This window comes from Nitrosophilus alvini (assembly GCF_015100395.1).
Classification (GTDB): domain Bacteria; phylum Campylobacterota; class Campylobacteria; order Campylobacterales; family Nitratiruptoraceae; genus Nitrosophilus; species Nitrosophilus alvini.
This window is the reverse complement of the sequence record NZ_AP022847.1, coordinates 1,314,271-1,371,941: the sequence shown is the minus strand read 5'-3', so window position 1 is coordinate 1,371,941 and position 57,671 is coordinate 1,314,271. Positions and strand designations below refer to the sequence as shown.

Sequence of the window (57,671 nt, the reverse complement as noted above, 5' to 3'; positions counted from 1 at the left end):
ACTTGATAAAATTCTGGCGGAAAAGGATAAGAAAGAGTCGGCAACTAAATAGCTGGATTAATAAAACATTTTTCTAAAAAATGTTACACTTGTGTCACAATAAAACTGTAAAGGTTATTAAATGAAAAAGATTATAATTATAAGTTTTTCTATTGTTTTAACTTCATTGTGGGCTGCGGACGGAGCGAAAATTTTCAAAAAAACATGTTCTGTTTGTCATGGAGATAGGGCGCAAAAAAGTTCCTTGAAAGTAAGTAAAATCATAGCAGGCTGGCCGGCTGAAAAAATAGTGGAGAAATTAAAAGCTTATAAATCAGGCAAACTGAACCAGTACGGTTTCGGAAATATGATGAGAAACAGGGCTACAAAACTAACCGATGAAGAGATGATGGCAGTAGCAAAATATATCGAGAGTCTTAAAAAAACTAAATAACAAGACTCTCGGAACAGTTTTAAAAAAGAAGTTTCTGCATTTTCTTGTTTGTAATAGATGCTGCAAAGATAATCACAACGTAATAGGAACAAAAACAAAAAACTATATTTAAAATCTAATCTGATAAAGTATTATTCGTTATCTATTACGGATGTTGTCAGCTGAAAACACCGATTTTGACTGATACCAAGTATATTTTAAACTATAAAGTCTGTGAAATGGGGGTTTTTGAAGTAGTGGCTCCGGGTGCAGGATTCGAACCTGCGACCAATCGGTTAACAGCCGATTGCTCTACCACTGAGCTAACCCGGAATGAGTGAGCTTTCTCTTTCAAAGACGAGTAGAATTATATATCAAAAGAGTCTGTTTGTCAATATTTGGGCGTATAAAAAACTACATTTGATACATATTTTTTCTCTATTAAATCTTTTTTTAACAGCTCTTCAAAAATCTTCAAAGAATCTTTTGAAAGTACAGTTTTTATATCATCATAAGTAAACGGTCTGTGTTTAAGCGTATTAAGTATTTCCTTTTCGCTCAAATCTTTGTTCATAGGTTTTGAATCTCTTCTTGATACAATATTTACCGGAAGTTCTTTGAAAAAATAGGAGAGTTCGAAAAGCTTTTTGAAACTTACAGGCTGTACTTTATATGCAGGCGGTCTGTCTATGGTGCCTATATCTACTCTGTCAGGTTTTATTTCAAAAAGAATTTGAGCAAGTTTTTTGGCTTCTTCGGCATTGTCGTTTATACCTTTTACAAAAAGAATTTCGATTATCAGAGTTTTATCGAATTTTTTTCTAAACTTTTTTATTCCTTCTATAATTTTGTTTATATCAGTGCCTTTTAACGGGCGGTCTATTTTTTTAAAACATTTTTGAGTAGCGCAATCCAAAGAGAGCTTTACAATATCAATTTTTTTTAGAATGTTCTGTATATTTTTATCGGCTATATTTGCAGCATTTGAGAGTATAAGCAAAGAGGTATTTTCTTTTATCCGGTTGATCATATCGACAAGTATGTCAAGATATGGATATAGTGTTGGTTCTCCGTTTGACGTGATGGTTATAACATCTATATTTTTGTATTTTCTCAGTGCGGATTTCAGCTCTTTTATAATCTCTTCCGGTTTTGGAGGGTTTTTTATAAAGTTAGTCGGTTTTGATGGTGAGAGTTCGCAATAGATACAGTCAAAATTGCAGCTTTTCTCATCGGGGCTGAGATCGATTCCGAGCGAAAGCCCGAAACGTCTCGAATTTACAGGTCCAAAAACGTATCTCATCTTTTTGTTAATGTATGGACCAAATCTACCAGGTATTTTGCATTTTCAACCGGAAGGTCAGGCAGCATGCCGTGTCCCAGATTGAATATATGGCCAGGTTTTGCCCCCATGGTTTCTACTATTTTCTCAACACCCTCTTTTGTCGCCTCTTTGTTATAAAGTCTGCAAGGCTCCATATTTCCCTGAAGGACATATCTGTCACCAAGGTGCTTTTTGGCAAGTTCCATAGGGGTTCCCCAGTCGACTCCGAAAACATCAAAATTTCCGTCTATTTTATCCAGATATCCTGGAATACCTTTGGGGAAAAGAATAACCGGAATATCCGGATGTTTCAATTTTATAAACTCTGCAATATCTTTCATATACTCCCAGCTGAATTCAAAAAACATATCTTTTTCAAGTGCGCTTGCCCAGCTGTCAAAAACCATTACAGCATTTACACCCGATTCAATCTGTTTTAGAAGATATGCTTTTACAGCTTCTGTTATTTTGATCATAAGCGCATGCATAAATTCTGGGTCTGTATAGATAAGTTTTTTTATCTGTGCATATGTTTTGGATCCGCTACCTTCAACCATATATGTAGCCAGAGTCCATGGAGCGCCACTAAAGCCTATAAGAGCTTTTTCTTTTGGAAGTCTCTCTCTTGTGAGTTTTATTGTCTCATAAACGTATGTGAGTCTCTCTTCAGGATAGTCATATAGTCTGTCAATATCCTCTTTAGTTCTTATAGGATCACTGAAAACCGGTCCTTCTCCTTTTTCAAACTTGAGGTCCATACCCATTTCCAAAGGAATTACAAGGATATCGCTGAAAAGTATTGCAGCATCAACATTGAGTATATCGATAGGCTGTATTGTTACTTCGCTGGCCCACTGGGGATTTTTACAAAGAGTCAAAAAGTCTCCAGCTTTGTTTCTTACTTCCATATATTCCGGAAGATACCTTCCTGCTTGCCTCATCATCCATATTGGAGTATAGGGCGTCTCCTTTCTAAAACATGCATCTATAAATACCATATTTCTTTCCTTTTAATATAAAATCTATTCACAATTGAGAAAAATCAATAAATAGCCGATTCTCAATGGCTGCCGTTGCTGCCTCCTTTGTGAAGAAAATAGAGTCCTAAAGCAAGAGCCAGTATAGAACCTGCAAAGTAGAGCATCTCAAGTGGTCCTTCGTAAGATGTTCCCAGAACTCTTTTGAAGAAACTGACAACCAACACCATAACGATAACTTTTGCGAGTTTATCTTTTAACTGGTCCAGAGATCTTATTTGAAGGATTTTTGAAGACTCACTCTCTCTTGCCACATCTATTTTTGAAATAAAAAGTTCATATAGACCGAAGCTGAACAGCATCAAAACTACTGCAATAAGGTATAAGTCGACTGCTCCGATTATACCACCGATAAGAACTTCATGAAAATTTTTTGGATGTTCAGGACCGGTAAGAACTTTATAAGCCTCTATGCAGACATGAAAAATATCAAGGCTTGCTACAATAACAAGCACAACCGCACCCAGCATACCAAAAATAACGGCAAAAACTATAAAGAGTCTACTGTTCCATAAAACAGATTCGAAAACTTTTTCAAGAATATTCATATGCTCTCCGTTTCTATCCATTTTTGTGCGATTCTTACAGCGTTTGTAGCGGCTCCTACTCTGAGATTGTCCGCAACTACCCACATATGCAAAATATTGTCCTTGTATATATCTTTTCTGATTCTTCCTACATATGTTTCGTTTTTGTCTACTACTGTTATTGGCATAGGATATTCGGAGTTTTGCGGATCATCCATAATGACAATATTTTTTCCTCTTCTTAAAACTTCTCTGGCTGCATTTGTATCTACATCTTTTTCAAAATGAACGGTCACTGCTTCGCTGTGGCCTCTCAGTACGGGCACTCTGACGCAGGTTGCGCTTACTTCAATGTTTTTGTGCATAATTTTTTTTGTCTCGTTTACCATTTTCATCTCTTCTTTTGTGTATCCGTTATCCATAAATTTATCTATCTGCGGGATAACATTCAATGCGATCTGATGTGGAAACTTTTCATGCGGACTCTCATCAAGCTTGAAGGCAAAAAAATCTTTCATCTGCATAACCATCTCTTCCATCGCACTTTTTCCTGCGCCGCTTGTTGCCTGATAAGTAGCTACATCGACTCTTTTGATACCGTAAGCATCATCAAGCGGTTTTAAAGCCTGTACCATTTGTATTGTAGAGCAGTTCGGATTGGCTATTATTCCTCTGTTTTTCCATCCTGCTATATCTTCAGGATTTACTTCAGGTACCACCAACGGAACTTCAGGATCCATTCTGAAATAGCTTGTGTTGTCTATCACTACTGCGCCGGCTTCAACGGCATATGGTGCAAAACGTGCCGATATGCTTCCGCCGGCACTAAAAAGTGCAATTTCCACATCTTGTTCTTCGAAAACGTTTTCAGTCAGTTCAAGAACAGTGATATCATCGCCGTGGAACTGAACCGTTTCACCTGCACTTCTGCTGCTTGCCAGGGGGATAAGTCTGTTTACAGGAAAATTTACTTCTTCAAGTACTCTCATCATCTCTTCGCCAACAGCCCCGGTGGCTCCGACGATGGCAACATTGTATCTTCTCACTGCTCTTCTCCTTCAATCTCTTCTTTTTCTTCCTTCGGACATCTTGCTATACTTACTACTTTGTCGCCTTTTTCAACTCTTACTATCATGACACCGCTTGTGTTTCTGCCGGCTTTTCTGATGCTTTGCATATCGACTCTGATCATCTTCCCTGTACTGGTGAGGACCATAAGATCTTTGTTTTCATCTACTATTACAACACCAACCACATTTCCTGTTTTTGGTGTAAGTTTCATAGCGATGACACCTTTTCCGCCACGGCTCTGTTCTCTGTACTCACTCGCTTCTGTTCTTTTACCTATACCTTTTTCACTGACAGTCAGAAGCTCTTCATTTTCGTTGGCTATGATAGCCGCTCCGACAACCTCATCATCGGGATATTTGAATCTTATACCGGTGACTCCACGTGCGGTTCTGCCCATCTCTCTTACATCTTGGACTTTAAACCTTATACACATTCCTTTTCTGGTTATAATGAAAAGCCATTTTGTATCCGGATTGACGATATTTGCAGAGACAAGTTCATCATTTTCGTCAAGCGTTATTGCTCTTACCCCTCTGCTTCTTATATTGGAAAACTCGCTAAGGTTTGTTCTTTTTACGATACCGTTTTTGGTAAAGAAAGCTAAAGACTTGTCTTTTTGGAAATCTGTTGTAGGTATAATCGCTTTTATCTTTTCTCCGGGTTCTAGATTTATCAGATTTACTACCGCTTTTCCTTTTGCAGTTCTGCTGGCTTCCGGTATTTTATATACTTTTAGCCAATACAGCTGTCCCCTGTCTGTTATAAACATCAAAGTATCATGGGTGTTGGATATAAAGAATTTTTCAATAAAGTCATCTTCATATGTGGTGACGGCAGTCTTTCCTTTTCCGCCGCGTTTCTGTTTTTCATAAGATTTGAGAGGTACTCTTTTTATATATCCTCTGTGTGTAATTGTCACTACCATAGGTTCGTTCGGAATAAGGTCTTCTATGTCAATATCTTCATATGACTCAACTATTTCCGTAAGTCTAGGAGTCGAGAACTTCTCTTTGATTTCTATCAGTTCTTCTTTTATAATTTCGCTCAGTTTCTCTTCGCTTTTAAGAATTGCTGATAATCTTTCTATCTCTTTTAAAAGCCCCTGATACTCGTTTTCTATTTTATCTCTTTCAAGCCCGGTGAGTCTTTGCAGTCTCATATCCAAAATGGCCTGCGCCTGAATTTCGCTTAGAGAAAATCTCTCAATGAGTCCTGCTTTTGCCGATTTTGCATCTTCACTGGTTTTTATAAGCCGTACAATTTCGTCAATATTGTCTAGAGCTATTTTGAGCCCTTCAAGTATATGTGCTCGTGCTTTTGCTTTTTCAAGTTCGAATATAGTTCTTCTGATGATTATCGTTTTTCTGTGTTTGAGAAAAAGTTGCAGGAGCTCAAGAAGTGTAAATACTTTAGGCTCTTTATTTTCTATAGCCAAAAGTATTATTCCGAAAGTTGTCTCCATATTTGTGGATTTATAAAGATTGTTGAGTATTATATCGCTATAGACATCTTTTTTGAGTTCGATAACTACTCTGATACCTTCCCTGTCGCTCTCATCCCTTATTTCGCTGATACCTTCGATCTGTTTATCTTTTACAAGCTGCGCAATCTGTTCTATGAGTCTTGCTTTGTTTACCTGATAAGGGAGTTCGTCAATGATTATGATCTCTTTGTTGCCTCTTTTTTCGATATGGGTTTTTGCTCGTACCTTTATTCTGCCTCTTCCTGTTTTGTACGCAGAAACGATGCCTTGTTTTCCGAAAATTATACCGCCTGTAGGAAAGTCCGGACCCTGAATATGCTCCATCAGCTCTTCTACCTGTGCGGCAGGATTGTCTATAAGGACCAGAAGAGCGTCTATAAGTTCATCAAGCCTGTGGGGAGGAATATTGGTAGCCATACCTACGGCTATACCGTTGCTTCCGTTTAGAAGAAGGTTTGGCACACGGCTTGGAAGAACGTCTGGTTCTTGCATAGTATCGTCGTAGTTTGGAACAAAATCGACCGTATCTTTGTCTATATCTCTCAATAGCTCTTCTGCAAGAGCAGTCATTCTGGCTTCAGTGTATCTCATCGCAGCCGGGTTGTCGCCATCGATGGAGCCGAAGTTTCCCTGTCCGTCTACAAGAGGTATTCTCATTGAAAAAGGCTGTGCCATACGAACAAGTGCGTCGTAAACGGCTGTATCACCGTGAGGGTGATACTTACCTATAACGTCCCCCACGATCCTCGCACTCTTTTTGTATGCTGCACGGCTTGTGAGGTTCAACTCATTCATTGCGTAAAGTATTCTTCTGTGTACCGGCTTCAGACCGTCTCTCGCGTCTGGAAGTGCCCGTCCGATGATAACGCTCATCGAATAATCAAGATAGCTTGTTTTTAAGCTATCTTCGATATCGACTTCCTGAATATCCTGATGTTTTTCAAACAGATCAGCCATAAAAACCCTTTGATTTATTCTATATTTTTATATATTTTTGGGATATTATATCTTTTTGTGGCTTAAAATATTTCTTGTTTATCTATAAATGGCAATATTTGTTTAGAGGATTTAAATGTCAAAAAGAGGGTGAGAAGAAAATTTGAAGCAGAGTCGCTTCAGTATGGGCCAAAGCCCCCGTTTTTTGGACTACCACAGCTTTAGCTCGTTCAAACATTCGCTGAAAGCCATGTATCTTTCGTTTGGATTTGGAGAAATCATTTTATATATCAAATTACCTGTTTTTTTTGGTATTTCTGGAATGATTTTTGAAGGATTTGCAGGCTTTTGGTTGCCCAGGGGTCTGAAATCCAAAATTTCAAGATACGGTTTTTCGCCTACAAGGTCTTTGTATATCCTGCATCCGAAATCGAATATTTCAAAATGTTCGTTTTTTCCTGTTTCAGGTTTTTGTGGAAGAGAAAATCTATAATCAAATTTCTCTTTTTTCATCGCGTAGTTAAAAGTCGCCATAAACGATATAGCAGAATATGTGTACAAAGATAGTACTCTTTCAAAAAACTTTTCAAAACTTTCGTTTTTTCTTCTGTGTATAGCATACTCCAAAACAATCTCTTCTACAAGATATTTTGCAAATCTAAGAGGCACCGCTTTGAGTATGGTATGCGCAGGCGAATCGGTTTTTGTCAGACTTCCTCCCAGGACTATATCGACGCCGGGTTCGGTAATGCCGTCCACTTTTGCTTTTGCACCTATAAATCCTATGTCACCAAACTCGTGAATTCCACATCCTTTTACACATGCCGACCAGTAAAGTCGTATTTTGCCGTCGCTTAAAGAGATTTTCGAGCTTAGATACTCTGACATTGCCAAAGCGTCAGGTTTGCCCTCAATCACACCGTACGGACAATGTTTTGCACCCACACATGAGATAAGGTTGTTGAAATACGGGGTGTCGATATTTTGATATTTATGAAAAAAAGGTGTTTCAAAAACACTTTTTATATCCTCTTCTTTTATTCCTGTTATATAGAGATTTTGTTCAACTGTCAGCCTTATTTCGCCGTTGCCGTATTTTTGTGCAATTTCAGAGGCTTCTATCATATCAGAGCCTGTAAAAATTCCTGCGGGTACAACGGCATGTATAGCAAATGAGCCGTCTTTAAGTTCGACGCGCCCGTATTTTGCATCAAAGTGTTCTAGTGAGCAAAGAGTCTCCCCTGCGGATTCAAACTCAAAATCGGCAGCTTTTGAAACGGCTTTTATAAACTCTTCCATCCCTACCGCTTTTATCAGAAAGTGGAGTCTGTTTTTGTTTCTGTTGTCTCTGAATCCGTAAGTTTTAAAAACAGTTATCAGAGCTTCATAAAAGCGTAGCACTTCATCTTCACTGCCCAAGAAAACATCTGCATTTTGTGCTATTTTTCCGACTTTTCCTCCAAGATAGACATTATATCCGTATCGCCCGTTTTTAAATGCCGTTACAAAACAGCAGTCATGGCCGTAAACATTACATCTGTTCGATAGTGAACCTGTTATGGAGGTATTGAATTTTCTAGGGAGCGATCCTATCCATTGAGGTTTTTTAAGGTAGAAATTCTGGAGCTTTTCAAGCAGACCGAAACTCTCTATAACAGAGTCTTTCGCAATCGAATCGAGCGGATCTGTGACTATGTTTCTGAAATTGTCTATGCCGGTCTGATAAGTGGTAATACCCACACTTTCCAGCTCTTCAAGAAGTTGAGGCAAATCTTTGATTTTCAAAAATCGCAGCTCAACCTGCATTCTTGTAGTAAGGTCGATATAGTCGTTGCCGTATTTTTTTGCCACTTCGCCCAGTTTTTTTGCCTGCAAGGCTGTAACTCTTCCACCGGGGATCCTTACTCTTAGCATAAACTTTTCCGGAGTTGCGGGTCTATCGAATATCCCGAAACATTTTAAAAAAAACTCTTTATCTTCTTTCGGTATGGATTCATAACCTTTTTTTGCATACTCTTTAAGCTGTTCAAATGCCTCCTGGGGAGTTTTGAGCGATTTTATGTTTTCTACCCTGTTTATCTTTTTGCTTCTTTGCTCTTTTGCTTTTTTTAGTCTGTCTGTCATCAAAATTCTCCTGATTTTGCTTTTATCTCTTCGGTTTTTATACGTCTCTTTTTTTTCTCATAGCATAGCTTTGCGACAATTTTGGTTTTTTTAGGCTTTATGCCTTCAGGCACTTTTTTGCTGTGAAGCTGCACGGCTGTCTGTTTATAATTGGGTTCTCCGGATATGGGGTCAAAGAGAGAGTTTGTAACTCTGTTTATAAGCTGCGTATTGAAATGAAACGGTACAAATACCGTTCCGGGAGCCACAAGGTTTGTAATTTTTACCACAAGATTATCTACCCTGCCTCTTTTACTGCTTATGCTTATTCTGTCGTAGCTTTTGACCTGCAGCTTTTTGGCGTCAGCAGGGTTTATCTCTATCCATGCTTCAGGGGCGAGGTTGTCGAGAATTGCTATTTTGGAGGTTTTTGTTCTTGTATGGAAATGTTCGACACATCTTCCGGTATTTAATATTACAGGAAATGTTTCGCAAATATTCTCTTCCAGAGATCTATAATCAGCCGTTACAAAACGGGCTTTGCCCTCAGACGTCCTGAAATCGATATCTTCAGTATAGAGTCTTGGTGTGCCTTCTGGATATTTTTCATTGCACGGCCACTGTATGCCGCCAAGTCTCTCTATCTTTTCATATGTCATACCGCTATAGTCGCAGAGCCTTCCCTTGGAGATTTTCCTTATCTCTTTAAAAGCATCTTCAGGCTTTTTCCATCCTGGAAAGAGAAGGTCTTTTGCGCCGAAATATTCGCTGAACTCAACCACTATCTCAAAATCGCTTTTGGAGTCTGCAGGAGGTTCTACTGCTTTGTTTGCACGGCTGCATCTTCTTTCGCTGTTTGTGTAGCATCCCTCTTTTTCTCCCCATGTAGCAGCTGCAAAAACAACATCGGCAACCTGGGCCGTATCACTCATAAAAGCGTCTTGAACAATCAGAATATCGAGTTTTTTCAATGCGCTCCTGAGCCTGTTTTGATCCGGAAAACTCACATATGGGTTTGTACATACAACCCACAGAGCCTTTATCTCGCCCCTGTCAATTGCATCTATAATATCCGCATATTTATAGCCTCTTTTATCCGGTATCAGTTCCACAGGAACATTTATCAAAGAGGCGAATTCGGCTCTGTCATTTTCACTTGCAAAGTCTCTGTATCCGGGAATGGAGCTGGTAAAACCGAACTCTCTCGTGCCCATTGCGTTGCATTGCCCTGTTATGGAAAAGGGAGCGGCTCCTTCTTTTCCGATATGGCCGGTCATTATCGCCAGGTTGTTTATAGCGCTTACCGTATCCGTTCCCTGGGCCGACTGGTTGACACCCATCGTCCAGCATATCAGTGATTTATCCGATTTTGCATACAGCTTTGCGAGCTCATACAGTTTTTTCACATCTATTCCGGTTATGTACGCGCACTCCTGCGGCAGATATTTTTGTAGATGTTTGACAAACTCTTTCCAGCCGGTTGTTCTTTCATTTATAAATTTTTCGTCGTACCAGCCCTGTTCCCAGATAATGTATGCAAGACCGTTTATAAGAGCCAAATCTGTTCTCGGTTTTATAGGTATATATATATCGGCCAGCTGACTTGTTTTTGAGCGTCTTGGATCGATAACCACTATCTTTTTGGATTTTCTGTTTTTCATCAGATGATGAACGATAATAGGGTGGTTGTCCGCCAGATTGGCCCCTATGACAAAAACAGTATCGGCTTTTGCTATGTCTTCATAGCTTCCCGGAGGTCCGTCGCTTCCGAAACTCTGTTTGTATCCCATAACCGCACTTGCCATACAAAGAGTTGTATTTCCGTCGTAGTTGTTCGTTCCAAGTCCTAGTTGAACGAATTTTCCTAGAGTGTAAAACTCTTCTGTCAAAAGCTGTCCGGTGGATATTACCGCAACCGCTCCTTTGCCGTAGCGGTTTTGGATATCTTTGAATTTTTCTGCCGTATATTCGAACGCCTCTTTCCAAGATACGTTTTGAAGTTTTCCGTTTTTTCTTATTTTGGGATAAAGAGCTCTGTTGTCGTTGTATAGCATCTGATGTTCGCTAAGCCCTTTTGGGCAGAGTGTGCCGAGATTTACCGGATGAGCAGGGTCTCCTTTTGTGTAAACGGCTTTACCTTCTTTGACTCCGATATAAAGGCCGCAGCCCACACCGCAGTATCCGCATGCGGACTTTACCCAAAAATCCGGTTTTCTTTCCTTTGCTACTTTTCCGAAAACCGGGTCGTCAGCAAGGGCATATCTGTCTTCTTTTATATCGAGTCCCAAAAAATCTTTTATCTTTTTTATCATTTCAATACCTCTTTTTGAACTGTTTTGACTCTATCCTCTTTGAGCTCCGGCAAAAAAGTTGCCGGGAAGCTGCAGAGGAACTGCTGTTGTATAGAATAAAAGCCTTCCTATAAGTTCGCTTACAAGAGCGGTGACAAATGCAAGAACTGCCAAAAAAAACGCCAATACGGTGTTGTGGCTGCTAAGAAAGAGCGATACCAAAAGCGGAAGAGCTGCGGCTGCTGTAATAAGTGTTATCTGTCTGATTTTGTAAAGTCTGCCAAATCTTTCGAATAACAGCTTTTTGGTTTTATCAAGCTGATAAAAGTATCTATGATCGGGATTTAGCATCTCATAAAATCTTTTGCTTTCAAAAAAAAGATATATCTGCAGAGCTCCCAAAAGCAAGGCAAGAGCGATAAGTGAGTTTGCTATATCTATTCGATTTTGGGCTATAGCTACTGCAGCGACAAGCAGTATTCCGGCAAATCCAGTTCCGAAAAATTTGTATATAGTTGTTTTTCTGTTCCACGAAGGTCTTGCTTCTATCATGTATATCATGGCCTGGGAAAATATGCCGTAAATGCCGACGGCAGCCGTAAGGGCTTCTGTTGCGATTCTTGCAAAACCGTCAATATTGAAGAAATAGAGCAGGGCAGTTATCGTCATTCCGGATACAAATGCCCCCAAAGCGGCAGCTTCGCGGCTAAGCCAGCTTGTTTTTATATTTTTCATAGCGCTCAAAGCTTTGAAAGGGCGTCCAAGATGAAGAGCCGACAGAGGCAGACCTGCCGCAGCGGGTATCAAAACGGCAATGGCCACCCAAAAATCCGGAGCAGGCAATGCTGAGGAAAATGAGGCGAAAAGGTCGCCTAAAAAAAGTGCAAGAAAACCGAAAAGCGAAATCTGCGTAAGAACGGTCATAAAAACGAGCGGTATTTCAGGATGCGATGGTTTTATCTGCCCTTCATCCACAGGATGCATCTTCGGCGGCAGATTTTGAGGCAGAGTGTATCTGGTAGTAGACATGGTAACTCTTGCGTCAACCAGTCCCGGGGCATTTCCCTCTTTATCGATAGAGTTTTTCATCCACTCTTCTTTGTTTACCACCTCTATCTCTATCGCGCCTTCCGGACAGGCCTGAACACAGGCCGGAGTCTCTTTTGCTTCTATTTTTTCGTAGCACATATGACATTTGGTGACGATATGCCTCTCTTTGTTGTATACAGGAACGCCGTAGGGACAGTTCCACGTACAATATTGGCAGCCTATACAGGCTTCATCGTCGTGAATTACAATACCGTTGTCTATCTTTATGTAGCTTTTGGTGGGACAACCTTTGAGGCACCATGGGTCTATGCAGTGGTTGCATCCCATGGAGATAAACAGCCAACTTGCGTCAGGAAATATTCCGCCTTCAAGTTCTCCCACTCTTCTGTATTTTACATCGACAGGATTGTTATTTATCTCGTTACACGCCACCTCGCAGCAGTGGCACCCTATGCATTTTGTAGCGTCGAAATGAAATCTGTACTGTTCGCCCTCTTTTAGTTCGGGCAGATCTATGGAATAGTTGCCGCACTGCATTCCGGTAGCGGCTTTATAGTCTATAAAACTTTCTACAGCGCTGATGTTTTCATCCATCAGAAATCCTCTCTAATTGATATACTTTAAGTATATGTTTAAAAGGAACTTTTTTGTCCTCTTTTTTGCATAAAAAATAGTCATTTTTCACAAAACCCCAATATAAGCACTATAGCCAATGCAAGAAGTGCCGAAAGTGTTTTATAAAACAGAAGAGGGTTTCTCTCTATAAAAGGTCTGTTTTTAAGATATGGTTGCACTTTTTCAGGATGTTCCAGATCATAAAGCATCATCGAGTAGTGGCTGTATCTGCTGTCGATATCTCTTTCTATGGCTCTTAGTATTACCGCTTCGAGCCAGCCCGGAACATTTTTGTTGTATTTTGATATTTTTTGAGGCGGTTTTGAAAACTGCGGTGTTTGAAACGGTTCGATTTCACCGTAAGGATATTTTCCTGTCAGTGCTTTGTACATAGTTACACCTATAGCGAAAATTTCCGTCGATTCGCTGATACTTTCTCCTCTAAATCTTTCCGGCGCCAGATAGCTTGGAGTTCCGGCTCTGCTTGTTATAGAAAACATATCTATGATTGAGCCGTAGTCGATAAGTTTAAAAACACTTTTTGAGTCTCTTTTTGTAATTATGATATTTTCAGGTTTCAAATCTCCGTGAACCAGACCCAGACTCAGCAGATATTGACTGGCTTTAAGGAGAAACTTTCCAAGCTCAACCGTATCGTCTACAAAGAGCGGTCTCTTTTTGATAGCATTATCTATCGTTTCTCCTTCAAGGTACTCCATTACATAATATCTGCAGCTTCTGTTTTCGGGTATCCACGCTTTTACAAAAAAACCGGCTTTAATTCTGTTTGCATTCCACGCCTCTTTCAGGTAGGCGTCGAGGATTTTTTCATCCCTTTTTGCTTCCAACGGCGGAAATTTAAGTACATATTTTTTGCCCTCTTTTTCGGCAAGCCAGACTCTGTTGTTTTGTATCAGGGGTTTTTTGAGTAAAAAGGAGTCTATATTTTTGCCGGCTTTCAATGAGTCCGGAATAGGCAGTTTTTGGGCTGCAATTTTTTTCAGTTTATTTGTATTTACCACATCTATCGTTACTGCACTTGCATCATCGAGTGTTGCTTTAACCGCATTTTTAAGAGCCTCTTTTACCAAAGATTTTGCGTCTCTTTTTTTTACGAGGAGCTCTTCAAGTCTTCTGTTTTCTATATTGTTATATACCCCGTCACTGCAGAGCATGACAGAAGCGCCGTCTTCTATTTTTATATCGAAATAGGCTGGAGTGATGCTTTTTTTCAGACCCAGAGCTTCGCTCAAAATATGTTCCATTCCCTCCTCTTTTATTGTGTGGTCTATGCTTAGCTGTACTACAGTGTTGTCGGGATGAGCCACATAGCATCTGGAATCACCTATGTTTATGCCGTGGCACTCGTCTGCGTCTATTACCACAACACAAAGAGTCGTGACCAATTCAGGCCTGCCGTACTCATGCATGGATTCTTCAAAGAGAATTTTATTTATTGAGTCTGCAAAATGCAGAAGAGACTTTTTGATACTCCAGCTTTTGGGTCTTATTTTGAAGTTTTTTATAAAGTATTCTACAGCCCTTCTGGCAGCTTCACCGCCTTTTTGAGCACTTCCCACACCGTCGCATAAAACGGCTATGATGATGTCATCGTATACTTTCACGTCACAAAAATCATCGCTTACGGTATTATCTTTTGAAGTGACGCTTTTTGAAATCTTTGCTTTTAGAAATTTGCTGTCCATTTTAGAGAGTCCTTGTTTCTTAATAGTACAGGAGAGGTAAAATCTCCTATATCTTTCCTCCTGCCGTAACACCCCAAGTGGTTCTCCATCTGGTTTTTACCAGAGATATTCCCGATATGGCAAACAAAACCAAAGCAGAAAATATAAAAAATCCTGCCCCGTATCCGTCAAATGCCGCTTTGCTCCATCCTAGTGTTTTGATAAGAGCTGTTCCTCCAAGCCCTCCTGCACATCCGATAATACCGGTCATGATACCTATATCTTTTCCGAAACGCTGTGGTACCAGCTGGAAAACAGCGCCGTTAGCCATGCCCAGGTTTGCCATAATCAAAAAGAGTACAAAAATTGCCAGATAGAAGTTATGGACCAGTGTGGCATTTAAAATAGCGAGGGCGGCAACTGCACTGAAAAATATATATAAAGATTTCACTCCGCCTATCTTATCGGCAACGGCACCTCCTACCGGTCTTAAAACAGCTCCTGCGAATATACATAGTGCTCCGAAATATCCTGCTACGACTTTTACGTTTGGTTCGTTTATAAACTCTAGTCCGAAATAGCTCATATCGGTTTGATACGTATTCATAAGATATACTTTCATATAGTTTGCAAATCCGACAAAACCGCCGAAGCTTATCGCATAGAAAAGACTGAACCACCAGGTATCTCTATCTTTGAGAAGCATCAAATAGTCTGCCGGTTTTTTTGGGTTTGGTTTGTAAACCTCCGGCGGTGCGTCTTTTGCCATCAATATATATGTAGCAAGGATTATAGTAGAGAGTACTCCGCCAGTTAGAAATACGGCAGGCCATCCCCATATCTCCGCGATTTTAGGCGCAAAAAGGAAGTCGATGACAACACCTATGTTTCCTGCTCCGGCGAGTCCTAGCACGACTCCTTGTAGTCTGGGCGGATACCACTGACCGGCCTGAGGTAAAGCAACAGCGAAACTGGCACCGGCAAAACCGAGAGTGACAGCGACAAAGAGAAGTTCTTGATAGCTTATTGCTTCACCTCTGAAATATGCGTAGAAAAGGCCGGCAATTACGATCAACTGTGCCATAATAGCCGTTTTTTTGGCACCTATCTGATCAACAAAAAAGCCGAGAACTATTCTTAAAATCGCGCCGCCAAGTATAGGGATGGCCAGCAGTGTAGCTTTCTGGTTCGGATCTAAAAAAGTACCGCTTCTTGCAAGCGATTCGCTTATCTCTGTAGCAAGCGGTCCTAACATAGTCCAGACCATAAAGCTAAAATCGAAGTATAAAAAAGCGGCCAGAAGCGTTGGCCAGTGGCCTGCACTTTTAAGTTCCGAAAGTTTCATCAGATCTCCTTTTATATGTGGAATCAATAAAATGATACAAGAAAAATACACAATAAAGTGCAAAAAATTGATTAAAAAACAATCAACAACCTTTTTTCTTTGAGCTAATAACAAACATAAATAAAAAATAACTCTCAACGATTAAAATATGTAAAAGTTATTTTTTGCTGTTAGATGCTTGTAGTATTTGGGAGTTTGTTATATTGAATATAAAAAAATCAAATATGATATACCTTCTGGCAAGATTGATTAAATTTTAATCAAAACGACATACTGTAAGGAGTATTAAAAATGTTAAACTTTCGATATGCAAAATTAAAAAGGAGAAAAGATGGAAAGTTTTGCTGACGTCAAATATGTACTGGACGGCTTTCTGCTTGTTATAAGCGCCGTTTTGGTAATGTGGATGGCAGCCGGTTTTGCTATGCTTGAAGCCGGACTTGTAAGATCCAAAAATACAACCACTATACTACTTAAAAATGTACTTCTGTATGCGATAGCATGTATTATGTACTATTTTATAGGTTACAACCTCATGTATGGAGAAGGAAACGCATTTTTTGGCAGCGGATTTGCGCTTAGCGGAATGAGCAACGGTGACCACTCTCTCATGGCCGATTTCTTTTTTCAGGTAGTTTTCGTTGCGACTGCTGCAAGTATAGTATCCGGAACGGTAGCTGAGAGAATGAAGCTCTGGCCGTTTTTGGTATTTACAGTAATACTTACTGCTGTTATCTATCCGATTCAGGGGCACTGGACATGGGGCGGTACGGCTCTTGGCGGGATTATTGATGGATTCAGTGACTTTGCAGGTTCTACCATAGTTCACTCTGTCGGAGGCTGGGCGGCTCTTGCCGGTGTTCTTCTTCTGGGTGCTAGAAAGGGAAAATATACAAAAGACGGAAAAATCAAACCGATTCCAGGTGCGAATCTTCCTCTTGCCACACTGGGAACCTTTATTCTCTGGATGGGATGGTTCGGATTTAACGGTGGAAGTCAGTTGGCACTTGGAAGCAAAGAGGATATAGACGCTGTGAGCATGGTAATGGCCGATACAAACATGGCTGCTGCTACAGGAGCGGTAACAGCTGCTATAGTTACAAAACTTCTTTATAGAAAAGTTGATCTAACAATGGTTTTAAACGGTGCTCTTGGCGGACTTGTTGCGGTAACCGCAGGACCTGATCTTGGAATGATGGTCTCTTTTATTGACGGTGTTGTTGCAGGTATACTTGTGGTATTTGCTGTAACTTTCTTTGATAAACTAAAGATAGACGATCCCGTAGGTGCACTCTCTGTTCACCTTGTAAACGGTATATGGGGAACGCTTGCAGTGGGGATATTTAATCCTGATGTAAGTTTAATCGCTCAGATCAAAGGTATTGTGGTAATTGGCGCATTTACGTTTGTGATATCTTTTATCATATGGTATATCATCAAATTAATAATGGGATTAAGAGTCAGTGAAGAGGTAGAGTATGAAGGTGAGGATATAGAAGAGACAGGTCTTGAAGCGTATCCTGAATTTACAAAATCTACAAGAGCTGTATAAAATTGAAAATATAGATAAAAGAGTGTAAAATACTCGAAAAAGAGGCAGAAGACAATAACAGTCTCTGCTTCTGTAAAATGAAGGAGAAGATATGAAAAAAATTGAAGCGGTTATAAAACCTTTCAAGCTTGAAGATGTGAAAGATGCTCTTACAGAAGCTGGTATAAGCGGTATGACTATTAGTGAAGTAAAAGGTTACGGTAGGCAACAGGGGCACAGCGAACTTTACAGAGGAGCAGAATATGTTGTAGACTTTCTTCCGAAAGTGAAAGTAGAAGTAGTTGTGCCTGACAGTGAAGTTGAAAATATAATCGAAAAGATAGTTGAATCAGCAAGAACCGGAAAGATAGGTGACGGTAAGATATTTGTTACCGACATAGAAAAAGTAGTAAGAATCAGAACAGGTGAAACAGACGAAGAAGCATTGTGATGATTAAAAAATAGGCAAAAATTTTTGACTCCCACAAAAATTGCCTAAAATTTAAGCACCCATTCTTTTTCTCCTTTGATAAAATAACCAAAATTTTAAAAAGGAGAGAAAATGGGTGCTACTGACTTCTCTTATATTATAGATACATTCTTCGCACTCTTCGCAATGACACTCATTATTTTTATGGTACCTGGCTTTGCTATGCTTGAAGCGGGGCTTGTCAGAACGAAAAACGTTACAGCGGTTCTAACTGTCAACACTATGATTTATGCCGTTGCTTCAATGGCGTTTCTTCTTATAGGTTATACTTTGGCATTTGGATCGTGGGAAAACGATTCTATGAGTAAATGGGCTGCGTTTCTTTTTCAGATGGCATTTGTTGGAAAAGTTATCAACATTATGAGCGGTGGTGTTAGTGAAAGGGTTAGAATAATTCCTCTTACTATATTTACGGTAATTATGGCTGCCGTTATCTATCCTCTGGTAGTAAACATATCTTGGGGCGCGGATCTTTTACAAGGAACTGTTCTTGATCTGAACATGTATGACCTTGCGGGTTCAACCGTAATCCACTCTACAGGCGGATGGGCGCTATTGGCTGCTATTCTTATAATAGGCCCGAGGAAAGGGAGATATGCAGACGGAAAAGTAAAAGTTATTCCGGCATCTAACATTCCGCTTGTAGTACTTGGTGCCTTTATCCTCTGGATAGGTTGGTTCGGTTTCAACGGCGGAAGCGTGGGTTCAATCAGTTCGAAAGAGAATGCTGATGCGGTTGCGTTGACCGTTATGAATACAAATACGGCAGGTCTTGCAGGAGCTATCATAGTAGGGATTTTGATGTATATAAAATACAGGAAATTTGATATTACTATGATATTAAACGGTGCTCTGGGCGGACTTGTGGCTATTACAGCAGGGCCTGATCTATATGACAAATACACCCCTATACTGATAGGCGCAGTGGGTGGCGCACTTGTTGTATTTGCGGTTCCATTCTTTGACAAACTGAAAATCGACGATCCTGTAGGTGCTTTGTCAGTTCACCTTGTAAACGGTATATGGGGGACTGTGGCAGTCGGTATTTTTGCCTCTAATCCGCAAGAGGGTATAACTCTCATGGGACAGCTTAAAGGTATAGCCGTCATTGGACTTTTTGCTTTTGTCTCATCTTTTATAGTTCTGTTTGTCATCAACAAAATAATCAGATTCAGAGCAAGTGATGAAGCTCAGGTGGAAGGACTTGACGTAAACGAATGCGGGCTTGAAGCCTATCCTGAATTCAAAAGAGCGATATAGTTAGGAAGAAGCGGGAATAAAATCCCGCCCTTCACCCTTTTATCAACCTGTTCGCTTCGCTCACTATTTCGGTAAACCGGCGTAGGCGATGCAGGCTCCGCCCGCATATTCGCCTCGCCGTGCGAGCCTGAAAAAGCAAAGCAGTTTGCTTTTTCTTTACGGCTCTCCCTTCAATCTTCGTCCTTCAACCTTTTTTTTCGATATAATTCTTTCAAAAACCGAAAGGTAAAAGATGTTATCAACCATTTTCAGAGAGTATGATATAAGAGGAATTTTCGAAAAAGAACTCAATGAAAAAACTGTCAAACTGATAGGATATTTTTTAGGAAAAAGAGTAAGAGAGATTGGCGAATATGTAGCGATAGGGTATGACGCCAGGACTCATTCTCCTCTGCTTTTCGGCTATCTTGCCAGCGGGTTTAACAAAGCGGGCGTCAAGGTTCTGAATATGGGGATGGTGCCCACTCCGGTAAACTATTTTTCAAATTATTGCGATTTTGACGGTATTGTTCCCAATGCTTCGGTAATGATAACAGGTTCACACAATCCCCCTGAATATAACGGGTTTAAAATAACGATAGATAAAAAACCGTTTTTCTCCGATGATATATATGCACTTGGACGAGAAGTTTTGGCAAACAAAGATATGCATATAGAAGACAACGAAGAACACATAACAATAGATGTAAAAAGCAGATATATATCATATATGCTGCGAAGCTTTTCCCATCTGAAAGGACTCAACGCAAAAATAGCAGCCGACTGCGGGAACGGAGTTGCTGGCATAGTTCTTGAAGATATATTCAAAGGATTGAATTTGGACTATAAAGGACTTTTCTGCGAGCCTGACGGTACATTTCCCAATCACCATCCCGATCCTTCGGAAGAGAAGAACCTCAAAAGTGTAAAGGAGGCACTGAAAACGGCTGATATAGGTTTTGCATATGACGGAGATGCGGACAGAATAGCTGTGCTTACAAAAAAACACAATTTCAAAGGAGACCAGCTTGCAATACTCTTTGCAAGGCAGATGAAAAATCCCGTAGTAGTGGGAGAGGTGAAATGTTCACAGGTAATGTATGACGAGATAAACAAAATCGGCAGAGCTGTAATGTGGAAAACCGGCCACAGCAACCTTAAAGTCAAAATGAAAGAGATTGATGCGGATCTTGCTGCGGAAGTAAGTGGACATATATTCTTTGCGGACAGATACTACGGGTTTGACGATGCTATTTATGCCACTTTGCGGGTGCTGGAGCTGATAAAAAACGGTATGGATCTGGACAAAGAGATAGAAAAACTGCCAAAAGTGTATAACACTGAAGAGATAAAGATAAAAACAGATGAAGATAAAAAGTTTAAAATCATTGCAAGACTCAAAGAGTTTCTTAAAAATCCACCTGCCGATTTTCCAAAAATCAAAGATATAATAGACGTTGACGGTGTTCGTGTTATTTTTGAGAACGGATGGGGGCTTGTAAGGGCATCAAACACCACACCGGTACTTGTTATGAGATTTGAGGCCCAAAGTCCAGAAGATGCAAGGCTTTATCAGGAGAAACTGACCGAACTTGTAGAAAAAGCACGGGAAGAGATGTAAAAGATATCTCTTAAGCACTCAATAGTTATAATTATAAAAACATATATTTACATGAGGAAAAAATGAAACTTGTACTGAAATCACCCCTTGATATGCATCTGCATCTAAGAGATGCGGATATGTTAAAAATCGTAGCGCCATTAAGTGCTGAAAGTTTTAGTGCGGCGATAATAATGCCAAACCTTATTCCGCCTGTTTCTACAAAAGAGGCTGTTCAGGGGTACAGAAAAAGGATCAAAGAGGCGATAGGCGGTGAGAAATTCGAGCCTTTGATGACGCTTTTTTTCAGGACTGAATATGATTATGAATTTTTGGAAGAGATCAAAGAAGATATAGCCGCTATAAAACTTTATCCTGCAGGCATCACCACCAATAGTGAAGAGGGGATTGACAATTTCAGTCTTGATGCTCTTGCTCCTGTTCTTGAATCTATGAGCGAACTTGGGATACCTCTTTGTGTTCACGGAGAGACGAACGGTTTTGTCATGGACAGAGAGGCTGAATTTATACCCATTTATGAAAGGCTTGCAAAAAGGTTCAAAAATCTCAAAATCATAATGGAACATATTACTACAAAAGATGCCGTAGAGGCGCTTGATAGATATGAAAATCTATATGCCACTATAACTTTGCATCATCTTTATATAACACTTGATGATGTGGCGGGAGGACTTTTGAAGCCGCATCTTTTCTGCAAACCGATTGCAAAAAGACCGGAAGACAGGATGGCTCTCAGGCGTGTGGCTTTCTCTGCTCACCCAAAAGTTATGTTCGGAAGCGACTCAGCCCCTCATCCGAGAGAAAAAAAAGAGGCTCCAGGATGCGCTGCCGGAGTTTTTACCGCTCCTATAGCTCTTCAGGCGCTTGCTCAGATTTTCCATGAAGCAGGTGTTTTGGAAAATCTTCAGAAGTTTGTAAGCGACAATGCGCAAAATATTTATAAAATTAAACCTCCCGAAAAAGAGGTAGTACTTCTATATGAAGATTTCGAAGTGCCTCAAAGCTACAGTGATGTGGTACCTATGTTTGCGGGAGAAAAACTCAAATGGAGAATAGAGAGTGTCTTATAAAATTCTTCTATTGGAAGATGATGTTCTGTTTGCCGAGACAATAGAGGATTTTTTGGATGAAGAAGGATTCGAAGTAGATGTGGTTTCTGATGCAAAAGCTGCACTTGAAAAGTGCTATCATAAAAAATACGATATATATCTTCTTGATGTAAAAGTTCCCTATATGAGCGGATTCGACCTTCTTAAAGAACTCAGAGACACAAACGATACCACACCTGCTATTTTTATAACGTCAATGAGAAACAAAGAGGATCTTTCTCAAGGATTCAACACAGGGTGTGACGACTACCTCAAAAAACCGATCGATCTTGATGAACTGCTACTCAGAATCAAAGCGCTTTTGAGAAGAACAGTAGGTGAAGAGTATATCAGATTTGGCGAATTTTCTTTTGATATGAATAGAAAAAGGCTCTACAGAGGCAAGGAAGAGATAGAATTAAATCCCAAAGACCTTGAGCTTTTAGCTCTTTTGCTTAAAAACAGAGGAAAGACAGTTACAAAAGAGATGATTTACAATACCTTGTGGAACCCTGATGAGATCATAAGCGAGGGAGCCCTCAGAGTATATATAAACAATCTCAAAAAAGTTCTGGGAAAAGAGACAATAAGCAATATTAGAAGTGTAGGCTATCGTTTTGAAGCGTGATTTTTATCTGAAATTCGGAATACTATCTCTTCTTTTTGCAATAATTGTTTTAGGTGCACAGTATACTGTTTTCGAGTTATTAGGCTGGAATGAGAAAAGTTTTCTGATTGCTGCTTTTGCCACTATCGTACTAATATCTGTTTTTGGAATACTTATAGCAAAATTCGCCCTTAATCCGCTCTGGGAGACAAACGAACTTTTGGACAGGCTTTTAAAAGACACTCTTCATGAACTAAATATTCCTGTTGCTACCATTATAGCTAATGCTTCAATGCTCAAAAAAAATATTGACGATCCGAAAAAACTCAAAAGACTTGAGAGAATCCAAAAGGCTTCCGACCAGTTGCTGAGGCTCTATAAAGAGATGGATTATTTCATAAAAAGAGAGATTCAGAAAGTCGATTATGAGATATTCAATCTAAAAGAGTTGGTGGAAGAGAGAATAACTGTTTTTGAAGACATTAAAAAAGATATAAAAATTTCATATGATTTGGATGATTTGGATGTAAAAGCTCAAAAAGTAGGATTTGCAAAAGTTATAGATAACATAATTTCAAATTCTATAAAGTATAATAAACCTTCAGGAAGTGTTTTTGTTGTTTTGAAAGAAAAGAAACTGATCATAGAAGATACAGGTATCGGTATGGATGAGAGCGAGATAGTGAAAATTTTTGAGAGATATTACCGTGCCCAGAGTGGAAAGAGCGGATATGGTATAGGTCTTAATATCGTCAAATCCTATTGCGACGAACATAAAATCAAAATAGGAATAGATTCTAAAAAAGGTAGAGGTACAAAAATAACTCTTGATCTCAAAGAGATAGCTGTTTAACACATATTTAACAGATTTTAGAGAAAATACTAAACTACATGGTATAGAGAAAAAGGAGAATGATGGAAAATCTGAAAGAGTTGGTGGACTACGGAATAATAGGAATGTTGTTTTTAATGAGTTTTTTCGCAGTCGGTTTTGCAATTGAGAGGTATATGTTTTACAAAAAAGTAGATCTGAAAAAGTATCGTGAAAAAAATGAACTGGAAATTGATTTGAGTAACAATCTTTCCATTATAGCTACGATAGGATCAAACGCTCCTTATATAGGCCTTCTTGGTACTGTTTTGGGAATTATGCTTACATTTTATGCTATGGGCCAGACAGGAATGGTTCAGACAAAAGAGATAATGATAGGGCTTGCTCTTGCGCTTAAAGCTACAGCTATGGGACTTATTGTTGCGATTCCTTCTACTGTTTTTTATAATCTTTTGGTCAGAAAAATGGAGGTACTTGTGGCAAAATGGGAGATACTGAATGAAAATGAGAAAATTTGATTCTATAAACGTTGTTCCGTTTATAGATGTTATGCTTGTTTTGCTTGTTATAGTTTTGACAACAGCCACTTTTATAGCCAAAGGCGCGATTCCGCTTGATCTTCCTGCCGGAAGCTCAAAAGAGAATCTTCCTGTTAAAAAAATTGAGATTTCGATCACAAAAGATGGGAAATTTTATCTTGATACAAAAGAAGTCAGTGTTGATGAGATAAAAGAAAAAACAGCAAAACTGAACAGAAAAGACCAGATTGTCATACGTACCGATAAAAACAGCAAATTTGAGAATTTTGTCAAAGTTATAGACGTGCTTAAAAATAACGGAATAGAAAATATATCCATAGTAACGGTAAAATGAAAAAATCTTTTTTAATTTCATTTTTTTTGCATCTTTTTTTGTTTGCGTCACTGTTTTATTCATTCAACATTTTTGAACAAAAAGGGAACATTACTGCAATAAAAGTTGCATCTTTTCATACCGTTTCACTGCCGCCTGAAACTTCTGAAAAAAAAGCCGAAAAAAAGAGAGAGAAGCCAAAAAAGATAGTAAAAAAAGAAGAGCCTAAACCCAAACCCAAACCCAAACCTAAACCGAAGCCAAAACCCAAGCCAAAACCGAAGCCTAAGCCTAAGCCGGAACCGAAACCGGAACCGAAACCTATACCAAAACCCTTACCTACACAGACACACAAGCCGGTACCTGAAAAAATTATCGAAAAAGAGGATGAGTATATTGAAGAGATCGCTATGGATGAAATTTTTGAAGATGCAAATGTTACAAGCGACGATTTTTTTGAATTAGCGAGACTGCTTGAAACTACCGTCTCCAAGTCTGCAAACAGAGTATCTTCCAAATCTTATTGCGAAACATACATTTCAAAATATGCAAGCCAAATAAAAGAGGCTATTGAAAAATATAAAAGATATCCGAGGATTGCTAGAAAACTGGGACTTGAGGGGGAAGTTACCATATCTTTCAAAATAAAGCCTTCCGGCGAGATAAAGGATGTAAAAGTTGTTGAAAGCAACTGCAGGAAAATCCTTGAAAAGAGTGCGGTAAAATGTATATGCAGTGCCTCCAAAGAGTTTCCGCTCCCTAAGGAAGATGTCAAAATTTCAGTACCCATTGAATACAAACTAAGATAAAAGGAGTCAAAATGCGCTATCTTGTGACGATTATATTAACTGCGGTTTTGAGTTTCTCATATGCTGCTGGATTTAAAAAGATGGCTTCGGGACATCCCGAGCTTGTTCAAAGCGGGCCTGAAAAGTTATGGTGCAGTGTTTGCGGGATGAATCTGAAGATGTTTTACAAAACTTCTCATGCTGTAAAACTCAAAGACGGCACCGCAAAACAGTACTGTTCTATAAGATGTCTGGCAGCGGACTGGCCAAATATCAAAGACAAAGTAAAAGAGATACTTGTGGTAGATGCTAAAACCGAAAAACTTGTACCTGCAAAAAAAGCGTACTATGTAATAGGCAGTAAAGTACCCGGAACAATGAGTATGGTCAGCAAGATAGCGTTTAAATCCAAAAAAGACGCCGAAGAGTTTGCAAAAAGATACGGCGGCAAAATAGTCGATTTTGAAACATCATTCAAAACCGCTTTTGAGAGTCTTGAAAAAGATAGTGCAATGCTTGCCAAAAAGAAAAAGATGATGATGTATCCAAAAGGCGAAAAGATATATAAAAAGATGTGCAAAAAAGAGATAAAGAGAGAAGATTTTAAAAATATCGGTGAACTTAAAGCGTATCTGGTATCTTCAAAAGTCTGTGGTGATATCAAAGGCAGAAAACTGCAGGCACTTGCTCTTTATATCTGGGAAGCGAAAGACTTGCGTGTATCTGGAAAGAAAAAAAATCCGGCCTGCAAATGCAGTCCATGCAAGTGTAATCCATGCAAATGCGGTATGAATCCAAAAGCTTCTTCAAAACCTGCTGCCGGCAATATAAAGATACCCAAAAATGCAAAATGTCCAGTTTGCGGAATGTATGTTTACAAGTTTCCGAGATGGGCGGCAAAAGTAGTTCTTGACAACGGCAAAGTTCTTTATTTTGACGGGGCAAAAGATATGTTCAAATTTATTCGAAATCCTGCAAAATGGGGATACAAAAATGCTAAAATAAAAGCAATGAGCGTAACTGATTATTACAAGCAGGTTCCCATAAATGCAAAAAAAGCATATTTTGTTATGGGAAGCGATGTATATGGGCCTATGGGAAATGAGCTTATACCGTTTTCTACTCTTAATGAAGCAAAAGTTTTCAAAAAAGACCACAGAGGCAAAAAAATCCTAAGTTTTGATGAAATTACGGAAGAGACAGTAGAAAAATTGGATGAATAGACATATAAAAGTTCTTTTTGCTGCAGTATTTTTTATTGCAATGTTGGGGGCAGGGGAGATCTTGTATATATTTGCAAAAGAGAAGGGATTGAAAATAAAAGAAAAGAGTGTGGCAACTATTTCTCTGCCTGATTTGGCACTCTCTACAGAAGCCCACTTTATCAGGCACAGAAGCCTTGCCGATCTTTTTGAGATTTTCGGAATAGACCCTGAACTTCACCCCTATTTTCCTTCCGATTTTGTATATTCTGCGCCTCCATATCTCAATGCCAAAGAGGAGATAAGAGTTGAACCTTAAAATGCTCGATTTTGCCGTCAACTCTTTAAAACGAAGGGTTTGGAAAAACCTGTCCCTTTTTTTTATTTTCTCTCTTCTTGTTTTTCTTCTTACAACAGTTTTTTTAGTCTCTTTTTCGATAAAAAAAGAGCTGGATATTACTCTCAAAACGCTTCCTGATATCTTTGTCCAGAAAATTGTAGCGGGTAGACTTGAACTATCTGAAATTGACAGAGTATTTGAGATATCAGATATCGCCGGAGTCAGCGAAGTGAGCCCAAGAGTGTGGGGATACTACTATTTTCCAAGAGCCGGAGTCAATTTTAGTGTAATAGGAGTTGACTTTGACCTCTCAAGCTATAAAAAGAGTTTTAACGAGGCTATAAAAAAATATCAAGATTTAAACAGCAGCAATTTTATGATAGTGGGCAGGGGGGTGGAAAAAGTTTTGAAAGAGAACTATTATAAAGACTTTTTCAATTTCGTAAAGCCTGACGGAGAGATGGTAAGAATCGAACTTGTAGGAGTATTTAACGCAAAGAGTGCGATAGAGAGCAACGACGTTATACTTCTGCCTATCGAGACGGCAAGAGAGATATTTGGCATAGATGAAGAAATGGTTACGGATATTGCCGTAAAAGTGCCAAATCCGGTTGAAATCCCAACCGTAGCAAACAAGATATCGTTGCTCTATCCGGATAGCAGAGTTTTGACAAAAAATGACATAAAAGCATCCTATCAAAATATTTTCGATTATAAAAGTGGAATTTTTCTGAGTCTTCTTATTACCTCTTTCTTTGCATTTTTTATACTTGTTTACGAAAAGACAAGTTCGGCTGCAAGTGATACGAAAAAAGAGATAGGGATATTGAAAGCGTTGGGGTGGCGAACGGAAGATGTGTTGCGGCTGAAATTTTTCGAAAGCTCTATCATCTCTTTTGGAGCTTATATGATAGGTATACTTGCTGCATACGGGTATGTATATATTCTACAAGCGCCGCTGATTAGAGATATATTTACCGGTTACAGCCATCTTAAACCCCCTTTTGAACTGATACCTGTTTTTGAGATATCGTTATTGGCAAATATATTTTTGGCAACTGTGCCTGTATATATAGCAGCCACTATCATCCCCTCATGGAGAGCTTCCACAGTAGATCCGGAAGAGGCGATCAGGCAGTGACTTTGTCACTTCTTATCTCGTCAGATGTAAAAAAAGAGAGGAATATGAACGAAAATATAATCGAACTCGAAAATATTACCAAAATATATAACAAGGGGACAAACAGAGAGGTTGTTGCACTGAAAAATATCGATCTAGGGATAAAAATGAATGAGACAGTTATACTCAAAGGTCCCAGCGGCAGCGGAAAGAGCACTCTGCTCTCCATCATAGCCGCTCTTACAAAACCGACTGTAGGTCTCGTGAAGGTAAAAGGAGAATTCATATCAAAAATTCCCGACAGCTTTGCGGCGCTGTTCAGGAGAAAGCATATAGGATTTATTTTTCAAAAGTTCAATCTGTTGGAAGATATGAGTGTATTTGACAATGTGGTACTGCCTTTGATACCGGATACGATCGGGGCAAAAGCGCTTGAAGAGAAAGCTTTGCAGGTAATGGAAAAGTTTTCAATTGTTCACAAACAAAACGAACCTGTAAAAAATCTCTCCGGCGGCGAACAGCAAAGATGTGCAATAGCAAGAGCTATGATAAATTCTCCTGAGATTATTCTGGCAGATGAACCTACGGCAAATCTCGATACAAAACTCTCAAACGAATTTATAGATATTATAAAAGAACTCAAAAATGAGGGAAAGACTATAGTGATTGCAACACACGATCCCAGGTTTGAAGGACTTGAGTTTATAGATAGAATCGTAGAGATAAAAGAGGGCCGTATTGTCTAACGGTGAAAAAGGACTTGGATGTTTTTGAGCCCGGAGATACTTATAAATATATCAGTCGATTTTTTGGTACTGATATTTTGCAGTATCGTTTTTTTAAATGCTTTTTTGATAGTCAGGTATTTTGATATCAAAAAAGACACCCCCCTGCAATACAGACTCGAAAAAAGGAACTATCTCTCTTCCGTGGTCGCCAAGTTCGCTCTTTCTTTAAAAATACCTATGTTTTTCTATTTTGTTTTCACTCTTGATAAGTTGTCTAACGTTATTCCCGGGGCTATGTGTGCCGCAGGTGTAGTGACTGCTTCCGTATACGGGGTGGGGCTTCTTTTTTTGAAGCTGCTCAATATCTATCTTTTTGGTCTTTGGCTGCTGAGTGACAAAGAGGATTTCAATACAAAAGATTTCAGATACACCAAATTTAAATTCAGATTTTTTATTGTGATATTTCTGCTTCTTTTGGTTGAAATCGTAACGGAGGTCTTATATTTTTCGGATATCGACGTATCTAGGATAGTGAGCTGCTGCGGGGCATTGTTCAATCCGGCAAAAACGAGTCTTCTTGGAAGTCTGCTGATGATTGAGAAAACTTATGCTGTGCTTTTGTTTTACATAGTTTACGCAATGCTTCTGTTAGCCGGTTTTTTAAAAAGAGCATATTTTTACGGTCTGCTAAATATAATATTTCTCTTTGTTTCGGTTATCGCGATAATACTCTTTTTCAGCCCTTATATATACGAACTTCCTACGCATAGATGCCCCTTCTGTTTTTTGCAAAAAGAGTATTACTATGCCGGATATTTTATATATATTTCTCTTTTTATAGGCACTTTTTCAGGTATTGCATCGGCATTTTCAAAGCTGTTTTTGAAAAAAGAGAAAAATTTATATGGAGTCTCTTTGGCTTTTAACACCCTTTTTGTTATTATTCTCTCAAGCTATGTGATTGTATATTATCTGAAAAACGGAGTCTGGCTATGAAAAGAGTTCTCTATTTTTTTATTTTGATCGCGTTTTTGATAAGTGGTTGCGAAAAGATAGGTGTTTACAAAGAAGGAAACAAAGAGGGCAAAGCTCTTGACTTCAGACCCGGTGAAGTTCAATGTGTGCAGTGCACCATGCAGGTGGGTTCAAAAGAGCACTCGGCCCAGGCCGTGTTTCCGAACGGAAGGACATACTTTTTTGACGACATAGGGTGTATGGTTTTGTGGCTTGAAAAACAGAAAAACCCTCTGGATATAAAATTGTGGGTATATACCGATGATACGCACAGATATATCGACGCAAGAAAAGCGTGGTATAAACTTGGCGACAAAACTCCGATGAATTACGGCTTTGGAGCCTATGAACATAAAAAAGAGGGAATGATAGATTTTGAAGAGATGAAACTAAAGATGCTTCGTGGTGAAAATATGGCAAATCCTAAAATTAGAAAAAAATTCATAAGAGAGTAGGTACTCTCTTATGCGTAAGTAGAAAAATTTGATTCATCATCAGAAACCGATGATGAATCTGTTTGAGTATTTTCCCCTAAAATCTCCATTATAGAAGCTGTTAATTGAGAGCTGTCCATATTTGCGTAATCTAGTTGGGTTATTTGAGAAACCAAACTTTGTCTGTCCTCTTTTGATAAGGATTGAAGTTCTGTTTTTATCATCTCTCTATCTTCTGACGATAGAGATTGCATGATATTTTTCATATCTCTATTTCCACCATTTAATAAGCCGTATCTGTTCTGATGCATATTTTGCATTCCCATACCATTAACTTGCATTTTATCTCCTTTTGGGTGGATTATTTAAGTATTGTAAGTCAGTAGTGTTAACATAACGTTAATTTATTTCTAAGTTGAGTTTATGAAATGAAGGACATTATAAAAAATAAAAATGGATGTGATTCGATTTAATAGCGGGAAATAATAGAGCAGTAAAAGATTTTTAGAAGTTAAATATAAGATAAACAATATATTTATATTTGGGAAGGGTTGAATGGGATTAGAATCCCATTCCGCCCATTCCACCTCCCATATCCGGCATAGCAGGAGCGGCAGGTTTTTCCTCTTTTATTTCGCTTACAGTTGCTTCTGTTGTGAGTAGAAGGCTTGCAACTGATACCGCGTTTTGAAGCGCTACTCTTTCAACTTTTACAGGGTCGATGATACCGGCTTCAAACATATCTACATACTCTCCGGTTGCGGCGTTGAAACCTATGTTTTCATTTTCCGCACTCTCAACATTGTTTGCTACTACACCAGGGTCAAATCCGGCATTTTCAGCAATCTGTTTCAGAGGAGAAGAAATGGCTCTTAGAATGATTTCGCCGCCTATCTTTTCGTCTCCGCAAAGGTCAAGGTTTACTTTTTTGGCAGCTCTGATGAGTGCAGTTCCGCCGCCTATAACTATACCTTCTTCTACAGCTGCTTTTGTAGCGCTTAGAGCATCATCTACTCTGTCTTTTTTCTCTTTCATCTCTGTTTCAGTTGCAGCACCTACTTTTATAACTGCTACACCGCCGCTCAGTTTTGCAAGTCTTTCTTGGAGTTTCTCTTTGTCATACTCACTTGTTGTTACTTCTATCTGAGCTTTTATCTCTTTGACTCTTGCTTCAACGGCAGCTTTGTCACCGGCACCGTCAACTATAGTTGTATTCTCTTTATCTATGATTACACGTCCAGCCTGTCCCAGATCAGAGAGACTTGCACCTTCAAGTGTGCGTCCAAGCTCTTCGCTGATTACTTGTCCTCCTGTAAGGATGGCGATATCTTGAAGCATCGCTTTTCTTCTGTCACCGAATCCCGGAGCTTTTACGGCTGCGACGTTTAGAGTACCTCTTAGTTTGTTCACAACAAGCGTTGCAAGAGCTTCACCCTCAACATCTTCGGCGATTATGAGAAGAGGTTTGTTTGTTTTTACCACCTGCTCAAGAACAGGAAGCAGATCTTTCATATTTGATATCTTTTTATCATAAAGGAGGATATATGGATTTTCGAGTACTGCTTCCATTTTATCAGGGTCAGTTACGAAATAGGGGCTTAGATATCCTCTATCGAACTGCATACCTTCCACTACTTCAAGTTCATCTTGGATACCTTTTGCCTCTTCTACTGTGATAACGCCGTCTTTACCTACCTTATCCATTGCTTCAGCGATAAGTTCTCCGATTTTCGGATCGTTATTTGCGGAGATGGTAGCAACCTGTGCTATCTCTTTTTTATCTTTTACCTCTTTTGCTATCGCTTTAAGCTCTGCGACGATAGCTTCTGCAGCTTTGTCCATGCCTCTTTTTACTTCGATAGGATTTGCACCTGCAGTTATGTTTCTAAGCCCTTCTTTAAATATGCTGTATGCAAGAACAGTTGCAGTTGTTGTACCGTCACCGGCTTCATCCGCAGTTTTGCTAGCAACCTCTTTTACAAGCTGTGCTCCCATATTTTCTACAGTTGCAGGAAGCTCAATCTCTTTTGCAACGCTCACGCCGTCTTTTGTGATGCTCGGAGCACCGAAACTTTTCTGGATAAGTACGTTTCTACCTCTTGGACCCATTGTAACTTTTACTGCATCTGCAAGTTTTCTGACACCTTCAAAAAGTTCGTTTCTTGCTATATCAGAAAAATGTATCTCTTTTGCTGCCATTATTGCCTCCTTACTTTAAAATTCCTAAAATATCGTCAGTGCTGAGTATCAGGTACTCCTTACCTTCCAGGTTGATTTCTGTTCCTGAATATTTGGCGAAAACTACTCTGTCACCTGTTTTTATTTCGCCCTCTTCTTCAACCTCTTTGCTGATGGCTATTACATTTCCTTCAAGAGGCTTCTCTTTGGCATTATCCGGGATAATGATTCCTGATGGTGTCTGTGCAGGTTCGTCGACTCTTTCTACCAAAACTCTGTTTCCAAGTGGTTGAAAACTCATTTTATCCTCCTTTTATCAAAGTTATTATCCAAATTAGCACTCACTAATTTTGAGTGATAAAATTGTATAGGAAAAACTCTTAAAGATGACTTAAAATTAAGAAGAAACAGAGAAAACTTTAGTCTTTATGACTAAATAAATATGATATTTATTGTTAAAATATTTATTAAATTTATATTGATGATATATCTGTTATAATCGAAAAGTTTAGATAAAAGAATGATACAAAGGCTGTGAAATCATGAAAAAAACCTTAGTTTATATGGTAGTTATAATCTTTTTTATAATTGCTGCTCTATATGGTCTGCTCTTTACCGGAGCAGGAAACAGTATGCTAAAACCGGTAATAGAGTCGAAAATAAACGAAAATCTTCCACAAAAGATAAAACTCGAAGTCTTTTCTCTTACTCCTTCGCAATTTGAGATAAAAGCTGTTTTAGGACCTTCCTCGTATATAGAGGCAAAGGGCTCATATGCAATTTTGGATAAAAGTATAGATGCTGTATATGATGTAAAAATCAAAAAACTTGAAAATCTTGAACCTTTGATAAAGACAAAACTGCGTGGTCCTTTTTCTACTGAAGGTACGGTAAAAGGCAATGAAAAAAAGATGGTCATAAAAGGAAAAAGTGACGTTGCCGACAGCGACACCTCTTACAGTGTCACACTTTCAGAGTTTCAGCCATCAAATGTAGAAGCGGCTGTTAAGAATGCCGAAATAGCTAAACTGCTCTATATGGGAGTTTTGCCTCCGTTTTTGAAAGGCAAGCTTAACGCTACCGTAAAACTTGAAAATCTTGACCCTGAAAATCTTGATGGAGAGATACATGCAAAAGTTGATAAAGGAACGGTAGATACTGCTCTTATGAAAAAAGATTTCAACATCACTCTGCCCAAAACAGAATTTAAAATCTATGCAGATGCAAAACTTGACAAAAACATAGTAAATACCGATGCAAAATTTGTATCGAACCTTGCCAAAATTAACGCCAAAGGGGATGTTGATACTAAAAACTTAGGGATTGATATAGAGTATATAGTCGATATCAAAGAGCTTGCTCTTTTAAAACCGGTTACGGGAGCCGATATAAGAGGAGCTTTCTATATGAAAGGCAATGCGAAAGGTGATAGAAAACTTCTCGAAATTACTGGATCAAGCAACGTTGCAAACAGCAAAACATTATATAGCGCAGTTTTGAAGGAGTTCAAACCATTATCTGCAAAAGTTTCAATAAATGGCGCGAAACTTGAAAAGCTGTTATATATGCTGAATCGGCCAAAATATGCAAAAGCCGACATAGATGCAAAAGCGATGCTTACAAATCTCGATCCGAAAAAACTGGAAGGGAATATAGAACTTTTTGTAAAAAACGGCATAACAAACCCTAAAGTTTTGAAAAACGAGTTCAATCTGACAAATGCAAACATAAGTTTCAAAGCCGTACAAAAAGCCGTTATAGAGAAATCGATTGCAAATGCTACTTTAAAGATTGCATCTTCAGTAGCTAATATGGAAGTGAAAAAAGCGCTGTTTGATCTAAACAGTATGAAATTTGGCAGTGATTTTAAAGTAGATATTCCTGATCTGGATAAGCTCTATTTTGCAACAAAACAGCACCTAAGAGGCAAATTGACGATAATCGGAGACATTAAAAAAGAGAAAGATTTGATAGTCAATGCCCATTCCGATACTCTTGGCGGAACAGTTGATATGAAACTTGTAAATGATGAGGTCATGAAAAAACTCAAAGGCATAAAAGTAACGGCTCTTACAGATATGCTTATGTATCCGAGAGTATTTGATTCGACTATGGATGCGGACCTGGAATATAACCTGAAAACAAAAAAGGGTGTGCTGAATGCGAAACTTCTTGACGGCAGGATATTACCAAATCAGATGACCTTTTTGCTGCAGCAGATGGCAAAGTTTGATATAACAAAAGAGATATACAAAGAGACAAGAGTGACAAGCAAAATAAACGACAAGATAATCATTTCCGATCTTGATATGCAAAGCCGCCTGACCCATATCACTTCAAAAGGTGCTATTCTGGATATGAAAAAAAATAGGGTTGATGCAAAACTTCGTATCGATATAAAAGACAAACCTGTATATGTGAAAATAAAAGGAGATGTAAACAAACCGAAAGTGAGTGTGGATGCAAGAGCTTTACTCAAAAAAGAGGTAGAGAAAAAACTTCAAAAAGAGTTGGAAAAGAAAGTTCCCAAAGAGTTTCAGGAGCCACTTAAAGAGATACTGAAAATGTTCTAAAGTTCAAGGCAAATCTCCTGCTCTGCTAAAAATTTTGTTGACATTCAAGCCTTTTTGAAGTATAATTTCACCTCGTTAATGGCTGGGTAGCTCAGCTGGTGAGAGCGCTGGTCTCATAAGCCGGAGGTCGACGGTTCAAGTCCGTCCCCAGCTACCACGTATTTATGACTACTTCCTGAACTTCTGCGAAATCTTTTTTTGTCAGTGTTATCCAAAGTGTCAAATAAATAAAAAAACATCTAATTCGGAACTACAGAGATTTTCCAAAATCCAAGCAGACACAATTTGTATCATCACTTTTTTGTAATAAATTATATTTTTGAAAAAAACGGTAACTAAAGCCATTTATCACTTTTACAAAGGCTTTATGTTTACTTTTGCAAGTTTATTTAAAAGATACAAAGTTGATTTGATTTTAAAAAATATGTATTATATAATTATGAAATCATTCATAATGACAAGGTTCATAAATGTTTATAAACAGAACGAATGAATTAAACTCTCTCAATAGCGAATATCGAAAAAAAGGATCATCTTTTAGCGTCATTTATAGTAAAAGAAGAGTTGGAAAAACTGCTTTGATTGAAGAATTTATCAAAGATAAGCCTCATATCTATTTTTATGCGACCGAAGTAAATCTCAATCTTCAGTTGGAACTCTTCTCAAAAGAGATTACAAGGTTTTTTGCTCTTCCTAAAGAGTTTAAATTTGAAAGTTTTGAAAATGCATTTGAGTATCTTGCAAAAGCAAAAATAGAAGAAAAGCTGATAATAGCGATCGATGAGTTTCAAAATCTAACAAAAGTCGATAAAACATTCTCTTCTACATTGCAAAAAGCGTGGGATATGTTTCTTTCAAAGTCAAATATCCATCTCATTCTTTGCGGCAGTGTTATATCCATGATGCACAGTGAAGTTTTAAACTATAATGCTCCTTTATATGGCAGAAGGACAAACAGTATTCATCTCAAGCCGATTAAATTTAGATATCTCAATGAGTTTTTACCAAATTTAGATATCCATACGCTTTTAAAAACCTACTCATCTTTTGGATCTACTCCAAAATATCTGCTTTTATATGATCCGAAGCTATCCTTTGAAGAGAACCTAAAAGAAAATATTTTGGATAAAAACAGTTATCTCTATAGCGAAGGCTATTTTTTACTAAAACAAGAGATCAGCGAAACACCCACCTATTTTTCCATACTTGAGGTCATCTCAAAAGGAGATACGAAAATAGGAAATATCGCCTCTTCTCTTGGAGTTAACGCCTCTTTTTTGACAAGATATCTAAATAAACTTATTGAGCTTGATATTTTGGAAAAGGAGGTGCCGGTTACCGAAAAAAATCCTTTAAAAAGCAAATTTGGAAGGTATAGAATAAAAGATAAATTTCTGAACTTTTGGTTTTATTATGTATATAAAAATTATAGCTATCTTGAAATAGGCGAAATAGAAGCTGTTATGCAAGAGATCGAGCTGAATTTTATCGATAGATTTGTCTCTTTCGCTTTTGAGGAAGTGATAAAAGAGCAGATAATCGACGATCCAGAAAAATTTCTGGATTTCAAACCAATGAAAGTTGGCAGATGGTGGAATAATAAAGAAGAGATCGATATCGTTGCATTTGATGATAAAAATATCGCTTTTATTGAGTGTAAATATCAAGAAAAAGTGGATAAGAAAAAGGTTTTAAATGAACTTATCAAAAAAACAAGCTACATAAAACATAATAAAAAAGAGCATTTTTTGGTAGTTACAAAAGAGGAGTTGAAAAAGCTTATTTTGAAATAAACCATCTGGTTTATACCATCAGAGTTATGAGTTTGTTATTCTTAGCGCAGCGAAAATTTTAATTTAATAACCAATGATGTAAAGTGTAATATAGATTTAACAAAATATCTAATTGTATGTTATATGGACTTTGCAAAATTTTTTGAAGAACAACATAGACTGATAGAAAGAGTGTCTTTAAATTTTAAAAGAAGTATCTGTATCTATTGGAAAAAGCACAGATTCTAATAAATCTGCATTATAAAGGAAGAGGATATTCGAAACTTCAAAAGTAGGATAAAATGTATCTGAACAATACAAATCTGATGAGAGCGATAACCGGATATATCAAAAAAGGGAATGAAAGAGAGACCTTTTTTGTCAATCGGATAATAAATTTTTTTTCAAATAGACCCTCATTTTTGAATGAAAATATCTTCTTATCAAAAGAGGGAGACTTTTTGGTGGGTGATTTTACGTTTGAAATAGGAGGAAAAAACAAAACTCTAAAACAGATAAAAGATGTAAAAAACGCATTCGTTGTCAAAGACGATATAGAGATAGGTTATAAAAATGAGATTCCCCTATGGTTGTTTGGGTTTTTGTATTGATAAGTGAAACCGGACATGATTTTGTTAAATAAAAATGTAAAATATAGAAAAAAAAATCTATTTATTATAATAGTTATGAATAAGTATAATAGTTATGAATAAGTTTGCGAGCGGTGTTGCCGTTATAAAATTTTTTAAAAAGGTTAAAAATGCCAAATATAGATTTTTCAGATATTACAAGAGAAGATATTATAAAAGCAATGAATGAATATAAAAAGATTAAAAATACCCCACATTATAATTGGCATAGAGAAAGTGTTTCTTATTCTTTAATTTATAATGGAGAGGAATTTCCTCATAAATATTTAGTAGGAATAGCTTATTCACTTAAATATAAGTTACCCAAAATTTTAGAGTCAAATTTATATAACTCTACCGGAGATCACAAAAAGAGTGCTCAATGGTGTATTGAAAAAAATGGTTTTGATCTATTTGAAGATAAAAAATTTAAAGATTTTTTAGAGAAAAATTATAATAATAAACAAAAAAGAGATACATACTTTAATGGTTTAAAAAAAGGTATCAAAATTATTCAAAAAATCCCTGAATTTAAAGATAAAAAAATTAATGAAATTTTAAAAGCAATAATAGATAAAAAAATAGAATTTAAAAAATTTGAAGAAGCTCAAAAAAAATTGGATTCTAATGATACTAATGATAAAAATCTATTTAAAACTTTAAAAACAAAAGCAAAAGCTTATTTAGAAGCACTAAAAGAAAATAATAATCCAATTAAAGAGAAAGAAAATTTGAACAAAAAAATAGTTAATCGCTTTGTTCCTCTCAACCAAATCCTTTATGGACCTCCGGGAACAGGTAAAACTTATAGCGTTATTGAAAAAGCTGTGGAGATTATCGAAGGCAAAAAGCCGGATTCGAGAGAAAAAGCAAAAGAGAATTTTCAAAAATATAAAGACAGTGGGCAAATAGAATTTGTAACATTTCATCAAAGTTATAGTTATGAAGAGTTTATTGAAGGGTTAAAAGCCGAAACTGATAGTGAAGGAAATATTAGTTACGAAATAAAAGATGGTATTTTCAAAAAAATAAGTGATAAAGCAAAAAAGAATTTTGAAGATGCGGAAAATAAATGGACAAAAAAAGATTTTGAAAATGTTTTCAGAGAAAAAGTTATTGATAAATTAATGGATGAAGAAAAAATTGAGATTCAAATGAAAAGAAAAAAGTTTTATATTTTCGAAATTACCGATAAAAGTATAAAATTTGAAAAAGAAAATGGTAGCAAACAGCATACTCTATCAATAAATACATTAAAAAAAATATACGATATTGAAAGTGCTGAAAAAATTATTAGTGGAGGTTTACAGCCATATTATGAAGGGTTATTAGAGTATCTATTAAGAGATGCTAAAGTAGAAAATAACGAAAATTTAAAAAATTATGTACTAATTATCGACGAAATAAATCGTGGGAATATCTCTAAAATCTTTGGGGAGCTTATAACGCTTATCGAACCGGATAAGAGACTTGGAGCCGAAGAGGAAATGACGGTTACTCTTCCTTATTCAAAAGAGTCTTTCAGAGTTCCCAAAAATCTGTATATTATCGGTACAATGAATACAGCGGATAGAAGCATTGCCCTTTTAGATACTGCACTTAGAAGAAGATTTGAGTTTGTAGAGATGATGCCGGATCCGAATAAATTGGATTTTGAAGTAGATGGGATAAATATAAAATCTATGCTTGAAAGCATTAATCAAAGAATAGAATATCTTTACGATAGAGATCACACAATCGGTCACGCATATTTTATGAATGTCAAAGATTTTGACGATCTCAAAAATATATTTAAAAACAAAATCATCCCGCTTCTTGCAGAGTATTTTTATGATGACTGGGCAAAGATAAGAATTGTTTTGGCAGATAGTCAAACAGATAATGAGAAGTATCAATTTATAAAGAAAAAAGATAATAGAGTAAAAGAGTTATTTGGGACAGAAGATATCGATGATTTGAATGATGAAAAAACAGTTTACGAGATAAATTATGATGCTTTTGAGAATCCGGAAAGTTATATAAAAATTTACGATTAAGAAAAAGAATGAAGAATAAATTTTATCAAGTTATAGAGTATGAGACTATTGATAAAGAAAAAGTGGGTGAAAAGTTTTTTAAAGAGCTTGAAGCATTTGCCCAAGAAAATGAAAATCTGTTTTTAGGCTATTCAAGAAAAGGAGTTTTAAAAAGTCAAAACTTTGTAGGTGTTATCCAGACAAAAAGTGGTTTTGTTTTGGAAATATTGCCAAAAATCTCAAATAAAGATGATTTTGAAAAATCAAAAAAGATTTTGTTGAAAATGTTAAAAACGTTAAAAAACTCTCCATTCAAATACTCCCAAAAAGCAAATCTAAAAACAAAAAACTTACCTTTGCTTGAGATTTTTATAGAGATGTTTCTAAACGAACTTGATATATTGGTTAAAAAGGGAATAAAGAGCGACTATATAACCAGGGTTGAAAATCAAAACTTTTTAAAAGGAAAATTGAAAATAAAAGAGCAGATATCCAAAAACTTTATACACAAAGAGCGCTTTTTTGTTGAGTATGATGAATATCTTCCGGACAGAATCGAAAATAAAATCATCAAAACCACACTTAAAAAACTTTATTCTTTATCTAAAAGTTCAAAAAATCAACAAAGAATCAGAGAGTTTTTATTTGTTTTCGATGGGATAAATGAGATAAAAAATATAAAAGCGGCATTTTCCAAAATAAAATATGATAGAAGCATGAGTTATTATCAAAATTCACTTCTTTGGTCAAAGCTGTTTTTGTTGAACAAGTCTTTTACGCCTTTCAAGGGCGGTTCGTCGGCATTTGCACTTCTGTTCGATATGAATCTGCTTTTTGAAAGCTATGTAGGAAATTTTTTAAAAAGAAGATGTAAAAACATAAAATTACAAGATAAAAAACATCATCTTTTCGAGAAGCCGGAAAAGTTTTTGTTAAAGCCAGATATAGTTGTAAATGATGGCAAAATAGTGTTAGATACAAAATGGAAAATAATCAATGATGAAAAAGATATTTCCCAAAACGATCTATATCAGATGTTTGCCTATGCAAGTAAATATGAAAATTGTAAAAAAGTCTATCTGGTTTATCCGTTTATCGAAAAAGTAGATACAAACAGATATATAACAGAATTCCACAGTCGTGAAGATAATAAAAAAAGAGCGGTTACCGTCAGACCGATATTTTTTGATCTGGTTGAAGATGAATTGAAGGTTTATTAAGCAAAAAAGCATGAAATGTTTAAAAGAGAGGTGATAAAGTCAAGCCACACATAATATCCACTTTCCGCGTAAGCTTCTTTAAATTGAACTTTCAAGCAAATTATAATCATACAGGTTATCGCAACATAGATTGTTATTATGAAGCCCGATATGAAATATTGTCAATAGAGGATATCGACAATTACTTGCATCAACAATAAATATAATTCAAGACAAAACCAGACACAATCTGAACTTTCTATATTTTATAATCATACAAATCAAAGGAGATTGTATGAATATAAATAGACTACTTTCTGCTATTGATAATAAAACAAAGAACTTTTTTCATATAAAACAGACAGATGAAACAAAAAAGCTGATGAGTCTATACAATCTAAATTTAAAAGAGACAGCAATATTTTTAGTCGTATTAAAACATTTATTGGGAAATAGTAGATATACATGTTTGGAAAATTTGCTTGAAAGTAAAAAGGTTGATTATGGGACCAAAGAACATTTGGAGGTACTAAAAGTTTTAAGAAGTCTTGAAAAAAAGGATTTGATAATTCTCGAGAAAAGCGGAAGAAGGAATATTTCAAATCCGGAAATAAAAATAGATGAAGATGTATTTAATGAACTGGTTTTGAAGGATAATGATTTTTCAGAAGTTGATTTTAGTGATAACTATAAAATTATAGATTATGTACACTCTCTTTATAATAAAAGACATGAAGAAAATATATCTCAAAAAAAGTTTTTTAGAAGAGTTGAAGAGATAAGTAAAAAAATAAAAGATGATTATTTTAGATCTATTTTGTGTCCTTATTCTACAATTGAAAAGGTAGTGGTATTTAAAACCATCATTGAAAAAGTTTTGGGCGATAATGGGGGATATGCTACGGATCTTGCTGAAGAAATATTTGACAACCTTTCAGAAATAGCAGGTTTTATGGAAAAAATCTACGCAGAAGATTTGAAGATTATAGAAAACAAGATAGTGAGAGTTGAAGAGGAGGGAAAGTTTAGAAACGATCCTCGATTGGAAATTGAAGAGAAAGTTTTTTATCGGCTTTTTAAAGTGAAAAAAAGAGTAAAAAGAGAGTTTGCTTCAAATGTTGTCAAATATTTGTCTTACAAAAAAATAGATCAGGATATCTATTTAGATAAGGAGATTAAAACCCAAATAGATTTAATAGCAAAAACTATAGATAAGAAAAATTTTGACTCTATTACAAAAAAACTCAGAAACGCAAAACTATCAAGCGGCATTGTAGCGCTTTTTTACGGATTTCCAGGGACAGGAAAAACTGCGACAGCTTACTATCTGGCTAAAAAATCACAAAGAGACATTTTGCAAGTAGATATATCAAATATTCGAGACAAATATGTAGGCGAGAGTGAAAAGAGACTAAAAGCGATATTTAAAGAGTATGAAAGAGCAAAAGAAGAGTTAAAAACTACGCCTATTTTGCTATTTAACGAAGCAGATGCTTTGATAGGACAAAGGTTAAATACAAGAGACAGTGTAGATGTTATGAATAACGCTATGCAAAATATTCTGCTTGAAGAGCTTGAAAAGTTTGACGGCATTTTTATAGCTACAACAAACCTGATTGAAAATATGGATGAGGCTTTTAACAGAAGATTTCTTTATAAAATAGAGTATAAAAAGCCAAGCAAACAGGTCAGGAAAATGATTTGGTTAAAAAGAGCTCCTCAAATAAAAGTATTTATTGATGAAATAGCTGATTTTGAGCTAACAGGAGGACAGATAGAAAATATCGCTAAAAAAGTGCTTTTGGATTCTATATTGAATCAAAAAGAGATTACTTTAAACATTTTGGAATCCCTTATAAAAGATGAAATTGGTTTTAAAAATGATAAAATCAGAAAAATCGGGATTTTATAAAGGGTTCCCGTTTTTATCAAATTCGATATATTTCTCTTTATCGTACCGATATATGAATCCAAAATAAGGGATTTCTAATTCATAATTTTTTATCCACTTTTTAATAATCTTTTGAACATATTCGGTTTGTTCGTGGAGTTCTTTATCGACTATCCTCTCTTTATCCACTTTTATTGTAAATTTCCCCAACACCATGGCCCCGGACCAACTTGATGGTTTGTAATGGTGTTTTACTTTGATATACGCAGGAAATACTGTTTTTAATCTATTTATTCTATCTTTGGCTATTTTGATCTCATCACTCAGATCTATCTCTAAAATTTCACAGATTTTATTTAAAAACTCTTCATTTGAATATAAAAAATCGTAAGAGGAACCATTTAAAAATTCTTGGATCGAACTTTCGAAGAGTATACTGATCCTTTTATTGCATTTTTTAAGATTTTGATAATTCAATTTTTTGCAGAGCTCGTTTTTATCGTATTTTTTCAGGGCGTCTTTAAGCTTATTCATTTGACTCCTCTCTTTTTATTTAAAACGGAATAATATAAAATCAGGAATATTATTTGAGGTCATTGCTGATTATTATAAATGAAAAATTATCGATCTCTTTTTGTGAAATCTTTTGAAAGAGAGTTTGTGCTTGTGTATTTAGGTCGTCACTTTTAAAAATACTTTCAATCTCATTGTCATTTAGACTATCGTTTACACCGTCGGTACAGATGAGCAGAATATCTTTATATCCAAAATGGATTTTTGTTACATCAACCGGCAAATTATCATTTTCTCCATAGACCAGATATCCAATAAGCATAGAATATATATTCGAAAGATTTCGAAATTCCTCTTCTGTTATTTCTCCTTTTTTTAGCATTGCGTTTGCCTGAGTGTGATCTGTCGTCAAAAGTTTCAGTTTTTTATCTCTGATAAGATATACTCTGGAATCACCTGTATGAAAAATAGTGGCTTTGTCATGTTCTACATTTACACCTGCAAGTGTAGTAGAAGCTCCATTGAGCTTTCTTGAGTGGATACTTAGCGTTTCCAGTTCCTCCTGAATGTCTCTGATAACTTTGATTATAGAGTTTTTGAAAAACTTTTCCATCAAAAGATTTAAAACTTTACAACTTGCAAACTCAGAGTATCGATGTGCGCTGACACCGTCGGCTACAGCAAACAGTAAAGAGCTTTTGTCAAAACTTTTGAATGCCACACCTGGTAAAGAAGTATTGCAAATGATTTTTTCGTGAAGCAGTATAGCGTCCTGGTTTTTGGAAAACTTTTTTGAACCGATATTGGTTGTATAGTATGCGTTAATATACATCTGTTTTTCATATCATATTTGTCATAGAAAATCGATTACAAAAAGCTTCAAAAAATTGAAGCTTTTTGATATTCGTAAAAGTTATATACTATTTGTAAATCATGATCGCAACACCGAATGCGGCGTCTTTGTCATTCTTTGTAGTGGCGATTTCTTGATAATGTTCCTTGACCCTAAATCCTTTTTCCTCAGCTTCTTCTTTGATCGCATTTATGAGATTTTCATTTATGCGTTCTTCGACTCTACTTTTTGCATCTCCGCTTTCAAGGTGCCTGTCCACATAAAAAGCAGTCAAGCCAAACTCAATATCCGACTCATTTTCCAAGACTGTATAAAGTCTTTTCAGGTCTTCATCGATATGTTTTTTGGAATAAACCGCATTTTTGACTTCAATAATTCCACGTGGCGTTCCTTTGCCCCACCAAAAAACGATATCGCTTCTTCCGTTTGCTCTCGCCTGGTCTGATATTCCGCCTTTTATCGTAGCATCTGCATTTTTAAGTGTGGCTCTTACATTATCCTCAAGTGTTATGAATTTTGCATCTTTTTCAATTTTCCACAACTCTTTTGCTATATTGACAGTCAAAAGATACTCGGGTGCGTTCCATAGCCATTCGTCACTGCTCCATTCCAGATATTCCTCATACGAGTTTTTAATACCCTGCGTACATGCTTTTAAGATCTCCTCTTTGCCAATTCTACTCATTTCCTCTCCTTTCCAATAATTTTTGTGTAATATTGCATATTAGCTCATAATTTTTTAATTTTTCTTTATATTTCTCATCAATTGACTCAACACCATAATATCCACCGGCGGCCATTGCGCATATCGCTCCTATAGTGTCGCTGTCTTTTCCCAAATTCACTGCGCACAATACCGCTTCTTTGAAACTTTCAGTATGATAAAAAGCCCATAGCGAAGCCTCCAGAGAGTGAACAACATAACCCGAAGACTCAATCTCTTCTCGGTCCTTGGATTTATAACTTCCTTTTATTACGTCAACTATTTTTTCATCGAATTTATAAGAGTTTAAAACTTTTTCTACTAAAAATTCTCCAAACTCTTCACTCAAAACATCTTTTTTGCTCATGCCACTCAATATTCCCACCAAGATTCCGCTATAAACCATGCAGGCGTCTGCGCATATTTTGAGTGCATGAGTTGTGTATGAAGTTTTACCGGCTATTTGCATAGCTTTTTTTAAATTGTCTCTATAAAAAATTGCCACTGGCGCAATTCTCATCAAAGAGCCATTTCCTGCATTTTTTCTATTTTTATTACGATATACAGGCTGTTTTGTCTTCATATATTTTAAGAGTGCAGAATAGGTGTTTTTCCCACAGCCCACAGCCTGACCGCTGCTACTCATAAATCCTTCATTTAACCATTTTATATAATTTTCCAATTGATGTTTTAGGTCACAACCCCTCTTTTTTATCAAACTATCTGCCAGACAGAGCGTCATTGCAGTATCATCCGTATAATATCCGGCAGGTAGATTAAATTTTCCGCCTGCTCTATAATCATCTACTGGCGAAAACGCACCACTTTCCAAAAACTCGACCGGAGCGCCGAGAGCATCTCCGATACCTATACCCAACATCATTCCCAGAGCTCTTGATTGAATATCCATAAAATACCTTTGACTTTCAATCCCAACTCATGACTTTTCTAAAAAGAGTAGGGTCTAAATATCTGTCTTTCATAATGTCTAAATATAATTCATTGTATCTGGGATTTGTTACAGGCGTCATCGGGATATCAAATCTCTCGCCGACAATTTCATCAACTTTTTTGAAAAACTCTTCATCTGTTCCTTCATTTGGATCGATTTCATCGAGAGCTATTAATTTGTCGATTATCTCATCTACTGACAATTCGCCATCGTTTCCATAAGGCATATAGTATCTTTCAACTATCGTCATTTTGTCAGAATTTCTTGCATTGATAACCGGTTCTAACTGTTTACGATACTTTTTTCTTAACTCTTCTCTTTCTTTTTCAGTAAATTTTTTCATACTCTCTCCTCTCTTTTTCTAAAATGATAACAACTTGGTTGGACATATTGTGTCTGGTTTTGTCAAAAAATTTCTATTTTCAATAGATCAAAATAGTCTATATCTTTGAATTGTAAATTTTTGAGTCTAAAATATTTTCCTAAATACTCCTCTATCGGTCCAAATCCATTAGCTTGGAATGTTGATTCAATAATGGATAAAAAATCTATAGGATAATACCTTTTATAACTCCATAGCGTAATATGTATTTTGTTTTGTGATTTGTAATAAGAAAAATCATCGATATATGACTTATTGCAAAGATCTATCAAACTGTTATTTACAACTATCAGTACATATTCGTAAAATGAGTCTTCAATGTCAAAAAACTGCATACTGTAATCGATAGCTTTTTTAGCAAATCTACTTTTTGGTTTAACAGATTGTTTGCAAGGTTTTTCGTTAGATAAAAGAGGGATATTCGTTTTTTGCGATATTCGTTTAAAATAAGGGCTTTTTCTCTCTTCTTTATAAAGAGCAAACAGAACTTTTTTTGTCTGTTTTGATATTTTGACGTTGTGTTTTAAAAGTTCAATAGTTGTATCAAAGGACCTTGATTTTAGCGCAAGTTGCAAAGCATTATCCAAAGTTTTATTGTCCAACGATAAAATGTTTCTTGTTATGTATCTCAATACTTCCGTATTGTTATATTGCGCGGCTTTGTCAAGATAATATATCCTATCTATATGAGGATCTTTAAAGTTATGGATAAGGTGAAAATCATTTATATTTTTATTTGATATGATATATGTCCCGATCTCTTTAAAAAACCTGTTTAAGGGTATCAAATCCCCCTTGGCGTCTGTTGAATATTTTTTTTGAAGTCTGACTCTAAGTTCAATCTCTTTTTTGACTTTTTCACTGAAAGGCAGATCTAAAAGTTTGTCCAAAATCTCATAGTCGATAATTTTTTGTTTGTCGTTATTGTTAAAAATTTTGATACCAAAAACTGATGAAAAATATGCATACATTAAAACAAAAAACTTTATTTTTATGAAATCTCTTCTATCCAGTAAACTTGAACTATTTTCCATAAATATGCCTTTTTGAAGAGATATAAAAATATATCGTTCAAAAAGGACATATTGTGTCTGGTTAAAGGAGAAATTTAAGGGAGCAGTTTTAAGTAGTTTTCTACATCTTCTTTTATTTTTTTTGCTATTGAGTCCGGTTCTAAAACTATTATATGCGGAATCCAGGATTTTATGAGAGGGATTATTTCCATTTCGTGGGTTATTTTAAAAGAGATTTCTATACTTCCTTCGTTGTCTTTGCCGATAATTTTTTGATTTTTACTTATCGGCAATCTCTGAAAGTATTTTGCAGCTATCGGATCTAAAAACAATCTTATTTCAAACGGTTCTCTGTCTATCTGAAACCAGACATTTATGGCACTATCGAGTTTATCGATTACATTTTTATCTGCAGCAAAAGTTTCATCTTTTATCTCTATATTTTTTATAGATTTTAAATGGAACTTTTTCAACAATCCATTTTCGTTATCTACTGCTATTAGGTACCAATATCCCTCGAAATTAGCTATTTTTAACGGATGCAATATATACTCCGTTTTTTTGGTATCGCTGTATCTGCATCCAATTTTGTTTTTATTTTTTATTGCTTTTTCTAATTTTAAAACATAATCCATCTTATCCGAAATATCTTCCATTAAAATTTTGGTAAATACCGGATTTTCATTAAAGTTTTTGAGCTTTTTTAGCAAATAATGAGCTTTTGAGTAAAACTCACTCCCCATATCTTCTGCCATTTTCTCAAGTGTATCTATAACAAACTGCTCTTTGTCATCCAAAGTTATATCTCTTTTTAGTCTAACTCCTCTGCCAATACGTTCCAATTCAACCAAATTTGATAAATAGTCGTTTATGTATCTTTGTGCCGTTCTATTGTCTATCTGGAACTCTTCAGCGATATTTTTCGTTTGTAGAGTTTCGCCGTCTTGCAACTTTTTTAAAATTTTTATCAATCTTGTCAAAGTGGTATTGTAATCTTTGGCTTTTGACGATCTTTTCATAACAATCCTTCTTCTGTTTTATAAAATCTTATTGAATTTTCATTTAAATTAAATTAACTCTTCATTTCCATTCTTTGTAACATGGAAAAGCAGATGTGGCATTTTATTGCTTTTTTCTACCATACATAGTAAACAAATATGATATTGATAGATATGGAAAAATGAAAAGATAGAGAGATTGAACAAAATAAAATTAATGAATATTTTTGTTTGTAATTTCATCTGAAAAAAACAATATTAAGTTTTATATCGATATAATTTTCTATAATAATGAAAACAAGGCAAGATAATCAAATAAAATATATATTCGGGAATTGCTTTTAGACCCTGGTATATGCTTAAGGAGTTACCGTGTCAGAAAACAGGATAGATTCGTTTCCGCCGGAAGTTATAGATAAACTACAATATTACGTTTATAGATTAATTGATCCAAGAAACGGTGAAACATTTTATATAGGTAAAGGAAAGGGAAATCGTGTTTTTTCTCATATTCGAGGAGATATTGAAGGCGACTCTTTAACAGAAAAAATGGCGAGAATAAGAGAAATTAAGTTAGCCGGCTTTGAAGTTGCTCATGTCATACATCGACACGGATTAACTGAGAGTGTTGCTTTTGAAGTAGAAGCTGCACTTATTGACGCCTATCCTGGTATTACTAATATTATGGATGGTCATGGCAACAATGAATTTGGTGTCATGCATTCAAGTGAAATAATTAAGAAATATTGTGCTGAAGTCGCTGAATTTCAACATAAAGCGTTGCTTATTAATATAAATAGAAGTGCTTTAGATTCTTCGTTATATGAAGCAACCAGATATGCTTGGCGTCTTAACAAAAGCAAGGCTGAAAAAGCAGAAGTAATTCTTCCTGTAATGCAAGGGTTGATTGTTGGCGCTTTTGTCGCTGAAAAGTGGTTAGAAGCTACAGCAGAGAATTTTCCAGGTCGGGAGACAGTTGAAGGTCGATATGGTTTTTATGGGTCTGAGGCACCTTTGGATATTCAAAAGTTGTATAAAGGAAAAAGAATCCCTGACGAATTTAGGAAAAAAGGAGCATCAAATCCTATTAAATATACTTGGTAAGAATTAAATGTATTAATTTCTTTTGCAGTTGGTCGTTTCTTTTATACTCTGTGCCGGCAACTTAAGGTTGACTTCATTAGTCCAAACAATACAGAATTTTCTGTATGACATATCCTCAGAACTCCAATTAACGTCAAAAACTTTCTTCAATCCAATACTCAAACAGGGGATCTTGCAGATAATAAGTCTCTTTTTTGTCTATTACATCTTTTTGTATCAGATTTTTAATGGCGGTTTGAAGGGATGAGGCTTTGATTTCATATTTTGCGAGAAGCTCTTCATCGTATATATTTTTACCGCCGGTTTCTACAACTATTTTTATCGCCTTTTTCTGGTTTAGTGTCAGATTGTCCCATTCTGTCAAAAATATCTCTTTTTCTCTGTTAAGCAGCATTCTTTTGGACTTTTCAAAAATTTCATCATCTACGTTTTTTTCCGTCAGGTTCCATAACTCATAGGCAAACTGCTGAGTATAGTATGGAAATCCTTTTGTAATATCCAAAATCTTTTTTATATACACTTTTTGGATCTGTTTTTCTGTTTCAATAAATTTTGAAAAGATAAAATCTTCCCATTCTTCGCTTTTTATCTCTCCTATGCTGAAATGTTTGACAGATTTATAAAAGGGTCGGTTTTTGTTTTTGAACATTTGATCAAGTATAGATTTTTTCGAGCCCAGAAACACATAAGAGAGCTTATTGGTATGATGCTGTATCACGCTTCTTAATTTTGCTTCTATACCTATATTCTCAATTTCCTGGAACTCGTCAAAAACTATGCACAGTTTCTGTTTTTCAGAATATTTCAGCGGAATATTTAAAACTTCCTCCAAAACATCCATAGTATCTTTCTTGAAAAATTCCAGCGAAAATTTTGTATGGCCATATTCGTCAAATACGATTTTGATATTGGGCCTTATTTTTAGAACCTGCTTGAAAAATCTCACGATTTTATCTGAAGATGTTTCGAAAGAGTTTGCAATCGCATTAAAATATATGTTGATAAACTCCTCTTTGGAAGTAATACTCATAAGATCCACAAAAATATATTTAAAATCCCTGCTATCACTCTCCAGCTCTTTTAAAGTTTTTAGTATCAAAGATGTTTTTCCGAATCTTCTTGGAGCATATATCAGTATATTTTGACCATTAATGATATCCTGTTTTAACTCTTTTATTTCATCGGATCTGTTGCAAAAAAAGATATCACTTACAACACCGCCATAATAGAATGGATTGTTCAAGCAGAGCTCCTTTTACGTTTTTTACATAACAATTATAGCATAAAGTATTTTATGTATTTAACATAAAAAACTATAATGATAGTTTTACCAGTTTTTATTCACTATACCGAGTAAATTTAGCATAATTGTTTAGATTGAACCGAGAGAAATTATGTAAAATAGAATTATCTTTTATTTGGTAAAAACAGTTTATACCCAGTTTTCAATTTTTAGATTGTCAATCCTGCTAAACTCTTTAGTGTTGTTTGTCACAAGCACCATTCCTTGGGATTTTGCACTTGCTGCAATCAACATATCAAGCCCACCTATGATTAGTCCTTTTTTTTCTAATGAGGCTCTTATTTTCCCATATTCAACGGCGGCGTTTTCGTCAAATTCGATAATATCAAAAGGATAAAGGAAATCCTCAAGAGCTTTTAGATTTTTTTCCGTATATTTACTTTTATAAGCTCCATAATAGAGTTCAGACACAGTTATACATGAAATTGCCAAATCTCCTATATTAAAATCTTTGAATTTTTTCAAAACAGTTGTCGGTCTGTTTTTTATAATATAGATACAGATATTGGTATCTAACATTCTCTTTTTCAAAATAGTTCCTCTCTTTTTTGCTCAGGTTGTGTTCTTTCTTTTAGAAAATCCTCGCTAAATTCATCAAGGCTTCTAATCATAACATCCCAAATATCTTTTGTTTTTGGAATGAGCAATATGCCTTTTTTATATTTTTTTACAAACACTTCATTTTGATTTTCAAACCTGAACTCTTTTGGAAGTCTGACCGCTTGGCTTTGTCCGTTTTTAAAAAGTTTTGCTGTTGCTGTCATGAGAACTCCTTTATAATATATATCATATAGTATATACTATATGATGTTGAGTGTCAAGTTCGAAAATTCACTTCATATCCACTCTCTTTTTAATAAGTTCATTTTCCATGTATATGTGTCTTGTAATATCCATGAATTTAATAAAAAAATGGCTGAATGGCTTATCGTTTACAATACTATTATTCTTTTAGAACTTTTCTGAAAATTTCGCTATTATTTCTTATGAATAGACTTTTTCTTTTATGTTCTCTTACATGGAGAAGTCTATCTTAAAATTAAGAACTTGAGTGTAAACTATATTCAGATTTATAAATTAAAGTTTCCAAATATTTTATATATTTTTCTTATGTAAGTTTGAGAAATTTTATAATCATCAAATTTATTCCATTGAAGAAAGTAATCTTTTCCAATAGATTTACTTTTCCATCCTTTTAATGGAGTAGTTTTAAGAAGTTCAAAATTTTTTGTAGATTCAATAAAAATAGTTATTAAAGAATCCTTATTATCTGGTATTGCTTTCCAGTATTCTCCTTTGTGGTTAAATATAAATTCAATATTTTCACCTCTAATATCATCTTTAATATTTATCTTCGTTTCAATAAAATTATTTAATTTTTTAAAATCAAATTCTGATAATGGAGTTTCTGTATTAATTTGCGTAACAATCATACCTACATTGTCTTCAAACTCAAAAAGAATAGCAGGTAATTCTTCAATATAAAAAACATTTCCTTGTTTTCTTATGTCCTCAGCACTTTTTTGAGCTTCTTCTAAAGATTTGTATAATGACATGTCAGGTATAAAGTGTCTTGTCCAAGTACCATACCAAGCATTTCTTCCTCTATGCAAAAAATAAAGTTTTATTAATTTTACAGATTGGAGTTGTCTTTTTTCAAAAGGAATAAAATCATAATTTAGTTTGTCATTCCCATTATTTCTAAACATATCATTAATTAGTAAAGATTCCAATTTTATATCTAATACTTTACTGCTTGTTATACATAACATATTTTATCCCGTATTAATTGTTTTCTATTATTTCACCAGTATCAATATTAAAATATCCCCAATTTGATTCACCAGGAATTGGCTCTATATTTTCTATTGGAACACTAAAAATAATATTTCTTTCTCTTGGATTAGTGTGATCAGGATATTTTCCTCTGTACATTACACCATGTCTTGTATAAGCTATGTCACTAATTTGAAAAATTTCATTACTCATTTTTATATTCAATCCTTTGGAACCCGGAAGTAAAATTTTTATGAGACTATCATCATTAATAGATATTTCTTCATCAAATTCTGAAAAATTTAAAGGCTTAATTTCACTATCTGTTATTTTTAAATAAAAATAATTTAAAAATTTTTCTATTTTCGGGTAATAGTTTTCGGATTTTTGCTCATTATAAAGATAAATAGCATAATTAGCTATATTTTCAATATTTTCTTGTTGTATAAATTTACTGGAGAGGCGTAAACTGCCATATGTTTGATCATAAATACTTAAAAATTTATCATTTTCAGTAATAAAATCTTTATTGACTCTTGATTTATCTATTCCAAAATCTATATCACGACTTTCAAAAGGAACAGTAATTTTAAATGCTTCATATAACAATAAATTCAAATAATGTAACTCCTTATTATTAAATTTATTAAAATTTTTATTAATTATAATTATTCCGGTAGTAAAATAATTTCTTGCAAAATATTTTTTCTTATAATATAGACTATTTTTACCTTTTAATGGATAATCAAATTCTAATTTATTTGGCCCACGCTTCTCATTAAAACCACTTATTAGTTCGCTTATTTGTAAAACTGTTTCTATTATATAAATGTCATCAATTTTAACAGCATTCAATATGCTTTCATTTGAAAAATTTGGTCTAATAATAGGATCAAACATTATTGGTTGAGTTGTATAATATTTCTCTTTTCTTACTTCTACTATTTTTTTATTATGATCAATATTATAAACTCTATAAGGCTTTTTGTAATAATAATAAACTGCTCCTGGATATGCTTCTCTCATAATTTGCGAATAGGATAATGTTCCTAAATATTTTATATTTGGACCAGATTTATAAACTACTTTATATTGAATATCAATATCTCTTAGAGGAAAAAAATGATTAGGGTCATCACCACATTGAGATTTCATCATTTGAAATTCAGTTGATATTTCACCTGTTATCTCTTTTTTACAAAACTCTATAAATGATTGAGGAAAATCTATTTTAGTTTCATAAACTTTTTTTTCACATTTTATTGACTGACAAACTTGATCATGTTCACCATTTTCCCTTGCTAAACATAATACATGAATATATTGAATTCTATGATTTTCTAAATATAAAGCACTCTCTTGTAATGGAATTTCGAAAAAATTTATTTTATTAGAGAAAACTGCATTGCTGATAGGGGAACCATCATTAATAACTATGATTGTACCTTTTTTTTGTCTACCTACTCTTCCTATTCTTTGATATAAACTCGTTGCAGAGTTTGGGATACCAACTAATATCACAATATCTAAATAAGGTACATCTATACCTGCTTCCAAAGCACTTGTACTTACAATACCTCTTAAAATACCATTATTAAGTTTTTCTTGAATGATATTTCTATCCTCTTCTTCATAACCAGATCTATAAGGACAAACTGAGTTGTCTTTTTCAATCATTTCTTCTAACGCTTCATTGGTATTTTCTTCTTCAGCCTTTTTTTCTAATAGTGTTCTAGAACTTATTGTTGCAATATATTCTGTTTGTTTTCTACTATCAACAAATGTAATAAAGTTTTTATCGGTTTCTTTTATGATATAGGTAAATACTTCACTCAATGCACTCAATAAGTCCTTGGTTGGAGATTTTTCAACTAACAATATTTCTTTTTCGTATTCTGGTGATGTATCAAATTTTTCATTTATTATTTCAAAATCTATTCCACATAATGTTTTTAAATGTTGTTTGGGATCTTTTACCGTTGCTGAAGCAGCAATATATTGAGGTGTTATATTTTTTAAAAGATATACTATATGATTTATTCTTCGAAAAACATAAGCACTATTACTACCAAACACTCCTGAATATAGATGAGCTTCATCAATAATGATTAAATCGAGATTTTCAAAAAATTTAATGATATTTTTATCTGCTAAATTATCCAATAACCATGCATGAATTACATCTGGAGTAAAAATTATAATATCTGAGTTTTTTAATATTTTAATTCGTTCAGACATATCAACCGAACCATCTATACGACCAACTTTTAAATTCTTATTGATTTTTAAAAATTTCTCATATTGCTCATGAGAAAGAGCTTTTAAAGGATAAATAGCCATAACCTTACTATTAAAATTTTTGTTAATTGTTTCAAGAGAACAAACTTGAAATATTAAAGATTTACCCGAAGCAGTAGAGGTAGTTACGCATATATTTTGATTTTTTTTAAATAATTCAATAGCTTTCTTTTGATGACCATATATTCCTTTAGAAAAATTTTTATTTAAATATTGCTTTGTTTCATTACTAAGATTTAAGTCATCTATACTAAAAAATCTTCCTTCCTTAGGTTCTTTAACTAATTTTCTAACGATTTTCCAATCGTCATTTAAATAAAAAAACTTTTCCATAACATCGTTCCAACAATCTTAATTTTAAAATATTTTAATTAAAATAAAATTATAGTAATATTAATTTATTAAAATTTAAAAAACAATGCTTTAATAAAGCCCCATAATCCCCATCAGATAAATAATAAAAAGCAGAAAATATAACTCTCTGGATGATAAACTAAGGACCATTTAATCGAACTGATTTCTTTGTCGTTACGCTCGAACACAAACATAATTATTAAATTTCTTCTTGACTATAACTTTCTTATATCTATAACCACAATATCTCGCTTCTATTTTCTACTCTTTGATAGAATTGAAAATCTGTATGTAAATTATGTAAATATGGCATAAGTCTATTGTAAGTAAACAAAATCATAGTTTTTCCAAGTCATAATATACAAAATGCTACACTATAGCAAATAGGGGCAGATAAAATAACTTGGCCTTGTCTACGGTAAAAGTAAAAAAATTTATTTGTTGGAAAAAAGTTTATACATTTTCTAAAAGAAAGGTGAGATATGAAAACAAAAGTATTTTTTATGGCAATACTCTTAAGCGCATTCTTGTTTGCAAATGATAAGGTTATTAACTATGATTGTAGATTTTCAAAATATGCAACTGAAGATGGTTTACATAAGGCAGAAAACTTTTATCTAAAATTTAAAGTTGACATTCAGACTGGAAAGTCCTATCAGGAGGGGAATAATGGTCTAAGCGATGTAATATTAGTATACAATGAAATAGAAAAGAGTGTCACATTTATAGAAGTTACAAGCTGGAAAAATGTAATGACTACTACAATTATTGCTAATGGTAAAGCCGTTCATAGTAGACATACTGCTATGCTTGGAAAAATTGTTCCATCACAATACTATGGAGAATGTATAATAAAATAAATGAAACCCTACATATCTTCCAGTTTTTCTAATATATTGTAGACATCTATCCCGAAGATTTTTCTATTTTTGTATTTTTTTAGAAGGTCATTTTTTGCATTTATGAGATTTTTGGGTTTTATGCCGTTGTTTATGGAGGATACGGCTTCAATGTAAGCTCCAAGATGGTCGGCCACTTTTATCAAAGAGCCGTCTATGGGATCGAACAGGTCTTTGTTGTAGGTTTTTATCATCTCTTCTTCGTCTTTTATCTTTTTGACTTTGCCATCTATCATAACTCTATTTGAGAATTCGTCTGCTATGAAGTATCTCATTTCGTCTCTGAGATAGGGCGGCAGAAGAGGAAGGAGTTTTTCTTCTATAAGGTTTTGTTCATACTCTTTTAGTATCTCGTCAAGCCCTTTGACTCCATATTTTACGGGACTTATGATATCTCTTGTAAGAGCTTCGGGGAGGTCGTGGAATAGGGCGGTAAAAAAGTTGTTGTAGATTTTTCTGTCGCATGCTCCGTATTCGATACTGAAAAAGTAGGTGATGACCGCTACGAAAAACATATGTCCCAAAACGGATGTCTGAGGAATTCTGGGAGTTTTTGCCCATCTTTTCTGAAATCTAAGCATGGCGCAGATTTCCAGGAAATTTTTACTCTTTATGCCAAGCTCCAGGCGTCTGACACCTGTAAGGTCGAGATGGTCTTCTACTTCGGACTCTATCTTTTCTCTTATCTCTTCGACTCCTGCAGCTTTGGGATAGAAGTGGTATATGATGCCAAATTCCCACCTGCTCGCCAGATAGTGTGCAGCATCTATGATCCTTCTTTCTATGAGAGAACTGTCAGTTGAGAGGTAATCTTCGAACTTTTGCTGCAGTTTTTGGTCAAGAAGGGGAAAAAGTGTCTCTTTTGCGTATTTTCCTATCTCCTCTTTTTTGTGTTTGAGCAGAAAGTGGAAAACAGGCGGCTTGAGATCCGTCACTACCGCTCTGTACATGAACTCAGATATAGCGAAGTCCACAAGTTTTACCCAGTCTATTTCTGTACCGTTTTCCGTCTCTTCTATGCGTGCGAGCAGCCAGGCGATTATCATTTTATGCGACTGTTTATCCAGTTCTACAAAATCGACCGGCCTTATCTGGTCGTTCCATCTGTCTATGCTCGCTGTGGAAAAGAGAAGGTTTATAAGTCTGGAATTTAGCATATTCGGTCCTGTTTTTTTGCTATTTTAGCATATAGTATGCGATTTGCTATAATATTTCAAGAGCATGGAAAGAGGGGTCTGGCATGGAGAGTATCGTAAAAGCAGCCGAAGAGATAAAAAGAGCCGAATATCTGCTCATCACTGCCGGCGCGGGTATGGGAGTGGACAGCGGACTGCCCGATTTCAGAGGCAAAGAGGGGTTTTGGCGGGCATACCCGCCGATAGCGAGACTCGGTGTCTCTTTTGAAGAGATGGCAAATCCCACCTGGTTTTTCGATGATCCTCATCTTGCATGGGCTTTTTACGGACACAGACTAAATCTTTACAGAAAAACTGAACCGCATGAAGGTTTTTACAAACTCCTAAGTATTGCAAAAAGCAAAAAGGACTATTTCGTATTTACCTCCAATGTGGACGGACAGTTTCAAAAGGCAGGTTTTGACAGATACAAAATAGAAGAGTGTCACGGATCGATTCACCATCTGCAGTGTATACATCCCTGCTGCGATAATATCTGGAGTGCTGAAGATGTTGAAGTAAGGATCGATGAAGAGAAATTCAGGGCCCTTGATCCGCTTCCCTACTGCAGATACTGCGGTGATGTGGCGAGGCCAAATATACTGATGTTCGGTGACTGGAACTGGGTATCGGACAGAACCGATATGCAGGCGGAGAGGTTCAACGAATTTTTGCAAAAAGTGAAATCTTTGGTGATAATAGAGATTGGTGCCGGAACTGCCGTAGCAACAGTGAGGATGCTGAGCGAGAGAGTATCTAAAATGTACAGTGCGCCATTGATCAGGATAAATCCAAGAGATTATGAGGGGCCGGAAGAGACTATAAGCATAAAAGAGGGAGCGAAGTCGGCGATTTCGAAAATCTATGAACTTTTATAATATCCTTTTTTCACTGACTAGTGTTTTACTTTTTCTTGTTGCAGATTATCTGATATTTGGAACTATATTTCAAAAAGAGATATTTTTACTCTTTTTGCTAATTTTATGTGCCAGTTATATGCATAGATATTCACTTTTTGTTTTTTTGATAACCATTTTTCTTTTCTCGTTTGTCGGATATCTCTTCTATTCTTACTATGGCAGGAGTATAACTATAAACGATATTGTGCTTTTCACAAGGCATACTACAGAGACATTCGATACTTTTTTCGACAGAAGAGCTGTTTTTTTAAAAGCGTTTGTTGTAAGCGGGTTGTTTTTTGCGGCTATGATTTTCGCTTTTGCGACACTAGGCAAAAAACTCAAGAAACATCGTATGGGAAAGCTAGCTCTTATCTCCGTTATTTTTATAATTCTTGGGGGAAATTTTAAAAATTACTCGGTTTTT

54 protein-coding genes and 2 tRNA genes (2 of these 56 only partly in view) are annotated in these 57,671 nt (G+C 35.7%); 29 read left to right on the top strand and 27 right to left on the bottom strand.

Translation table 11 applies throughout. From position 1 onward, the window contains the following. Together EPR_RS09365 and EPR_RS06995 are read left to right on the top strand one after the other, a co-directional pair. Window positions 1-52, top strand: partial view of a CZB domain-containing protein gene (locus EPR_RS09365; RefSeq protein WP_234697201.1) — the final stretch only. The gene continues 308 nt to the left of window position 1, outside the view; 52 of the gene's 360 nt are visible here — the last part of the coding sequence; its start codon lies beyond the left edge, outside the window; the stop codon is at window positions 50-52. A 69-nt stretch (window positions 53-121) separates the two neighbouring features. Next, on the top strand, window positions 122-433 hold the full coding sequence (locus tag EPR_RS06995) for a c-type cytochrome (protein WP_200762527.1): 312 nt from the start codon (window positions 122-124) through the stop codon (window positions 431-433). Window positions 434-670: 237 nt separating this feature from the next. Here the strand turns inward: EPR_RS06995 and EPR_RS06990 are convergent. The 11 genes from EPR_RS06990 to EPR_RS06940 form a co-directional block, all read right to left on the bottom strand. Beyond that, a tRNA-Asn gene (locus EPR_RS06990) sits at window positions 671-745 on the bottom strand. A gap of 58 nt (window positions 746-803) precedes the next feature. Continuing rightward, entirely contained in the window at window positions 804-1,715 is a 912-nt protein-coding gene (locus tag EPR_RS06985) for a radical SAM protein (protein WP_200762526.1), read from the bottom strand. After that, window positions 1,712-2,734, bottom strand: coding sequence for a uroporphyrinogen decarboxylase (gene hemE, locus EPR_RS06980; RefSeq protein WP_200762525.1), 1,023 nt, complete (start codon window positions 2,732-2,734; stop codon window positions 1,712-1,714). Before hemE ends, EPR_RS06985 begins: the two co-directional genes overlap by 4 nt. 62 nt (window positions 2,735-2,796) lie before the next feature. After that, window positions 2,797-3,321, bottom strand: a complete 525-nt coding sequence (locus tag EPR_RS06975) for a YqhA family protein (RefSeq protein ID WP_200762524.1) — start codon at window positions 3,319-3,321, stop codon at window positions 2,797-2,799. Beyond that, complete coding sequence (locus EPR_RS06970; RefSeq protein WP_200762523.1) at window positions 3,318-4,346, bottom strand: aspartate-semialdehyde dehydrogenase; 1,029 nt, start codon at window positions 4,344-4,346, stop codon at window positions 3,318-3,320. The genes EPR_RS06975 and EPR_RS06970 overlap by 4 nt, the downstream gene beginning before the upstream one ends. Then, window positions 4,343-6,811 (bottom strand): DNA gyrase subunit A, encoded by a 2,469-nt coding sequence (gyrA, locus tag EPR_RS06965; RefSeq protein WP_200762522.1) that lies wholly within the window; start codon window positions 6,809-6,811, stop codon window positions 4,343-4,345. The genes EPR_RS06970 and gyrA overlap by 4 nt, the downstream gene beginning before the upstream one ends. A 189-nt stretch (window positions 6,812-7,000) precedes the next feature. Next, the gene (locus EPR_RS06960; protein WP_200762521.1) at window positions 7,001-8,914 is read right to left on the bottom strand and encodes a nitrite/sulfite reductase; all 1,914 of its coding nucleotides are present in this window, start codon (window positions 8,912-8,914) and stop codon (window positions 7,001-7,003) included. Next, window positions 8,914-11,205, bottom strand: a complete 2,292-nt coding sequence (locus tag EPR_RS06955) for a molybdopterin oxidoreductase family protein (protein WP_200762520.1) — start codon at window positions 11,203-11,205, stop codon at window positions 8,914-8,916. Before EPR_RS06955 ends, EPR_RS06960 begins: the two co-directional genes overlap by 1 nt. A gap of 30 nt (window positions 11,206-11,235) precedes the next feature. Then, window positions 11,236-12,828: a DmsC/YnfH family molybdoenzyme membrane anchor subunit gene (locus EPR_RS06950; RefSeq protein ID WP_234697102.1), complete on the bottom strand. Its 1,593-nt coding sequence runs from the start codon at window positions 12,826-12,828 to the stop codon at window positions 11,236-11,238. A gap of 80 nt (window positions 12,829-12,908) precedes the next feature. After that, window positions 12,909-14,555 (bottom strand): bifunctional protein-serine/threonine kinase/phosphatase, encoded by a 1,647-nt coding sequence (locus tag EPR_RS06945; RefSeq protein ID WP_200762519.1) that lies wholly within the window; start codon window positions 14,553-14,555, stop codon window positions 12,909-12,911. Between the two features lie 46 nt (window positions 14,556-14,601). Continuing rightward, window positions 14,602-15,879: an MFS transporter gene (locus EPR_RS06940; protein ID WP_200762518.1), complete on the bottom strand. Its 1,278-nt coding sequence runs from the start codon at window positions 15,877-15,879 to the stop codon at window positions 14,602-14,604. A 331-nt stretch (window positions 15,880-16,210) separates the two neighbouring features. Here EPR_RS06940 and amt point away from each other — a divergent pair, with 331 nt between their 5' ends. From amt to EPR_RS06860, 16 genes are all read left to right on the top strand, one after another. Then, window positions 16,211-17,431: an ammonium transporter gene (amt, locus tag EPR_RS06935; protein ID WP_200762517.1), complete on the top strand. Its 1,221-nt coding sequence runs from the start codon at window positions 16,211-16,213 to the stop codon at window positions 17,429-17,431. Between the two features lie 91 nt (window positions 17,432-17,522). Continuing rightward, window positions 17,523-17,861 carry a P-II family nitrogen regulator gene (locus EPR_RS06930; RefSeq protein WP_200762516.1) on the top strand — a complete coding sequence of 113 codons (339 nt, stop codon included), beginning with the start codon at window positions 17,523-17,525 and terminating at the stop codon, window positions 17,859-17,861. A gap of 111 nt (window positions 17,862-17,972) precedes the next feature. Next, complete coding sequence (locus tag EPR_RS06925; protein WP_200762515.1) at window positions 17,973-19,160, top strand: ammonium transporter family protein; 1,188 nt, start codon at window positions 17,973-17,975, stop codon at window positions 19,158-19,160. Window positions 19,161-19,392: 232 nt separating this feature from the next. After that, entirely contained in the window at window positions 19,393-20,760 is a 1,368-nt protein-coding gene (locus tag EPR_RS06920; RefSeq protein WP_200762514.1) for a phosphomannomutase/phosphoglucomutase, read from the top strand. Window positions 20,761-20,822: 62 nt separating this feature from the next. Continuing rightward, window positions 20,823-21,830 (top strand): dihydroorotase, encoded by a 1,008-nt coding sequence (gene pyrC / locus EPR_RS06915; protein ID WP_200762513.1) that lies wholly within the window; start codon window positions 20,823-20,825, stop codon window positions 21,828-21,830. Further along, window positions 21,820-22,476 (top strand): response regulator transcription factor, encoded by a 657-nt coding sequence (locus tag EPR_RS06910; protein WP_200762512.1) that lies wholly within the window; start codon window positions 21,820-21,822, stop codon window positions 22,474-22,476. The genes pyrC and EPR_RS06910 overlap by 11 nt, the downstream gene beginning before the upstream one ends. Further along, window positions 22,466-23,308, top strand: coding sequence for a sensor histidine kinase (locus tag EPR_RS06905; protein ID WP_200762511.1), 843 nt, complete (start codon window positions 22,466-22,468; stop codon window positions 23,306-23,308). Before EPR_RS06910 ends, EPR_RS06905 begins: the two co-directional genes overlap by 11 nt. Window positions 23,309-23,370: 62 nt before the next feature. Beyond that, entirely contained in the window at window positions 23,371-23,805 is a 435-nt protein-coding gene (gene exbB, locus EPR_RS06900; protein WP_234697101.1) for a TonB-system energizer ExbB, read from the top strand. After that, window positions 23,786-24,160: a TonB system transport protein ExbD gene (gene exbD / locus EPR_RS06895; protein ID WP_200762509.1), complete on the top strand. Its 375-nt coding sequence runs from the start codon at window positions 23,786-23,788 to the stop codon at window positions 24,158-24,160. Before exbB ends, exbD begins: the two co-directional genes overlap by 20 nt. Further along, window positions 24,157-24,948, top strand: a complete 792-nt coding sequence (locus tag EPR_RS06890; protein ID WP_200762508.1) for an energy transducer TonB — start codon at window positions 24,157-24,159, stop codon at window positions 24,946-24,948. The genes exbD and EPR_RS06890 overlap by 4 nt, the downstream gene beginning before the upstream one ends. An 11-nt stretch (window positions 24,949-24,959) precedes the next feature. Next, window positions 24,960-26,150, top strand: coding sequence for a nitrous oxide reductase accessory protein NosL (locus EPR_RS06885; protein WP_200762507.1), 1,191 nt, complete (start codon window positions 24,960-24,962; stop codon window positions 26,148-26,150). Continuing rightward, window positions 26,143-26,448: a hypothetical protein gene (locus tag EPR_RS06880; RefSeq protein ID WP_200762506.1), complete on the top strand. Its 306-nt coding sequence runs from the start codon at window positions 26,143-26,145 to the stop codon at window positions 26,446-26,448. Before EPR_RS06885 ends, EPR_RS06880 begins: the two co-directional genes overlap by 8 nt. Further along, window positions 26,438-27,610, top strand: coding sequence for an ABC transporter permease (locus EPR_RS06875; protein WP_200762505.1), 1,173 nt, complete (start codon window positions 26,438-26,440; stop codon window positions 27,608-27,610). Before EPR_RS06880 ends, EPR_RS06875 begins: the two co-directional genes overlap by 11 nt. Window positions 27,611-27,612: 2 nt before the next feature. Next, entirely contained in the window at window positions 27,613-28,335 is a 723-nt protein-coding gene (locus EPR_RS06870; protein ID WP_200762504.1) for an ABC transporter ATP-binding protein, read from the top strand. An 18-nt stretch (window positions 28,336-28,353) separates the two neighbouring features. Next, a complete protein-coding gene (locus tag EPR_RS06865; protein ID WP_200762503.1) occupies window positions 28,354-29,313 on the top strand; it encodes a hypothetical protein in 960 nt (319 codons plus the stop codon). After that, the gene (locus EPR_RS06860; RefSeq protein ID WP_200762502.1) at window positions 29,310-29,786 is read left to right on the top strand and encodes a hypothetical protein; all 477 of its coding nucleotides are present in this window, start codon (window positions 29,310-29,312) and stop codon (window positions 29,784-29,786) included. Before EPR_RS06865 ends, EPR_RS06860 begins: the two co-directional genes overlap by 4 nt. Window positions 29,787-29,794: 8 nt before the next feature. Here EPR_RS06860 and EPR_RS06855 read toward each other — a convergent pair whose 3' ends face one another. The 3 genes from EPR_RS06855 to groES all read right to left on the bottom strand — a co-directional run bounded on the left by EPR_RS06855 (window position 29,795) and on the right by groES (window position 32,244). After that, window positions 29,795-30,106, bottom strand: coding sequence for a hypothetical protein (locus tag EPR_RS06855; RefSeq protein WP_200762501.1), 312 nt, complete (start codon window positions 30,104-30,106; stop codon window positions 29,795-29,797). A gap of 220 nt (window positions 30,107-30,326) precedes the next feature. After that, entirely contained in the window at window positions 30,327-31,964 is a 1,638-nt protein-coding gene (groL, locus tag EPR_RS06850; RefSeq protein ID WP_200762500.1) for a chaperonin GroEL, read from the bottom strand. Between the two features lie 10 nt (window positions 31,965-31,974). After that, on the bottom strand, window positions 31,975-32,244 hold the full coding sequence (groES, locus tag EPR_RS06845) for a co-chaperone GroES (RefSeq protein WP_200762499.1): 270 nt from the start codon (window positions 32,242-32,244) through the stop codon (window positions 31,975-31,977). A 241-nt stretch (window positions 32,245-32,485) separates the two neighbouring features. Here groES and EPR_RS06840 point away from each other — a divergent pair, with 241 nt between their 5' ends. From EPR_RS06840 to EPR_RS06810, 7 genes are all read left to right on the top strand, one after another. Beyond that, window positions 32,486-34,516, top strand: coding sequence for a hypothetical protein (locus EPR_RS06840; RefSeq protein ID WP_200762498.1), 2,031 nt, complete (start codon window positions 32,486-32,488; stop codon window positions 34,514-34,516). A gap of 80 nt (window positions 34,517-34,596) precedes the next feature. Further along, window positions 34,597-34,673 (top strand) — tRNA-Met (locus EPR_RS06835). 313 nt (window positions 34,674-34,986) lie between these two features. After that, window positions 34,987-36,309 carry an ATP-binding protein gene (locus EPR_RS06830; protein WP_200762497.1) on the top strand — a complete coding sequence of 441 codons (1,323 nt, stop codon included), beginning with the start codon at window positions 34,987-34,989 and terminating at the stop codon, window positions 36,307-36,309. 281 nt (window positions 36,310-36,590) lie between these two features. After that, entirely contained in the window at window positions 36,591-36,899 is a 309-nt protein-coding gene (locus EPR_RS06825; protein ID WP_200762496.1) for a hypothetical protein, read from the top strand. Between the two features lie 149 nt (window positions 36,900-37,048). Further along, window positions 37,049-38,953: an McrB family protein gene (locus tag EPR_RS09330; protein ID WP_275944505.1), complete on the top strand. Its 1,905-nt coding sequence runs from the start codon at window positions 37,049-37,051 to the stop codon at window positions 38,951-38,953. Between the two features lie 8 nt (window positions 38,954-38,961). Beyond that, entirely contained in the window at window positions 38,962-40,152 is a 1,191-nt protein-coding gene (locus EPR_RS06815; protein ID WP_200762495.1) for an McrC family protein, read from the top strand. Window positions 40,153-40,426: 274 nt separating this feature from the next. Next, a complete protein-coding gene (locus EPR_RS06810; RefSeq protein ID WP_200762494.1) occupies window positions 40,427-42,043 on the top strand; it encodes an ATP-binding protein in 1,617 nt (538 codons plus the stop codon). Here the strand turns inward: EPR_RS06810 and EPR_RS06805 are convergent. The 7 genes from EPR_RS06805 to EPR_RS06775 all read right to left on the bottom strand — a co-directional run bounded on the left by EPR_RS06805 (window position 42,038) and on the right by EPR_RS06775 (window position 47,457). After that, window positions 42,038-42,556, bottom strand: coding sequence for a hypothetical protein (locus EPR_RS06805; protein WP_200762493.1), 519 nt, complete (start codon window positions 42,554-42,556; stop codon window positions 42,038-42,040). The genes EPR_RS06810 and EPR_RS06805 overlap by 6 nt on opposite strands. 49 nt (window positions 42,557-42,605) lie before the next feature. Then, window positions 42,606-43,367: a PP2C family protein-serine/threonine phosphatase gene (locus tag EPR_RS06800; protein WP_200762492.1), complete on the bottom strand. Its 762-nt coding sequence runs from the start codon at window positions 43,365-43,367 to the stop codon at window positions 42,606-42,608. A gap of 88 nt (window positions 43,368-43,455) precedes the next feature. Continuing rightward, on the bottom strand, window positions 43,456-44,073 hold the full coding sequence (locus EPR_RS06795) for a hypothetical protein (protein WP_200762491.1): 618 nt from the start codon (window positions 44,071-44,073) through the stop codon (window positions 43,456-43,458). Then, on the bottom strand, window positions 44,066-45,001 hold the full coding sequence (locus EPR_RS06790) for an ADP-ribosylglycohydrolase family protein (protein WP_200762490.1): 936 nt from the start codon (window positions 44,999-45,001) through the stop codon (window positions 44,066-44,068). Before EPR_RS06790 ends, EPR_RS06795 begins: the two co-directional genes overlap by 8 nt. Before the next feature lie 16 nt (window positions 45,002-45,017). Further along, complete coding sequence (locus EPR_RS06785) at window positions 45,018-45,386, bottom strand: hypothetical protein (RefSeq protein ID WP_200762489.1); 369 nt, start codon at window positions 45,384-45,386, stop codon at window positions 45,018-45,020. Between the two features lie 62 nt (window positions 45,387-45,448). After that, entirely contained in the window at window positions 45,449-46,459 is a 1,011-nt protein-coding gene (locus tag EPR_RS06780; protein WP_200762488.1) for a hypothetical protein, read from the bottom strand. Window positions 46,460-46,533: 74 nt separating this feature from the next. Next, window positions 46,534-47,457 (bottom strand): helix-turn-helix transcriptional regulator, encoded by a 924-nt coding sequence (locus tag EPR_RS06775; RefSeq protein WP_200762487.1) that lies wholly within the window; start codon window positions 47,455-47,457, stop codon window positions 46,534-46,536. 351 nt (window positions 47,458-47,808) lie between these two features. Here EPR_RS06775 and EPR_RS06770 point away from each other — a divergent pair, with 351 nt between their 5' ends. Then, a complete protein-coding gene (locus tag EPR_RS06770; protein WP_200762486.1) occupies window positions 47,809-48,540 on the top strand; it encodes an LEM-3-like GIY-YIG domain-containing protein in 732 nt (243 codons plus the stop codon). Between the two features lie 133 nt (window positions 48,541-48,673). On the opposite strand, the gene EPR_RS06765 is transcribed toward EPR_RS06770, so the two are convergent. The 5 genes from EPR_RS06765 to EPR_RS06745 all read right to left on the bottom strand — a co-directional run bounded on the left by EPR_RS06765 (window position 48,674) and on the right by EPR_RS06745 (window position 54,250). Further along, window positions 48,674-49,783, bottom strand: a complete 1,110-nt coding sequence (locus EPR_RS06765) for an AAA family ATPase (RefSeq protein WP_200762485.1) — start codon at window positions 49,781-49,783, stop codon at window positions 48,674-48,676. A 189-nt stretch (window positions 49,784-49,972) separates the two neighbouring features. Beyond that, window positions 49,973-50,374, bottom strand: coding sequence for a type II toxin-antitoxin system tRNA(fMet)-specific endonuclease VapC (vapC, locus tag EPR_RS06760; protein WP_200762484.1), 402 nt, complete (start codon window positions 50,372-50,374; stop codon window positions 49,973-49,975). Further along, window positions 50,371-50,607: an antitoxin gene (locus EPR_RS06755; RefSeq protein ID WP_200762483.1), complete on the bottom strand. Its 237-nt coding sequence runs from the start codon at window positions 50,605-50,607 to the stop codon at window positions 50,371-50,373. The genes vapC and EPR_RS06755 overlap by 4 nt, the downstream gene beginning before the upstream one ends. Window positions 50,608-50,913: 306 nt before the next feature. Next, a complete protein-coding gene (locus EPR_RS06750) occupies window positions 50,914-51,615 on the bottom strand; it encodes a hypothetical protein (RefSeq protein WP_200762482.1) in 702 nt (233 codons plus the stop codon). Between the two features lie 13 nt (window positions 51,616-51,628). After that, window positions 51,629-54,250: a DEAD/DEAH box helicase gene (locus EPR_RS06745; RefSeq protein WP_200762481.1), complete on the bottom strand. Its 2,622-nt coding sequence runs from the start codon at window positions 54,248-54,250 to the stop codon at window positions 51,629-51,631. Between the two features lie 503 nt (window positions 54,251-54,753). Between EPR_RS06745 and EPR_RS06740 the strand changes: the two genes are divergently transcribed. Then, on the top strand, window positions 54,754-55,131 hold the full coding sequence (locus EPR_RS06740; RefSeq protein ID WP_200762480.1) for a hypothetical protein: 378 nt from the start codon (window positions 54,754-54,756) through the stop codon (window positions 55,129-55,131). A gap of 8 nt (window positions 55,132-55,139) precedes the next feature. Here the strand turns inward: EPR_RS06740 and EPR_RS06735 are convergent, their stop codons facing one another. Further along, window positions 55,140-56,327, bottom strand: a complete 1,188-nt coding sequence (locus EPR_RS06735) for a YfbR-like 5'-deoxynucleotidase (RefSeq protein ID WP_200762479.1) — start codon at window positions 56,325-56,327, stop codon at window positions 55,140-55,142. An 83-nt stretch (window positions 56,328-56,410) separates the two neighbouring features. On the opposite strand from EPR_RS06735, the gene EPR_RS06730 reads away from it, so the two are divergent. Continuing rightward, window positions 56,411-57,223, top strand: a complete 813-nt coding sequence (locus EPR_RS06730; RefSeq protein ID WP_200762478.1) for an SIR2 family NAD-dependent protein deacylase — start codon at window positions 56,411-56,413, stop codon at window positions 57,221-57,223. Beyond that, window positions 57,210-57,671: the start of a phosphoethanolamine transferase gene (locus EPR_RS06725; RefSeq protein ID WP_200762477.1), read on the top strand. Its footprint extends 1,014 nt past the window's final position; only the first 462 of its 1,476 coding nucleotides appear in the window; its start codon is at window positions 57,210-57,212; its stop codon lies beyond the right edge, outside the window. The genes EPR_RS06730 and EPR_RS06725 overlap by 14 nt, the downstream gene beginning before the upstream one ends.

What these genes read in the sequence shown, in the direction of transcription:
- EPR_RS06920 (WP_200762514.1), top strand. Translation starts at nt 19,393, where the DNA reads ATGTTATCAACCATTTTCAGAGAGTATGATATAAGAGGAATTTTCGAA.
- EPR_RS06855 (WP_200762501.1), bottom strand. Translation starts at nt 30,106, where the DNA reads ATGCAAGTTAATGGTATGGGAATGCAAAATATGCATCAGAACAGATAC.
- EPR_RS06865 (WP_200762503.1), top strand. Translation starts at nt 28,354, where the DNA reads ATGTTTTTGAGCCCGGAGATACTTATAAATATATCAGTCGATTTTTTG.
- exbD (WP_200762509.1), top strand. Translation starts at nt 23,786, where the DNA reads ATGAAAATGAGAAAATTTGATTCTATAAACGTTGTTCCGTTTATAGAT.
- EPR_RS06885 (WP_200762507.1), top strand. Translation starts at nt 24,960, where the DNA reads ATGCGCTATCTTGTGACGATTATATTAACTGCGGTTTTGAGTTTCTCA.
- EPR_RS06880 (WP_200762506.1), top strand. Translation starts at nt 26,143, where the DNA reads ATGAATAGACATATAAAAGTTCTTTTTGCTGCAGTATTTTTTATTGCA.
- gyrA (WP_200762522.1), bottom strand. Translation starts at nt 6,811, where the DNA reads ATGGCTGATCTGTTTGAAAAACATCAGGATATTCAGGAAGTCGATATC.
- EPR_RS06930 (WP_200762516.1), top strand. Translation starts at nt 17,523, where the DNA reads ATGAAAAAAATTGAAGCGGTTATAAAACCTTTCAAGCTTGAAGATGTG.
- EPR_RS06995 (WP_200762527.1), top strand. Translation starts at nt 122, where the DNA reads ATGAAAAAGATTATAATTATAAGTTTTTCTATTGTTTTAACTTCATTG.
- pyrC (WP_200762513.1), top strand. Translation starts at nt 20,823, where the DNA reads ATGAAACTTGTACTGAAATCACCCCTTGATATGCATCTGCATCTAAGA.
- EPR_RS06800 (WP_200762492.1), bottom strand. Translation starts at nt 43,367, where the DNA reads ATGTATATTAACGCATACTATACAACCAATATCGGTTCAAAAAAGTTT.
- EPR_RS06750 (WP_200762482.1), bottom strand. Translation starts at nt 51,615, where the DNA reads ATGTTATGTATAACAAGCAGTAAAGTATTAGATATAAAATTGGAATCT.
- EPR_RS06755 (WP_200762483.1), bottom strand. Translation starts at nt 50,607, where the DNA reads ATGACAGCAACAGCAAAACTTTTTAAAAACGGACAAAGCCAAGCGGTC.
- EPR_RS06805 (WP_200762493.1), bottom strand. Translation starts at nt 42,556, where the DNA reads ATGAATAAGCTTAAAGACGCCCTGAAAAAATACGATAAAAACGAGCTC.
- EPR_RS06810 (WP_200762494.1), top strand. Translation starts at nt 40,427, where the DNA reads ATGAATATAAATAGACTACTTTCTGCTATTGATAATAAAACAAAGAAC.
- EPR_RS06950 (WP_234697102.1), bottom strand. Translation starts at nt 12,828, where the DNA reads ATGGATGAAAACATCAGCGCTGTAGAAAGTTTTATAGACTATAAAGCC.
- EPR_RS06780 (WP_200762488.1), bottom strand. Translation starts at nt 46,459, where the DNA reads ATGGAAAATAGTTCAAGTTTACTGGATAGAAGAGATTTCATAAAAATA.
- EPR_RS06955 (WP_200762520.1), bottom strand. Translation starts at nt 11,205, where the DNA reads ATGATAAAAAAGATAAAAGATTTTTTGGGACTCGATATAAAAGAAGAC.
- EPR_RS06985 (WP_200762526.1), bottom strand. Translation starts at nt 1,715, where the DNA reads ATGAGATACGTTTTTGGACCTGTAAATTCGAGACGTTTCGGGCTTTCG.
- EPR_RS06785 (WP_200762489.1), bottom strand. Translation starts at nt 45,386, where the DNA reads ATGAAAAAATTTACTGAAAAAGAAAGAGAAGAGTTAAGAAAAAAGTAT.
- groL (WP_200762500.1), bottom strand. Translation starts at nt 31,964, where the DNA reads ATGGCAGCAAAAGAGATACATTTTTCTGATATAGCAAGAAACGAACTT.
- EPR_RS06745 (WP_200762481.1), bottom strand. Translation starts at nt 54,250, where the DNA reads ATGGAAAAGTTTTTTTATTTAAATGACGATTGGAAAATCGTTAGAAAA.
- EPR_RS06940 (WP_200762518.1), bottom strand. Translation starts at nt 15,879, where the DNA reads ATGAAACTTTCGGAACTTAAAAGTGCAGGCCACTGGCCAACGCTTCTG.
- EPR_RS06790 (WP_200762490.1), bottom strand. Translation starts at nt 45,001, where the DNA reads ATGGATATTCAATCAAGAGCTCTGGGAATGATGTTGGGTATAGGTATC.
- EPR_RS06740 (WP_200762480.1), top strand. Translation starts at nt 54,754, where the DNA reads ATGAAAACAAAAGTATTTTTTATGGCAATACTCTTAAGCGCATTCTTG.
- exbB (WP_234697101.1), top strand. Translation starts at nt 23,371, where the DNA reads ATGGAAAATCTGAAAGAGTTGGTGGACTACGGAATAATAGGAATGTTG.
- EPR_RS06775 (WP_200762487.1), bottom strand. Translation starts at nt 47,457, where the DNA reads ATGAAAAGATCGTCAAAAGCCAAAGATTACAATACCACTTTGACAAGA.
- EPR_RS06960 (WP_200762521.1), bottom strand. Translation starts at nt 8,914, where the DNA reads ATGACAGACAGACTAAAAAAAGCAAAAGAGCAAAGAAGCAAAAAGATA.
- EPR_RS06860 (WP_200762502.1), top strand. Translation starts at nt 29,310, where the DNA reads ATGAAAAGAGTTCTCTATTTTTTTATTTTGATCGCGTTTTTGATAAGT.
- EPR_RS06925 (WP_200762515.1), top strand. Translation starts at nt 17,973, where the DNA reads ATGGGTGCTACTGACTTCTCTTATATTATAGATACATTCTTCGCACTC.
- hemE (WP_200762525.1), bottom strand. Translation starts at nt 2,734, where the DNA reads ATGGTATTTATAGATGCATGTTTTAGAAAGGAGACGCCCTATACTCCA.
- EPR_RS06795 (WP_200762491.1), bottom strand. Translation starts at nt 44,073, where the DNA reads ATGAGTAGAATTGGCAAAGAGGAGATCTTAAAAGCATGTACGCAGGGT.
- EPR_RS06890 (WP_200762508.1), top strand. Translation starts at nt 24,157, where the DNA reads ATGAAAAAATCTTTTTTAATTTCATTTTTTTTGCATCTTTTTTTGTTT.
- EPR_RS06730 (WP_200762478.1), top strand. Translation starts at nt 56,411, where the DNA reads ATGGAGAGTATCGTAAAAGCAGCCGAAGAGATAAAAAGAGCCGAATAT.
- EPR_RS06945 (WP_200762519.1), bottom strand. Translation starts at nt 14,555, where the DNA reads ATGGACAGCAAATTTCTAAAAGCAAAGATTTCAAAAAGCGTCACTTCA.
- amt (WP_200762517.1), top strand. Translation starts at nt 16,211, where the DNA reads ATGGAAAGTTTTGCTGACGTCAAATATGTACTGGACGGCTTTCTGCTT.
- EPR_RS06840 (WP_200762498.1), top strand. Translation starts at nt 32,486, where the DNA reads ATGAAAAAAACCTTAGTTTATATGGTAGTTATAATCTTTTTTATAATT.
- EPR_RS06825 (WP_200762496.1), top strand. Translation starts at nt 36,591, where the DNA reads ATGTATCTGAACAATACAAATCTGATGAGAGCGATAACCGGATATATC.
- EPR_RS06975 (WP_200762524.1), bottom strand. Translation starts at nt 3,321, where the DNA reads ATGAATATTCTTGAAAAAGTTTTCGAATCTGTTTTATGGAACAGTAGA.
- EPR_RS06815 (WP_200762495.1), top strand. Translation starts at nt 38,962, where the DNA reads ATGAAGAATAAATTTTATCAAGTTATAGAGTATGAGACTATTGATAAA.
- EPR_RS09330 (WP_275944505.1), top strand. Translation starts at nt 37,049, where the DNA reads ATGCCAAATATAGATTTTTCAGATATTACAAGAGAAGATATTATAAAA.
- EPR_RS06735 (WP_200762479.1), bottom strand. Translation starts at nt 56,327, where the DNA reads ATGCTAAATTCCAGACTTATAAACCTTCTCTTTTCCACAGCGAGCATA.
- EPR_RS06830 (WP_200762497.1), top strand. Translation starts at nt 34,987, where the DNA reads ATGTTTATAAACAGAACGAATGAATTAAACTCTCTCAATAGCGAATAT.
- groES (WP_200762499.1), bottom strand. Translation starts at nt 32,244, where the DNA reads ATGAGTTTTCAACCACTTGGAAACAGAGTTTTGGTAGAAAGAGTCGAC.